Source organism: Flavobacterium endoglycinae (genome assembly GCF_017352115.1).
In the GTDB taxonomy this organism is placed as follows: Bacteria; Bacteroidota; Bacteroidia; order Flavobacteriales; family Flavobacteriaceae; genus Flavobacterium; species Flavobacterium endoglycinae.
Map to the genome: position 1 here is coordinate 1,382,672 of NZ_CP071448.1, position 57,671 is coordinate 1,440,342.

At 33.4% G+C, this 57,671-nt stretch carries 51 protein-coding genes and 4 tRNA genes (2 of these 55 running past the window's edge); 17 read left to right on the top strand and 38 right to left on the bottom strand.

What is annotated here, in order from left to right:
• The 15 genes from rplJ to J0383_RS05900 form a co-directional block, all read right to left on the bottom strand.
• Positions 1 to 478, bottom strand: partial view of a 50S ribosomal protein L10 gene (rplJ, locus tag J0383_RS05830; protein ID WP_207297499.1) — the 5' portion only. 26 nt of this gene lie to the left of the window's left edge; only the first 478 of its 504 coding nucleotides appear in the window; it begins with the start codon at positions 476 to 478; its stop codon lies beyond the left edge, outside the window.
• 22 nt (positions 479 to 500) lie between these two features.
• Positions 501 to 1,190: a 50S ribosomal protein L1 gene (gene rplA / locus J0383_RS05835; RefSeq protein WP_008466920.1), complete on the bottom strand. Its 690-nt coding sequence runs from the start codon at positions 1,188 to 1,190 to the stop codon at positions 501 to 503.
• A gap of 13 nt (positions 1,191 to 1,203) precedes the next feature.
• Complete coding sequence (gene rplK, locus J0383_RS05840) at positions 1,204 to 1,641, bottom strand: 50S ribosomal protein L11 (protein WP_008466923.1); 438 nt, start codon at positions 1,639 to 1,641, stop codon at positions 1,204 to 1,206.
• Positions 1,642 to 1,709: 68 nt separating this feature from the next.
• The gene (nusG, locus tag J0383_RS05845) at positions 1,710 to 2,261 is read right to left on the bottom strand and encodes a transcription termination/antitermination protein NusG (RefSeq protein ID WP_207297500.1); all 552 of its coding nucleotides are present in this window, start codon (positions 2,259 to 2,261) and stop codon (positions 1,710 to 1,712) included.
• Between the two features lie 11 nt (positions 2,262 to 2,272).
• The gene (secE, locus tag J0383_RS05850; RefSeq protein ID WP_207297501.1) at positions 2,273 to 2,470 is read right to left on the bottom strand and encodes a preprotein translocase subunit SecE; all 198 of its coding nucleotides are present in this window, start codon (positions 2,468 to 2,470) and stop codon (positions 2,273 to 2,275) included.
• A gap of 19 nt (positions 2,471 to 2,489) precedes the next feature.
• Positions 2,490 to 2,560: transfer RNA gene (locus tag J0383_RS05855), tRNA-Trp, on the bottom strand.
• A 55-nt stretch (positions 2,561 to 2,615) separates the two neighbouring features.
• Complete coding sequence (tuf, locus tag J0383_RS05860; RefSeq protein ID WP_012024011.1) at positions 2,616 to 3,803, bottom strand: elongation factor Tu; 1,188 nt, start codon at positions 3,801 to 3,803, stop codon at positions 2,616 to 2,618.
• Positions 3,804 to 3,858: 55 nt separating this feature from the next.
• A tRNA-Thr gene (locus J0383_RS05865) sits at positions 3,859 to 3,930 on the bottom strand.
• Between the two features lie 87 nt (positions 3,931 to 4,017).
• Positions 4,018 to 4,098: transfer RNA gene (locus J0383_RS05870), tRNA-Tyr, on the bottom strand.
• A gap of 60 nt (positions 4,099 to 4,158) precedes the next feature.
• Positions 4,159 to 4,232 (bottom strand) — tRNA-Thr (locus tag J0383_RS05875).
• Between the two features lie 90 nt (positions 4,233 to 4,322).
• Positions 4,323 to 4,625: a ribosome hibernation-promoting factor, HPF/YfiA family gene (gene hpf / locus J0383_RS05880; protein WP_053472330.1), complete on the bottom strand. Its 303-nt coding sequence runs from the start codon at positions 4,623 to 4,625 to the stop codon at positions 4,323 to 4,325.
• A gap of 37 nt (positions 4,626 to 4,662) precedes the next feature.
• On the bottom strand, positions 4,663 to 5,556 hold the full coding sequence (locus J0383_RS05885; protein ID WP_207297502.1) for a tyrosine-type recombinase/integrase: 894 nt from the start codon (positions 5,554 to 5,556) through the stop codon (positions 4,663 to 4,665).
• 128 nt (positions 5,557 to 5,684) lie between these two features.
• Complete coding sequence (gene rpsU / locus J0383_RS05890; protein WP_070905495.1) at positions 5,685 to 5,879, bottom strand: 30S ribosomal protein S21; 195 nt, start codon at positions 5,877 to 5,879, stop codon at positions 5,685 to 5,687.
• Positions 5,880 to 6,029: 150 nt separating this feature from the next.
• Positions 6,030 to 7,169: an acyl-CoA dehydrogenase family protein gene (locus J0383_RS05895; RefSeq protein ID WP_207297503.1), complete on the bottom strand. Its 1,140-nt coding sequence runs from the start codon at positions 7,167 to 7,169 to the stop codon at positions 6,030 to 6,032.
• 14 nt (positions 7,170 to 7,183) lie between these two features.
• Positions 7,184 to 8,071 carry a ComEA family DNA-binding protein gene (locus tag J0383_RS05900; RefSeq protein WP_207297504.1) on the bottom strand — a complete coding sequence of 296 codons (888 nt, stop codon included), beginning with the start codon at positions 8,069 to 8,071 and terminating at the stop codon, positions 7,184 to 7,186.
• A 273-nt stretch (positions 8,072 to 8,344) separates the two neighbouring features.
• Between J0383_RS05900 and J0383_RS05905 the strand changes: the two genes are divergently transcribed.
• Positions 8,345 to 9,814 carry an APC family permease gene (locus J0383_RS05905; RefSeq protein ID WP_207297505.1) on the top strand — a complete coding sequence of 490 codons (1,470 nt, stop codon included), beginning with the start codon at positions 8,345 to 8,347 and terminating at the stop codon, positions 9,812 to 9,814.
• A gap of 49 nt (positions 9,815 to 9,863) precedes the next feature.
• On the opposite strand, the gene J0383_RS05910 is transcribed toward J0383_RS05905, so the two are convergent.
• From J0383_RS05910 to J0383_RS05925, 4 genes are all read right to left on the bottom strand, one after another.
• Positions 9,864 to 10,091: a PspC family transcriptional regulator gene (locus J0383_RS05910; protein WP_007810860.1), complete on the bottom strand. Its 228-nt coding sequence runs from the start codon at positions 10,089 to 10,091 to the stop codon at positions 9,864 to 9,866.
• Between the two features lie 77 nt (positions 10,092 to 10,168).
• The gene (locus J0383_RS05915; RefSeq protein WP_207297506.1) at positions 10,169 to 11,434 is read right to left on the bottom strand and encodes a DUF2851 family protein; all 1,266 of its coding nucleotides are present in this window, start codon (positions 11,432 to 11,434) and stop codon (positions 10,169 to 10,171) included.
• A 177-nt stretch (positions 11,435 to 11,611) separates the two neighbouring features.
• Positions 11,612 to 12,973, bottom strand: a complete 1,362-nt coding sequence (locus J0383_RS05920) for a pyridoxal-phosphate dependent enzyme (RefSeq protein WP_207297507.1) — start codon at positions 12,971 to 12,973, stop codon at positions 11,612 to 11,614.
• Between the two features lie 39 nt (positions 12,974 to 13,012).
• Complete coding sequence (locus J0383_RS05925; RefSeq protein WP_207297508.1) at positions 13,013 to 14,980, bottom strand: putative porin; 1,968 nt, start codon at positions 14,978 to 14,980, stop codon at positions 13,013 to 13,015.
• Positions 14,981 to 15,148: 168 nt separating this feature from the next.
• Here J0383_RS05925 and J0383_RS05930 point away from each other — a divergent pair, with 168 nt between their 5' ends.
• Positions 15,149 to 15,811: a ribonuclease HII gene (locus J0383_RS05930; protein ID WP_207297509.1), complete on the top strand. Its 663-nt coding sequence runs from the start codon at positions 15,149 to 15,151 to the stop codon at positions 15,809 to 15,811.
• A gap of 52 nt (positions 15,812 to 15,863) precedes the next feature.
• Here J0383_RS05930 and J0383_RS05935 read toward each other — a convergent pair whose 3' ends face one another.
• The 3 genes from J0383_RS05935 to J0383_RS05945 all read right to left on the bottom strand — a co-directional run bounded on the left by J0383_RS05935 (position 15,864) and on the right by J0383_RS05945 (position 18,470).
• Positions 15,864 to 16,715: a nuclear transport factor 2 family protein gene (locus J0383_RS05935; protein WP_207297510.1), complete on the bottom strand. Its 852-nt coding sequence runs from the start codon at positions 16,713 to 16,715 to the stop codon at positions 15,864 to 15,866.
• A 298-nt stretch (positions 16,716 to 17,013) separates the two neighbouring features.
• Entirely contained in the window at positions 17,014 to 17,712 is a 699-nt protein-coding gene (gene lipB / locus J0383_RS05940) for a lipoyl(octanoyl) transferase LipB (RefSeq protein ID WP_207297511.1), read from the bottom strand.
• A 5-nt stretch (positions 17,713 to 17,717) separates the two neighbouring features.
• The gene (locus tag J0383_RS05945; protein ID WP_207297512.1) at positions 17,718 to 18,470 is read right to left on the bottom strand and encodes a hypothetical protein; all 753 of its coding nucleotides are present in this window, start codon (positions 18,468 to 18,470) and stop codon (positions 17,718 to 17,720) included.
• Positions 18,471 to 18,780: 310 nt separating this feature from the next.
• Here J0383_RS05945 and lysS point away from each other — a divergent pair, with 310 nt between their 5' ends.
• Positions 18,781 to 20,484: a lysine--tRNA ligase gene (gene lysS, locus J0383_RS05950; protein ID WP_207297513.1), complete on the top strand. Its 1,704-nt coding sequence runs from the start codon at positions 18,781 to 18,783 to the stop codon at positions 20,482 to 20,484.
• Between the two features lie 92 nt (positions 20,485 to 20,576).
• Here the strand turns inward: lysS and J0383_RS05955 are convergent, their stop codons facing one another.
• Both J0383_RS05955 and J0383_RS05960 read right to left on the bottom strand, forming a co-directional pair.
• On the bottom strand, positions 20,577 to 21,173 hold the full coding sequence (locus J0383_RS05955; protein WP_207297514.1) for a hypothetical protein: 597 nt from the start codon (positions 21,171 to 21,173) through the stop codon (positions 20,577 to 20,579).
• A 24-nt stretch (positions 21,174 to 21,197) separates the two neighbouring features.
• Positions 21,198 to 22,223 carry a 2-hydroxyacid dehydrogenase gene (locus J0383_RS05960; RefSeq protein WP_207297515.1) on the bottom strand — a complete coding sequence of 342 codons (1,026 nt, stop codon included), beginning with the start codon at positions 22,221 to 22,223 and terminating at the stop codon, positions 21,198 to 21,200.
• Between the two features lie 124 nt (positions 22,224 to 22,347).
• On the opposite strand from J0383_RS05960, the gene J0383_RS05965 reads away from it, so the two are divergent.
• Together J0383_RS05965 and J0383_RS23665 are read left to right on the top strand one after the other, a co-directional pair.
• Positions 22,348 to 22,764 (top strand): SPFH domain-containing protein, encoded by a 417-nt coding sequence (locus J0383_RS05965; protein WP_207297516.1) that lies wholly within the window; start codon positions 22,348 to 22,350, stop codon positions 22,762 to 22,764.
• Positions 22,765 to 22,925: 161 nt separating this feature from the next.
• Positions 22,926 to 23,657: a hypothetical protein gene (locus J0383_RS23665; RefSeq protein WP_239023251.1), complete on the top strand. Its 732-nt coding sequence runs from the start codon at positions 22,926 to 22,928 to the stop codon at positions 23,655 to 23,657.
• 61 nt (positions 23,658 to 23,718) lie between these two features.
• Here J0383_RS23665 and J0383_RS05975 read toward each other — a convergent pair whose 3' ends face one another.
• From J0383_RS05975 to J0383_RS06000, 6 genes are all read right to left on the bottom strand, one after another.
• On the bottom strand, positions 23,719 to 24,180 hold the full coding sequence (locus J0383_RS05975) for a DUF6985 domain-containing protein (protein ID WP_207297517.1): 462 nt from the start codon (positions 24,178 to 24,180) through the stop codon (positions 23,719 to 23,721).
• A 185-nt stretch (positions 24,181 to 24,365) separates the two neighbouring features.
• The gene (hemL, locus tag J0383_RS05980; protein ID WP_207297518.1) at positions 24,366 to 25,652 is read right to left on the bottom strand and encodes a glutamate-1-semialdehyde 2,1-aminomutase; all 1,287 of its coding nucleotides are present in this window, start codon (positions 25,650 to 25,652) and stop codon (positions 24,366 to 24,368) included.
• A 38-nt stretch (positions 25,653 to 25,690) separates the two neighbouring features.
• A complete protein-coding gene (locus J0383_RS05985; protein ID WP_207297519.1) occupies positions 25,691 to 25,942 on the bottom strand; it encodes a hypothetical protein in 252 nt (83 codons plus the stop codon).
• 34 nt (positions 25,943 to 25,976) lie between these two features.
• Entirely contained in the window at positions 25,977 to 26,876 is a 900-nt protein-coding gene (locus tag J0383_RS05990) for a glucosaminidase domain-containing protein (RefSeq protein ID WP_207297520.1), read from the bottom strand.
• On the bottom strand, positions 26,869 to 27,777 hold the full coding sequence (locus J0383_RS05995) for a 1-aminocyclopropane-1-carboxylate deaminase/D-cysteine desulfhydrase (protein WP_207297521.1): 909 nt from the start codon (positions 27,775 to 27,777) through the stop codon (positions 26,869 to 26,871). Before J0383_RS05995 ends, J0383_RS05990 begins: the two co-directional genes overlap by 8 nt.
• Positions 27,778 to 27,828: 51 nt before the next feature.
• Positions 27,829 to 28,161 carry a hypothetical protein gene (locus tag J0383_RS06000; RefSeq protein WP_207297522.1) on the bottom strand — a complete coding sequence of 111 codons (333 nt, stop codon included), beginning with the start codon at positions 28,159 to 28,161 and terminating at the stop codon, positions 27,829 to 27,831.
• Between the two features lie 114 nt (positions 28,162 to 28,275).
• Here J0383_RS06000 and J0383_RS06005 point away from each other — a divergent pair, with 114 nt between their 5' ends.
• The 4 genes from J0383_RS06005 to ilvA all read left to right on the top strand — a co-directional run bounded on the left by J0383_RS06005 (position 28,276) and on the right by ilvA (position 33,078).
• Positions 28,276 to 28,461 (top strand): DUF5522 domain-containing protein, encoded by a 186-nt coding sequence (locus tag J0383_RS06005; protein ID WP_207298657.1) that lies wholly within the window; start codon positions 28,276 to 28,278, stop codon positions 28,459 to 28,461.
• A 558-nt stretch (positions 28,462 to 29,019) separates the two neighbouring features.
• The gene (locus J0383_RS06010; RefSeq protein WP_207297523.1) at positions 29,020 to 30,996 is read left to right on the top strand and encodes a urocanate hydratase; all 1,977 of its coding nucleotides are present in this window, start codon (positions 29,020 to 29,022) and stop codon (positions 30,994 to 30,996) included.
• Between the two features lie 30 nt (positions 30,997 to 31,026).
• Complete coding sequence (locus J0383_RS06015) at positions 31,027 to 31,563, top strand: DUF4136 domain-containing protein (protein WP_207297524.1); 537 nt, start codon at positions 31,027 to 31,029, stop codon at positions 31,561 to 31,563.
• 270 nt (positions 31,564 to 31,833) lie between these two features.
• Positions 31,834 to 33,078, top strand: coding sequence for a threonine ammonia-lyase IlvA (gene ilvA, locus J0383_RS06020; protein WP_207297525.1), 1,245 nt, complete (start codon positions 31,834 to 31,836; stop codon positions 33,076 to 33,078).
• Positions 33,079 to 33,161: 83 nt separating this feature from the next.
• Here ilvA and J0383_RS06025 read toward each other — a convergent pair whose 3' ends face one another.
• Positions 33,162 to 35,309 (bottom strand): RICIN domain-containing protein, encoded by a 2,148-nt coding sequence (locus J0383_RS06025; protein ID WP_207297526.1) that lies wholly within the window; start codon positions 35,307 to 35,309, stop codon positions 33,162 to 33,164.
• A 387-nt stretch (positions 35,310 to 35,696) separates the two neighbouring features.
• On the opposite strand from J0383_RS06025, the gene J0383_RS06030 reads away from it, so the two are divergent.
• The 3 genes from J0383_RS06030 to J0383_RS06040 all read left to right on the top strand — a co-directional run bounded on the left by J0383_RS06030 (position 35,697) and on the right by J0383_RS06040 (position 38,555).
• Positions 35,697 to 36,107 carry a group III truncated hemoglobin gene (locus J0383_RS06030; RefSeq protein ID WP_207297527.1) on the top strand — a complete coding sequence of 137 codons (411 nt, stop codon included), beginning with the start codon at positions 35,697 to 35,699 and terminating at the stop codon, positions 36,105 to 36,107.
• Between the two features lie 102 nt (positions 36,108 to 36,209).
• The gene (locus J0383_RS06035; protein ID WP_207297528.1) at positions 36,210 to 36,650 is read left to right on the top strand and encodes a hypothetical protein; all 441 of its coding nucleotides are present in this window, start codon (positions 36,210 to 36,212) and stop codon (positions 36,648 to 36,650) included.
• Positions 36,651 to 36,785: 135 nt separating this feature from the next.
• Positions 36,786 to 38,555: an aromatic amino acid hydroxylase gene (locus J0383_RS06040; RefSeq protein ID WP_207297529.1), complete on the top strand. Its 1,770-nt coding sequence runs from the start codon at positions 36,786 to 36,788 to the stop codon at positions 38,553 to 38,555.
• 293 nt (positions 38,556 to 38,848) lie between these two features.
• Here the strand turns inward: J0383_RS06040 and J0383_RS06045 are convergent, their stop codons facing one another.
• From J0383_RS06045 to J0383_RS06065, 5 genes are all read right to left on the bottom strand, one after another.
• Positions 38,849 to 39,478, bottom strand: a complete 630-nt coding sequence (locus tag J0383_RS06045) for a DUF4230 domain-containing protein (RefSeq protein ID WP_207297530.1) — start codon at positions 39,476 to 39,478, stop codon at positions 38,849 to 38,851.
• 181 nt (positions 39,479 to 39,659) lie between these two features.
• Complete coding sequence (tamL, locus tag J0383_RS06050) at positions 39,660 to 41,975, bottom strand: translocation and assembly module lipoprotein TamL (RefSeq protein WP_207297531.1); 2,316 nt, start codon at positions 41,973 to 41,975, stop codon at positions 39,660 to 39,662.
• Positions 41,959 to 47,070 (bottom strand): translocation/assembly module TamB domain-containing protein, encoded by a 5,112-nt coding sequence (locus J0383_RS06055; RefSeq protein ID WP_207297532.1) that lies wholly within the window; start codon positions 47,068 to 47,070, stop codon positions 41,959 to 41,961. The genes tamL and J0383_RS06055 overlap by 17 nt, the downstream gene beginning before the upstream one ends.
• A gap of 191 nt (positions 47,071 to 47,261) precedes the next feature.
• Entirely contained in the window at positions 47,262 to 48,221 is a 960-nt protein-coding gene (locus tag J0383_RS06060) for a GSCFA domain-containing protein (protein WP_207297533.1), read from the bottom strand.
• 98 nt (positions 48,222 to 48,319) lie between these two features.
• Positions 48,320 to 49,111 (bottom strand): hypothetical protein, encoded by a 792-nt coding sequence (locus tag J0383_RS06065; RefSeq protein WP_207297534.1) that lies wholly within the window; start codon positions 49,109 to 49,111, stop codon positions 48,320 to 48,322.
• Between the two features lie 445 nt (positions 49,112 to 49,556).
• On the opposite strand from J0383_RS06065, the gene J0383_RS06070 reads away from it, so the two are divergent.
• The gene (locus J0383_RS06070) at positions 49,557 to 49,898 is read left to right on the top strand and encodes a zinc metalloprotease (RefSeq protein ID WP_207297535.1); all 342 of its coding nucleotides are present in this window, start codon (positions 49,557 to 49,559) and stop codon (positions 49,896 to 49,898) included.
• Between the two features lie 285 nt (positions 49,899 to 50,183).
• Here the strand turns inward: J0383_RS06070 and J0383_RS06075 are convergent, their stop codons facing one another.
• Complete coding sequence (locus J0383_RS06075; RefSeq protein ID WP_207297536.1) at positions 50,184 to 50,933, bottom strand: hypothetical protein; 750 nt, start codon at positions 50,931 to 50,933, stop codon at positions 50,184 to 50,186.
• A gap of 386 nt (positions 50,934 to 51,319) precedes the next feature.
• On the opposite strand from J0383_RS06075, the gene J0383_RS06080 reads away from it, so the two are divergent.
• Positions 51,320 to 53,065: an ABC transporter ATP-binding protein gene (locus tag J0383_RS06080; protein ID WP_207297537.1), complete on the top strand. Its 1,746-nt coding sequence runs from the start codon at positions 51,320 to 51,322 to the stop codon at positions 53,063 to 53,065.
• A 198-nt stretch (positions 53,066 to 53,263) separates the two neighbouring features.
• Here J0383_RS06080 and alaS read toward each other — a convergent pair whose 3' ends face one another.
• Positions 53,264 to 55,900 (bottom strand): alanine--tRNA ligase, encoded by a 2,637-nt coding sequence (gene alaS, locus J0383_RS06085; protein WP_207297538.1) that lies wholly within the window; start codon positions 55,898 to 55,900, stop codon positions 53,264 to 53,266.
• Positions 55,901 to 56,180: 280 nt separating this feature from the next.
• Between alaS and J0383_RS06090 the strand changes: the two genes are divergently transcribed.
• The 3 genes in view from J0383_RS06090 to J0383_RS06100 are tightly spaced (at most 45 nt apart) and all read left to right on the top strand, a layout consistent with a single transcriptional unit that may run on beyond the window.
• Complete coding sequence (locus J0383_RS06090; RefSeq protein WP_207297539.1) at positions 56,181 to 57,158, top strand: M23 family metallopeptidase; 978 nt, start codon at positions 56,181 to 56,183, stop codon at positions 57,156 to 57,158.
• A 45-nt stretch (positions 57,159 to 57,203) separates the two neighbouring features.
• Positions 57,204 to 57,536: a MerR family transcriptional regulator gene (locus tag J0383_RS06095; RefSeq protein WP_026985753.1), complete on the top strand. Its 333-nt coding sequence runs from the start codon at positions 57,204 to 57,206 to the stop codon at positions 57,534 to 57,536.
• A 28-nt stretch (positions 57,537 to 57,564) separates the two neighbouring features.
• On the top strand, positions 57,565 to 57,671 hold the start of the coding sequence (locus tag J0383_RS06100; protein ID WP_207297540.1) for a LemA family protein. The gene runs 478 nt beyond the window's last position; only the first 107 of its 585 coding nucleotides appear in the window; its start codon is at positions 57,565 to 57,567; its stop codon lies beyond the right edge, outside the window.

Below are 57,671 nucleotides of genomic sequence, written 5' to 3' on the forward strand. Positions count from 1 at the left end.
CTGCGAATTTGTTTTGTAAAGCAGAAATAATTCTTTGAGCTGGAGATTGTAATAATCCAATGATTTCTCCAATAAGTTCTTCTTTAGATTTAATTGTAGCTAACGCATCTAATTGGTTATCTCCAATGTAAACTTCAGAATTGATGTAAGCTCCTTTTAAAACTGGTTTATCAGATTTCTTACGGAAATCTTTGATAATTTTTCCAGGTGCATTAGCAACATCAGAAATGAATATAGCACTATTACCAGATAAAACTGTAGGTAAATCACCATAATCATTAGAAGAAGCTTCCATTGCTTTTGCAAGCAAAGTATTTTTAACAACTTCTAATTTGATACCTGCTTTGAAACAAGCTCTACGTAAGCTTGAAGTTGTCTCTGCGTTTAAACCAGAAATATCAGAAATGTAAATGATATTTGTACCAGCTAACTGCGCAGTTAAATTTTCAATCGCGATTGATTTTTCTTCTCTAGTCATACTAAAAATTTTTAACTACCAATTATACTGCTTTTGGGTCTAATGCAATAGCAGGACTCATTGTGCTTGTAAGGTGAATACCTTTGATGTATGTACCTTTAGCAGCAGTTGGTTTAAGTTTTATTAATGTTTGAATAATTTCGTGTGCGTTCTCAACGATTTGCTCAGCTCCGAAAGAAACTTTACCAATACCAGCGTGAACGATACCAGTTTTATCAACTTTAAAGTCAATTTTACCAGCTTTAACTTCTTGAACAGCTTTAGCAACATCCATAGTTACTGTACCTGTTTTAGGGTTTGGCATTAAACCTCTAGGTCCTAAAATACGACCTAATGGACCTAATTTACCCATAACAGCAGGCATAGTAATGATCACATCAACATCTGTCCAACCGTCTTTAATTTTTTGTAAGTAATCGTCAAGACCAACGTGATCTGCTCCAGCCTCTCTTGCTTCAGCTTCTTTATCTGGAGTAACCAATGCTAATACTTTAACGTCTTTTCCTGTTCCGTGAGGTAAAGTAACTACACCTCTAACCATTTGATTCGCTTTTCTTGGATCAACACCCAAACGAACTGCGATATCAACAGACTCATCAAATTTTGCAGAAGCAACCACCTTAATTAATGCAGCAGCATCTTTTAAAGAGTATAATTTGTTCTTTTCAATTTTTGAAGCAGCCTCTTTTTGCTTTTTTGTTAATTTTGCCATTTCTTTTTCTTAATTAAAAAGGAGCATCTCCTGATACAGTTATACCCATAGATCTAGCTGTTCCAGCAACCATACTCATAGCTTTCTCAATTGTGAAAGCGTTTAAGTCTGGCATTTTGTCTTCAGCAATAGTTCTAATTTGTTCCCAAGTAACGCTAGCTACTTTTTTACGATTAGGCTCACCAGAACCAGATTTTAGCTTTGCAGCTTCCATTAACTGAACTGCTGCTGGAGGAGTCTTAACAACAAAATCAAATGATTTGTCTTTGTACACAGTGATTTGCACTGGACAAATTTTGCCAGGTTTATCTTGAGTTCTAGCATTAAATTGCTTACAAAACTCCATGATATTAACCCCAGCAGCTCCTAAAGCAGGTCCAACCGGTGGCGACGGGTTCGCAGCACCTCCCTTAACTTGTAGTTTAACTACCTTACTAATTTCTTTAGCCATTTTTAAAAAATTTAACACTGTAATCAATTGGAAGCGATTACAATGGTTTATTATAGTGTAACAAAAAATTATACTTTTTCAACTTGCATAAAACTCAATTCTAATGGAGTTTTTCTTCCGAAAATCTTAACCATTACTTCAAGTTTACGCTTTTCTTCATTGATTTTCTCAACAGATCCATTAAATCCGTTGAAAGGTCCATCAATAACCTTAACAGTCTCTCCAAGGCTGAATGGTATAGAACGAGTATCTGTATTAACAGTAAGCTCATCTACTTTACCTAACATACGATTAACCTCCGAAAGTCTCAAAGGAACAGGCTCTCCACCTTTAACTTCCCCCAAGAAACCAATTACACTTGTAATAGACTTAATAATATGAGGTATCTCACCAACTAGGTTTGCTTCGATCATAACATATCCAGGAAAATAAACTTTATCCTTAGATAGTTTTTTCCCTTCTTTTACAGTAACTACTTTCTCAGTAGGAACTAAAACTTGGGAAACATAATCTTCCATACCTAATCTGGCAATCTCCGTTTCAATGTAAGCTTTTACCTTGTTTTCTTGGCCGCTTACAGCTCTTACCACATACCATTTTTTCACATTATTATCTGCCATCACAAAAAAATTTACCCTTTTAACCAGTTAAAAAATCCAGCCAAAGCTTTTGCAAAAAATTCGTCAACTCCCCAAGTTGCTAAAGCAAATAAAACCGAAAATACAGCAACAACAATTGTTAATTTCTGTACTTCTGCCCAAGAAGGCCAAGTAACATTTGACTTCAACTCTTCGAAAGCCTCTGATAAATAATTAGTAACTTTTGTCATTTGATATATTTTTTTATTGCACGGGCGGAGGGATTCGAACCCCCATCAACGGTTTTGGAGACCGCTATTCTACCCTTGAACTACGCCCGTAATTAAAGCCAGTGATTAAAAAATAATCACTGGCTTTTTATTTATTTTAATAGAATTACTCTACGATTTCAGTAACCTGTCCAGCACCAACTGTTCTACCACCTTCACGGATAGCAAAACGTAAACCTACGTTCATAGCGATTGGGCTTAATAAAGCAACTTCAATAGTTAAGTTATCACCTGGCATTACCATCTCTACACCTGCTGGTAAAGAAATAACTCCTGTTACGTCAGTTGTACGTACGTAGAACTGTGGACGGTAGTTATTGTGGAATGGAGTGTGACGTCCACCTTCTTCTTTTTTCAAGATATAAACCTCAGCTTTGAATTTAGCGTGTGGTTTTACTGAACCTGGCTTAATAATAACCATACCTCTTTTGATATCAGCTTTATCAATACCTCTTAACAATAAACCTACGTTATCTCCAGCTTCACCTCTGTCAAGGATTTTACGGAACATCTCAACTCCTGTAATAGTAGAAGTTAATTTTTCAGCTCCCATACCAATGATTTCAACAGGATCTCCAGTGTTAGCAACTCCAGTTTCGATACGACCTGTAGCAACAGTTCCACGACCTGTAATTGTAAATACGTCCTCAACTGGCATCAAGAATGGTTTAGCAACGTCACGTACTGGCTCTTCGATCCAGTTGTCAACAGCTTCCATTAATTCAATAATTTTAGGTACCCAGTTTGGATCATTGTTTAATCCTCCTAAAGCAGAACCTTGAACTACAGGACCATTATCTCCATCATATTCGTAGAAAGATAATAAATCTCTAATTTCCATTTCAACAAGCTCTAATAACTCAGCATCATCAACCATATCCACTTTGTTCATGAAAACAACGATTCTTGGAATACCAACCTGACGTCCTAAAAGGATATGCTCACGAGTTTGTGGCATTGGACCATCTGTAGCAGCAACTACTAAGATAGCTCCGTCCATTTGAGCAGCACCAGTAACCATGTTCTTTACGTAATCCGCGTGACCTGGACAGTCAACGTGAGCGTAGTGACGGTTAGCAGTTTCGTACTCTACGTGTGATGTATTAATAGTAATACCTCTTTCTTTCTCCTCTGGAGCGTTATCGATTTGATCAAACGATTTTGCTTGACAGTAACCAGCATCTGACAATACTTTTGTAATTGCAGCAGTTAATGTAGTTTTTCCGTGATCTACGTGTCCAATTGTACCTATGTTTAAGTGCGGTTTGGAACGATTAAAATTCTCCTTTGCCATTTTACTTAATTTTTAATCTTAGTTATATATTAATTTTCAATTTCCTACTTACTTGAGCCAATGTCGGGATTTGAACCCGAGACCTCTTCCTTACCAAGGAAGCACTCTACCCCTGAGCTACACCGGCAGAGAGTTCTGATTTAAGATTCCTGAATTTAGATTTCAGATTTTTCTTTCAAAAACCTACAACCCTTAATCTCAACTTCTTTTTTAGTGGGGAGAGCAGGATTCGAACCTGCGAAGTTCTCACAGCAGATTTACAGTCTGCCCTCGTTGGCCGCTTGAGTATCTCCCCTAATTTTTAAAATTCCAATATTTTAAAGAACCAATTTCAAATCGCATTTGAAATATTTTGAGCCGATAGAGGGACTCGAACCCACGACCTGCTGATTACAAATCAGCTGCTCTAGCCAGCTGAGCTACATCGGCGAATACATTAAAAAAGTCCGCTATTTCTAACGGACTGCAAATGTAGCTATTTTATCTTTTAATCAAAACATTTTTCAAAAAAAATTTCAATTAAATGTGTGCTCTTATTTTTTCTTTCCTTTTTACCAGCAAACGTTCTAAAGATTCCGCCGAAAGCTCAACTGCTTCCTCAAATGATTTACACTGTTTTTTCACCAGAAATTCATCTCCCGGAACATTAATCTTAATCTCCACTGCCTTATTCTCCTTATCACTTGTTCTTTCAACTTTTAAAAAAACATCAGCCGAAACAACTCGATCGTAATACTTCTCGAGCTTATCCATTCTTTCTTGAATAAAATCCACCAATTTTCTGTCGACAGTAAAGTTAACTGCATGAACATCTACCTTCATAATACAAATTTTAAAAAGTTAAACATTTCAAGAATCATTATTTATTCCGAGGATGGGCATCCGAGTACACTTTTTTAAGTTCTGCTAAACTATTATGAGTATAAACTTGAGTAGAAGCCAGACTGGAATGACCTAATAATTCTTTAACTGAATTTAAATCTGCCCCATTATTCAATAAATGAGTCGCAAAAGTATGCCGAAGCACATGCGGACTCTTTTTTACCTTCTCAGAGACCCTACTAAAGTATGAATTTATTAATCGATACACAAACGATTCACTCAATTTTAACCCTTTTGCCGAAATAAAAAAATAATCCGAATCCACAATGTCCTCAACCAAGTCCCGCTCATTCAAATAATGCCTGATCTGTTCTTCAACAATAGGCAGAAGTGGAATTATTCGCTCTTTGTTTCTTTTTCCTAAAACCTTAATGACATTTGAAGACAAATCAATATTTTTCAACATTAAATGTATCAGCTCCGCCCTTCTCATTCCTGTTGTATAAAAAAGATCTACTATAAGTTTATCTCGTATTTCTTCAAAACCAGATACAGCATCAACTCCAAACATCAAATCATTTATTTCTTTTTCAGAAAACGGAATCTGGACATTTTTAGGTGTTTTTAATGCTTTATGCTTCAACATAGGATTAACTTCAATTTGCTTAGTCTTTAGCAAAAATTTAAAAAAAGCTTTAAGCGAAGCCATTTTCCTATTCACTGAAACATTTGAAATTCCCTGATCTACCAAAGAAACAATCCAACTCCTGATCTGACTGTAATTAACCTTATCAATTTCCTCCTGTTCAAAATTCAGCTTATTAAAATCTTCAAAAACAGTTATATCATTTAAGTAGGCAGTAACAGTATGCGGAGAATATTTTTTCTCCAGCTGAAGATAATCACGAAATGCGTCTTTATTAGATTGCATAAAGAAGTTCTTTTAATTTAAGAAGTAATAAAAACTTCTTTTTAGGAAGTTTTAAAAACAAAAAAACCGTTAGCATCAAAATTATAACATTTTGACCACTAACGGTAATTATTTTTGAAAAGCTTATATTAACTTTCTAAACTGTCTTTCAACGTTTGGATGTAAGCAGCTTTTTGAATTTGAGCTCTTTTTATAACAGAAGGCTTAATAAAAGCAGTACGTGCTCTTAATTGACGAACAGTTCCTGTTTTATCAAATTTTCTTTTATAGCGCTTTAATGCTCTATCGATATTTTCTCCGTCTTTAATTGGTATAATTAACATAATATAGACACCTCCTTTCGTTAAGGCTGCAAATGTATATATTAATTATCAATTATGAGTCACAAATTGCAAATTATTTTTTCTAATGAAATAAAGAATAGAAAAAGAAACCAGATTTTTTCAGGGAATACCTTATTAGCTAAATCTGAACTATTTCAATAAATTTCTGGAAATAACTAATTTTTGAATTTCGGTTGTTCCTTCGCCAATGGTACATAATTTAGAATCTCTATAGAATTTCTCAACTGGAAAATCTTTAGTATATCCGTAACCACCATGAATTTGAACCGCATCATTTGCAATTTTCACACAAGCTTCGGAAGCGTACATCTTTGCCATTGCACCTGCTGTAGTTACTGGCTTATGCATTTCTTTCAAATAAGCTGCTTTATGCAATAACAATTCTGAAGCTTCAATTTCTGTTGCCATATCCGCCAGTTTAAAAGAAATTCCTTGGAAATTACTAATAGGCTGTCCAAACTGATGCCTTTCTTTTGAATACTTTAATGCCGCTTCATAAGCCCCTTTTGCAATTCCTAGTGATAATGCTCCAATAGAAATTCGGCCTCCATCAAGAATTTTCATAGCTTGTACAAATCCTTGTCCCACTTCACCTAGTCTATTCGCATCAGGAACACGACAGCTGTCAAAAACCAGTTCTGCCGTTTCGCTCGCTCTCATCCCCAGTTTATTTTCTTTTTTTCCAGACGAAAAACCAGCCATACCTTTTTCTAATACAAAAGCAGTCATTCCTTTAGAATCTCCTTTTTCTCCTGTTCTAGCAACGACAACCGCTACATCTCCAGAAATAGCATGTGTAATAAAGTTTTTAGCTCCGTTTAAAATCCATGAATCGCCATCTTTAACTGCTGTTGTATTCATTCCTCCTGCATCAGAACCTGTATTATGCTCAGTTAATCCCCATGCTCCAATATGCTCTGCTGTTGCTAATTTGGGCAGGTATTTCTTTTTTTGCTCTTCATTTCCAAAAGTCAGAATGTGATTGGTACAAAGTGAATTATGGGCGGCAACCGACAATCCAATTGAAGGATCTACTTTTGAAATCTCTTCGATAATCGTAATGTATTCATGATACCCCAATCCTGATCCGCCATATTCTTCAGGCACTAAAACTCCCATAAATCCCATTTCGCCTAGTTTTTTAAAAAGTTCAACAGGAAAAATTTGAGCTTCATCCCACTCCATTATATAAGGTCTTATGTTTTTTTCTGCAAAGTCCTTTATAGATTGGGCAATCATAGACTGTGTTTGGTTAAATTCAAAATTCATTGTTTAGTGATTTTTTAGAAGTCCAAATATAAACTAATTATTTTTGCTTTTTCAACAGGAAAACCTTTAATTTTTGACAAATCCTCAATATTATTAAAATTTCCGTTCATACTTCGATATGTCACAATTTGTTTTGCCAGCGCATATTTGAAATAAGGAAACTGTGCTAATTCTTTTAAAGAGGCATCATTTATGGGGATTTTTTTAAAACTTGCAGGCATAACAATTTTAAAATGTTTATTCAATTCTGCAATAACTTCGGGCGAAAGACCCCAGACATCTTCGAGCTGTTCCATCGAAACAAAACCTCCCAAAATTTCCTTTTGTTTCAATATTCTTGAGGAAAGTGCTTCACCAATACCATATATTTTTATTAGATCTTCCTGACTGGCTTGATTAATGTCAGTTAACACGATTTTCTCTATATTATAAGAAGGCTTCTTTTCGTATTCCTTCTTTTCTGTTTTGAATTCTCTGGTATTTTGTTTCCAGTCTGGAAATTTAAAAAGAGGAGCCAGAACTTTTAATAACGAATCTGAGACTTTTGTCACTTTTTGAAACTCTTCGGCCGAGTTTACATATTTATTTTCTTTACGAAAGGCAAGCAGACGATCAATTTCCTGAACTGACATTCCTAACTTATATCCTTTATAATCTGAAATATAGTTGGGATTAAATTTATAGATGGTATGTTTTTGTTCTAATTTAATTTGTTTCTGATCGTCAATCTCTTTTTGAAGCGAGAGCCATTGTTTTTCTTCAGCAGAAACAACTTCGGGATGACTGAAGTCTGCGAAAAAATAAATTAGTTGTAAAACAATTATAATGATAAAAAGCAAAAAAATACCTGTTTGCTGTCTATTTGTAAACTTAAAATACCGATTAAGCGCCTTAAAATTCATTATTAACAAAAATTTCAAAATTTAAAAAGGTGCAAAATAAGTAAGAATTTACATATTTAATAAGAAAATTAATAAAAAATGTAATTCCATAAAAGTTAAATATCTTGTAATTCCCTCTCTATTAATTTAATGAATCTCAGCTATTAAAGCAAACCCAATAATTTTATCTAGAAAAATTTAAATATTTTATAACTTAAAACATGATAATTGTTTTTATTTTTTACAAAAAACAATACATTTGGCACTTAATAACAAATAAACCAATAAAATAGTATGTCAATTTGGAGAGTTAAACCAATATCAGCCTTTGAGGCCGATATGAAAAAAAGTGATTTAAAAAGAGTCCTTGGAAAATGGAGTCTTACTGCCATTGGTGTTGGTGCCATTATCGGTGGAGGAATTTTTGTACTTACCGGTACGGGAGCATATTACCATGCAGGTCCAGCTTTAGCAATTTCGTTTATTATTGCAGGTATTGCCTGCGTTTTTGCCGCTCTTTGTTATTCTGAATTTGCCTCAATTTTACCTGTAGAAGGATCTGCTTATGCGTATGCCTATGGTACAATTGGAGAAATTTTTGCTTGGATAATTGGATGGGGGCTTATTCTCGAATATGCAATGGGATCCATGACAGTCGCCGTTTCCTGGTCAGGATATTTTAATAAATTGCTTAAACTATTTCATATAAAACTTCCAGAATGGCTTACTACAGATCCTGCTAGTTATACAGGAGAAGGGTTTTCTATGAACCTTCCGGCTTTTTTGATCGTTATTTTAGTAATTTCATTACTTATTAAAGGAACAAAAAGTGCTGCAAAAGCAAATAATGCAATTGTTATCCTAAAAGTATCTGCAGTAATCTTTGTAATTATAGCTGGTCTTTTCTTTATTAATACAGCAAACTGGAGCCCATTTATCCCAGATGCCACTCAAATTATTGAAAAAGAAACTACTCATAATGCATACGGAATTGGAGGAATTGTTTCTGGAGCAGCAGCAATTTTCTTCGCTTACGTTGGTTTTGATGCCGTTTCTACACAAGCTGGAGAAGCTATTAATCCTAAAAAAGATGTTCCATTTGCGATCATTGCTTCTTTATTAATTTGTACTACTTTATATATTCTTGTTTCTTTAGTATTAACAGGAATGATGAACTATAAAGATTTTAACCCACTAGGAAAATACCCTGAAGCTATTAAAGCTCCTGTTGCTTATGCATTTGATATTGCTGGACAAGGCTGGGCTGGTTTTATTATCACTGTTGCTGCAACTATAGGTCTAGTTTCGGTATTAATGGTAATGATTATGGGACAATCTAGAATTTTCCTTGGAATGTCTAAAGACGGTTTAATTCCATCTGTTTTCTCTAAAGTAAATCCTATTTCTGGAACTCCAAAAACGAACTTAATGATCTTAGGTGCTATCATCGCAACTGTTGCTGCGTTTACACCAATCAACAAATTAGCCGACATGACTAGTTTTGGTACTTTGTTTGCCTTTACAATGGTTTGTATTGCCGTTTGGATTTTAAGAGTAAAACAACCAGGTTTAAACAGAACCTTTAAAGTTCCTGCGTTACCAGTTATTGCTGTTTTAGGAATCGCAATCAACACTTACCTTATTATAAACTTGAGTATTGATGCTCAATTATTATCGCTTGGATGGCTTGCTGTTGGTATCATAGTTTACTTTGGATACAGTAAGAAAAGGTCAAGACTTAATGATACAACTACTGAAGAATAAAATACTATTTTGAAAAGAAAAAGCTCCAAATGTAAATTTGGAGCTTTTTTTATAAATCGAATACTGAAGTTCTTTTGGCGCGAATTAAATCTTTCAGTCTAATCCAAAAGGCAAGAGTTAGATAAACTCCAAAACCTAAACCAGCGGTTACAAACGATATGTAGATAAAAAATAATCTCACACTTGTTACACGCATTCCAAGCTTGTCTGCAAGCCTTGAAGAAACGTGAAAACCGTATTTTTCAAAAAAGAATTTAAGTTTTAAAATAGCTGACATTTCTAATTTTAGATTTAGATTTTTTACAAAAATAAGAATAATCTATTTACCTCATTTTTTAATCTCCAGTTATCTGATTATTTTAATAATTCAAGTCCTATAGCGCATTTTAAACACGCTTTATGATTGCAGTATTCATTTTTAAGTTCAAGCAATGATTGGCTTTCAAATGCGTTTTTTGACTTTATTCCGAATGAATCAAACTTATCTGTAATGGCATTTTTCTCTGATGTTGTTTCATGCATCAAATCGATTAAATCTTCTGCAATTGATTCGCCCATTACATTTGAATACGCAAACTGAATTGGAATTACAGTATTGATTATTACTAAATCTAAAAATGACTTTGACAAAGACTTTCCTTTTTTTGTACTTTCTTTATCGAACTGATAATGATTGTGCCAATACGAACTTGCCGATACATTGAAAAGTTCATAAACATTCTGGACTGTCTTTATACTGATTATTTTAGAAAACAAATTTTGATGTTTATGATATAAAGCCGCAAGCTGGGAAAGTCTAATAGTTGGAAAATTATCTGGACGCAGTTTAAAAAACAAAATCGGATCAATGTGTTTTTTCTCCAGCTGATATTTATGAAGAAGGAAAAAATACTTAAACTTTAAATCTTTAAAATACAGATCTTCTTTTTCAGCATCTAATAAACCTGCTGTTCCTAAAAATAGTGATTCAAGACTTTCTACTTCAAAACTTTCTTTTCTAACAACCGAAAAAGATAGTGATTTAGCAATTTGCAAAAAAGAGTTTCCATTTGTATTTAAGCCGAAATTTTTAGCCAGAAGGCAAAATAAAACAGCTTCCCAATCCTGATTCATTTCTTCTAAAAGTTGATAAACAAACTCCGATTTTCGTTCTAATCTTTCAAAAAACAAACGTTCCTGCCAATTTTTGAAAACAAAACCATTTATTTCTTTAATTTGTTTTTCGCAGGAAATCCATGTTTTTGGAGAAACTAAAGCATTATAATTTTCTATTATTTCTTTAGAGACATATTCTTTTAAAACCAAAACCGGAATTTCGGTATTGTCTTTTCTGTAAATCGGAGTATCATTTTCCCAGACAACATGAAGAATTACGTTTTCATAAGCAGGATCTTTTTCATGATTGTGCAAATACCAATCAGAAGATTTTAAATGTATTTCGATATTGCCAGCCCATTTTTGGTTCCCTATTTTCAATTGCGCATTAAAAAAATCAGGACCTGATAGTTCAAGATACTCACCAGTTTTGATAATAAGGATTGGTTCGTTTTGTGCCGTTTTTAAGTCAAGTATATCGAACTTTTTGAATTTCCAGATATAGTGAAGAAAGTCTTCTTTCATTTTTAGATTTTAAGGCATATAATTAAAATCCAAAAATAAATAATTTAATACTATTCTTACAAAATAAAAGAAGTTTTAACGACTAAATATTTTCTACATGTAGTTACTATTCATAAAAAAATCCATAAACCCAATTAAAACAATTGGATTTATGGATTAGCCTATTTCAAATATCATTTATTTTATTGAGCCAATGATATCGTATTTCGTAATAATATGATGACTACCGTTTCCTAAATCAACTAAAACGGCATCATTTTCTTTTGAGAAAAGTTTCGAAACTTCCTCAATTGGAGTTCCCATTTTTACAATTGGAAATGGTTTGCCCATTACTTCTTTAATTGGTTTTTCGGCTACGTTTTTATCAGCTACATAACTTCTAAATAAATCTGTTTCATCTACAGAACCTACAAAACCATTTATATCTACAACCGGAATTTGAGAAATTTTGTATTTACGCATACGTTCGATAGCATGCGAAACCAATTCTTCTGTACGAACCACGATCAATTCTTTATCAATATGATCTTTGATTACGTCTTCGGCTTTGGTTACATTTTCTTCTAAGAAACCACGCTCACGCATCCAATCGTCATTAAACATTTTTCCAACATATCGGCTTCCTGAATCGTGAAACAAAACCACAACTACATCATCTGGTTTAAAATGTTCTTTTAACTGTAACAAACCTTTTATGCAAGCTCCTGCTGAGTTCCCAACAAAAATTCCTTCTTCTAAAGCAATCTTTCTCGTATAAACCGCTGCATCTTTATCCGTTACTTTTGTAAATCCGTCAATTAAAGAAAAATCTACGTTCTTAGGCAGAATGTCTTCCCCAATTCCTTCCGTTATATAGGAGTAAATTTCGTTTTCGTCAAAAATTCCTGTTTCATGGTACTTTTTAAAAACAGAACCGTACGTATCGATTCCCCAAATTTTGATATTTGGATTTTTCTCTTTTAAATATCTTCCAACTCCAGAGATAGTTCCTCCTGTTCCAACTCCAACTACAAAATGTGTAATTTTTCCTTCTGTCTGTTTCCAGATTTCAGGTCCAGTCTGCTCATAATGTGCCAATGAATTTGACATATTATCATACTGATTTACATACCATGAATTTGGTGTTTCTTCAGCCAGACGTTTTGAAACTGAATAATACGAACGCGGATCTGTTGGCTCCACATCTGTAGGGCAAACGACCACTTTCGCACCAACGGCACGAAGAATATCCATTTTTTCTTTCGACTGTTTATCTGAGATTACACAAATCAGTTTGTATCCTTTTACAATAGCAACAAGTGCCAATCCCATTCCGGTATTTCCAGAAGTTCCTTCAATAATAGTTCCGCCTGGTTTTAATCTGCCGTCTGCTTCAGCATCTTCAATCATTTTTACGGCCATTCTGTCTTTTACAGAATTTCCAGGATTAAAGGTTTCGACTTTTGCCAATACTAACGCATCAATTTCAGCAACAATTTTGTTGAGTTTTACCAATGGCGTATTGCCGATTGTTTCTAAAATATTATTTGAAAAGTCCATTTATTTTAAGTTTATAGTGGTTCTGATGAAAGACACCTTTTATTGGAAGAAATTCCAAACCAAACCAAATCTGATTACAAAATCACGGTATGGATAATTAGGCGCCGAGTAATAGTTTCCTTTTGAAAAAAGAGCATTTATATGTTCTCCTTTCAAATAAAAACGAGTCTGACGAATTCTTGCATTTATAAAAAGATCGATTGTCGCAAAATCACCAATTTCTTTGGTATCTTGAACATAGAATTCTCCAATTACAGGATTGTATCCGTTAGCATAATATTTGGTGAAATAATTAAATACAACTCCTCCTTGCGCATACAATGCTTTTTTGAAAAAGTAATTTGAATAGTACAATGTATTTCTAGTCACGAAATCAGGTACGTTTACGATTGATTCTGACTGATCAACTTTTTGATATAACAAGGTATTATCAAATCCGAATTTCCCGAATTTAAATTCTTTATTGGCTTTTATTTCAAGGTAATTAACGGCATTTCCATATTGTGCCGGATTGATAATCTGAGTTTGCAATGCTGTTTGTGCAGCAGTTGAAACATCTTTAAAATATAAATGATCGTTTAAGACCGTGTATTGCACTTCTGCATTTAACCAAGGCGTGTAAATAGCTGCTCCAAGCGAATTAATTTTCTCATTTTTAAAATTATTCGACCAGTTATATTGTACGTAACTGCTTTGGTATAAATTGAAATTGTTATTTGGCAGTTTGTTGATGTTTCTATATCTGAAATCAAACTGGATTTTCTCATTTAAGTTGTAACGCAATTTAGCATCAAGATCAGAAAGTGACTGGTTTGTAATCGATCTAGTATACAAAAATCGTCCGTTCCATTTGTTTTTTTGATATTCATATTGCGCTCCAAAATTATTAATCTGAAGAAATAAATTGTCTGGAATTGTTCTTCCATCTTTAAAAACAATGATTTTTCCATACTCATAATTAGAGCGGTAATCATCTACAAAAAAGTGAAATTTACCTAAAAGAGAATTCTCATAAGCCAATCCTACTTTATTATACAATCGTTCAAAATGAGTCTGATCGTTTATATTACTCGTTACATACGATTCTCCAAAACGTTGTACTTCTTCACCATCCACTATTGAAAGAACGGTTGGCTGTTTATATTCAAACGCTTTACTTTCATAATTAAACTGATGGTTGATGTATAAATTATTATTGCCTTCTTTTGGATTTACTCTGAAAGCATGATCAAAAAACAAACGTCTTCCTTTTAAAAGCGATTCGGCATCTGTTAAATATACTTGCAGACGCTGGCGGTTTTTAAAATCTGGATTGTCGCTTTCAAAATCTTCTGGTGTTGTAATACCTCCGTTTTCTTCATTCAAATTATCCTGATACGTAAAATGTCCGTTTATAGCATATCTTTTATTAGTAGTCGCATAACTCGTTGTAAACCTAAAACTTCCTGAACTTACCAGCTGATTAATGTAATCTCCCTCTGAACGAAGACCGCGATACGCAATAGAAAAGTTAAGATTTTTTGAAGTATTTAAAGTAATAAATGAATCTACGTTTTGTCCTTTATTGATAGTCGTATTAAAAAACAACTCTGTAAAAGGTGTTGCTGCCGAATAATAACGTACTTCATCTGCCTGAATGTAATTAAAATGTTTTCCGTTGAAACCAATTTCTGGATAGGGCGAAAAACTTGTTAAACTGTATTGTAAAGTATTTATCGGCTGACCAATGTTTGGCAATTCCAAAAGTCCAAAAAGATCTTTTCTAAGATGATTTTGTTTGTAAGCACTCTTAAGAGTCAGCGAAGTATCGGCATAAATCGTGTCGTGTTCTAATGAAATAATCTTATATTGATCTATAGTAGCAATCTTTGATTTTTTCTTTTTTACTGTATCTGTTATGCTTGAATATTGGGTGTTCATATCTAAATTATTTTTAGAAGCAGGCTTTCCCTGAGAAAACAATAAAGTTGGAACTACTAATAGATATAGAAAAATGAATATTCTCATTTGATGGCTTTATATAAAATTATTTTGACAAAATTTGCTAAGCAAAGGTAAATTATAAAAACAAATAAATAAAAAAACACTTCAATTTATACAATTGCCTTGGCAGACAGTATCAAAACGAATATTTTTGTGGAAAATTTCACCTCAACTGTATTAAAAAAATCAAAAATGCTTGAAAAAAATTTCTCAGGATTTGTTTTAGAAACCGGAACTGATGAAGCAGGACGAGGCTGTCTTGCAGGTCCTGTAACGGCAGCTGCGATAATTCTCCCAGCAGATTTTGAGAATGCTATTTTAAATGACAGTAAACAATTGTCTGAAAAAACAAGAGCGCTGTTAAGACCTGTAATTGAAGAACAAGCTCTTTGTTTTGCTGTAACACATTTATTTCCAGATGAGATTGATGAAATAAATATTTTAAATGCTTCGATGAAAGGTATGCAGGAATGTATTTTGAAATTAAAACATATTCCTGAATTTATTATTGTAGATGGAAATCGTTCTTTAAATGCTAAACTTGGACTTAAAAATACTTTTGGAAGACAGTTTTCTACAGACGAAATTGCTCTTTTAAAATCGATTCCAAACCAAAGCATTATAAAAGGGGACGGAAAATATTTAAGCATTGCCGCCGCATCTATTTTAGCCAAAACATATCGTGACGAATATATGGATCAAATTCACGAGGAATTTCCAATGTACAACTGGAAACAAAACAAAGGATATCCAACAAAAGAACATCGGGAAGCAATTAAAGAATTTGGTACAACAAAATACCACCGAATGAGTTTTAGACTCTTACCCGAACAATTAGAATTGGATTTGTTCTAATAAAAAAGACCTTCACATGAAGGTCTTTTTTATTAGTATAGAATTGCAGCTATTACTTTTTACTTTTTAAGAACTCTGCAAATTGTTTCGTATCAAAATAAAACGGTCGTATTGCCGTAATTTTTCCGTTTTTCAAATCAAAGTGTTCTGAAATAGGCATTGAAAGTGATTTGCCTGATTTTTTAGCAGTACATTTTACAGTGAAATAAATAATGACTTCATTTTTAGAAGCGTCACTAAAATAAGTTGGTTCTTTTTCTACTTCCAAACTAAAGAATTCAGCCGACTTGGTAAACATTTTAGTCCATTCTGTAAATCCTGTATAGGTTCCGCCATATGGAAGTCCTTCTGCCTGATTATAAATCGCTCCGTCTTCGATTACTGCCGACATTTTAATGAAATCTTTAGTTTTAAAAACAGATTCGAAATATTGAGCCACGACATTAAAATTTTCTGATTCGAGTTTTTTTAAAGCATCCGCTTCAGACATTGTTACTTCTTTGTCCCAAAAACCAATAATTTTACTTACCTGACCTTTGCCGTTTAATCTGGCAAAATCACGTCCAGTCATGATAACATTGCTTTTTGAATCCAGAACTTTCCATTCCCAAGTTACATAATTGTCTTTTACAACTTTGGCTCCTGATGTTAAAACCGCATCTGGATTTTTTTTGTAAAATTCAGCTATCACATTATTAAATGCCGCAATTCCTTTTATAGATGCCGATGGATCTTCAAAAGTACTGTCTTCTAGCCAAATCGATTTTATAAGTTTTAGTCTGGCATCATTATTCTTTTCCTGCCATGCTTTTTCATAAATCGTAATGGGATATAATTTATCTTTCTTTTGGGCAGAAAGACCGCTAAGTATAAAAAGGAAACAGAGTAAGTAAATTTTTCTCATAAGCATTTTCATTAAAATAATTGGGATTTCATAACAACACAACCAAATTTAGTATAAATACAACAACAAAACCAGTATACTCTGTAATTTGTCATCCCTTCAAAATCTTAACTTTTGGGAACTCTTTTTTACATTTTTCGAATATATTTTTCTAAAAATGCGATTTTATGTCTAAAACTTACGCTGTATTATATTTTAAAATTTCTGCTGCTGCTTAAGAAAAGCATCTTAATTATTTAAAGAAAAAGAAAAAACCGTTTCAAACATGCATCTGAAACGGTTTATATTTTGAAGTTTTTTAAACAAATTCGGCTTCAAACAAATCTTTAAAATGTTTGACAATTTTGGATTTTACTTCTTCCTCATCTACTTTTTCCACACCAAGTTCGACTTGTAAAGAAGTAACTCCTTTTCCTCGAATACCACACGGAATAATATTATCAAAATAGCCTAAATCGACATTTACATTTAAAGCGAATCCGTGCATGGTTACCCAGCGTGAAGCTCGAACTCCCATCGCGCAAATTTTACGTGCAAACGGAGTTCCTACACCCAGCCAAACACCCGTTTCTCCTTCACTTCTCCCCGATTCCAATCCGTATTCTGCCAATGTCAGAATAATAGATTCTTCTAGTAAACGCAGGTATTTATGAATATCCGTAAAGAAGTTTTCTAAATCTAAAATAGGATAACCTACAATTTGTCCAGGTCCGTGATATGTAATGTCGCCGCCACGATTGATTTTATAAAAAGTCGCTCCCTTGGCTTCTAATTGTTTTTCGTTTAATAATAAGTTTTCCAGATCGCCGCTTTTGCCTAAAGTATACACATGCGGATGCTCAACAAATAATAAATAATTGGGTGTTGGCAGATCTAATTCTTCTCTTCTGTTCTTGATTTTTAAATCAACAATATCTTTAAAAATCTCTTCTTGATATTCCCAAGTTGATTTATAATCTCTTTTTCCCAGGTCCTGAAGTTGAATTTTTTTATTCATTTTGATTATTTTTCAAACTCAACGTCAAAGTTAAGTTTGTCCGGATTCTCCATATAATCCGTAAAAGTGTATTGAATTGTAATTGATTTTCGATCGTCGCTAAACAACGCATTTGGATTAGAAACTTTCTTAATCTTTTTTGGAAAATGGTATTTCACAATATAATTGGATGATGCAAAAATCATTTTTGACATATCTGCAGCCGAATCTTTTGCCTTTGCTGCTAATTTTTGCTGATCAATTACAGCTTTTCTGGTAAATTTCTTTCCGTCATATGTGTAACTTAATTTGCTTTTGTTATCACCAAAACCACTTCCCAGCGGGTTTGCATTTGCTCCTCCTTCTAGTTTTTGAAGTGAGCTTGCCGTTTGTAAAATATCCTGAAGTTCATTTACATTTTTAAAATCTGTTGCCATTGTCATTAAAAACTGTTTCTTTTCTGAACTCATTTTTGTTGTCACTACAAAGTTTTCCAGTTTTTTAAGTTCTTTTTGAACATCTGGTGACAATTTAGCTATACTGTCTTTTTTCTCAGCAAATAATTGTTTGAAAGTAAAAGTAGAGTCGATATCTTTTTTAGCGTTAGCACCCATTTGGTTACCAATTTGATCACCAGCCATTTCCATTAAAGCAGAACCGTCCATATCGACAGAAAATTTCCCAGTTCCGTTATCGTTGATATAAATATTTTCAGTGAAAGTGCAGCTTGTTAAAGTTGCTAATAGAAAAGAAAGACTTAATAATTTATATAATTTCATCGTTTACAATTTTTTATCAAAGATACGAACTTTTTTATTTTTAAGGCTCTAAGAGGCTAAGGTACGTAGGCACTAAGTTTCTTCGTTGCTTTACAACAAAAATGGTTTGTGAAATCGAAAATTTCTAATCTAGCCCCGATAGAAGCGGTATCCTTTTTCTTGCTTCTTTAGCAAGGAAAAGATACAAGTGGATAGCGGGACTAAAGGTCATTGAAACCCAATAATTTGATGCTGCAAAAAATCTAAAATCTGCATTCTAAAATCTACATTCTTTTCTTTATCTTTGCACACTTAAAAAAATAGAGCAAAAATGGCATTATCAGAACAAGAAATCATCAGAAGAGAAAAACTTCAAAACTTACGCAACTTAGGTATTAATCCTTATCCAGCTAATCTTTTTCCTGTAAATCATACATCTAAGCAGATAAAGGACTCATTTGAAGAAGGTAAGAAGGTTATTGTTGCAGGACGTTTGATGAGTGTTCGTGATCAAGGTAAAGCTTGTTTTGCTGAGTTACAAGACAGTGAAGGACGTATTCAATTGTACGTAAACCGTGATGTTTTATGTGAAGGCGACGATAAAACTTTATACAACCAAGTTTTCAAAAAATTAACCGATTTAGGTGATTTTATTGGTATTGAAGGGGAATTGTTTACGACACAAGTTGGTGCAAAATGTATTCGCGTAACTGGTTTTACTTTCTTGAGTAAAACATTACGTCCGTTACCATTGCCAAAAGTTGACGAAGAAGGAAATGTACACGATGCGTTTAACGATGCTGAATTGCGTTACAGAATGCGTTATGTAGATTTAACGGTAAATCCGCAGGTTAAAGAAACTTTTATTAAACGTACCAAGTTATTTACAGCAATGCGTGGGTATTTTAACGATGCAGGATATTTAGAAGTTGACACTCCAGTTTTACAATCAATTCCTGGTGGTGCTTCGGCAAGACCTTTTATTACGCACCATAACTCGCTTGATATTCCGCTTTATATGCGTATTGCGAATGAGTTATACTTAAAAAGATTAATTGTTGGTGGATTTGAAGGTGTTTATGAGTTCTCTAGAAACTTCCGTAACGAAGGGATGGACAGAACGCATAATCCTGAGTTTACTGCAATGGAAATATATGTAGCCTACAAAGACTACAACTGGATGATGGAATTTGCTGAAGGCTTATTAGAGCACTGTGCAATTGCCGTAAACGGAACTAGTGAAGTTACTTTTGGCGAGCACAAAATCAATTTTAAAGCGCCTTACGCTCGTGTTACGATGACCGATTCTATCAAACATTTTACTGGTTTTGATATTTCTGGTAAAACCGAACAAGAATTGTTTGAAGCAGCACGCGGAATGGGAATTGAGGTTGACGAAACTATGGGTAAAGGAAAATTAATCGATGAGATTTTTGGAGCGAAATGTGAAGGAAATTATATTCAGCCAACTTTCATTACAGATTATCCAAAAGAAATGTCTCCGCTTTGTAAAGAGCACCGCGATAATCCAGATTTGACAGAACGTTTTGAATTAATGGTTTGCGGAAAAGAAATCGCAAATGCGTATTCTGAATTAAATGACCCAATTGACCAAAGAGAGCGTTTTGAAGACCAAATGCGTCTTTCTGAAAAAGGTGATGATGAAGCAAACGGAATTATCGACGAGGATTTCTTAAGAGCACTTGAGTACGGTATGCCTCCAACTTCTGGAATGGGAATTGGAATGGATCGTTTGATTATGTATTTAACAAATAATGCTTCTATACAGGAAGTTTTATTATTCCCACAAATGCGTCCTGAGAAAAAATCAGCTCAGATTGAACTTTCTGATGAAGAGAAGTTTATTGTAGATTTGTTGAAAAAAAATGAAGACAAAATGGATCTTCAGCAGTTAAAAATTACAGCTAATTTAAGCGGTAAAAAATGGGATGCATCTATGAAAAACTTATCGAAGCACGGTGTGACTAAAGTTGTTGTTGACGGTGAGTTTAAATTTGTCGAACTTGTTGGTTAAATTACAATACTAAAAATTCCAAATTCCAATTTGATTTTATAATATTTAAAACCCGACAGATTTTTAAAATCTGTCGGGTTTTTTATTGTTTTTTAAAACGAATACTTCTCTAATTTCTTGTCATAAATATCCAGCACCTTTGTACTTTCTTTAGGAACATCTCCTTTCCATTTTTCTTCTATTGAAGGATTTGATGGATATTTTCCGTTTTTCATTTTTACCAAATGATATAATCCATCACTTTTGATCAATAAATCATAAAATTTTTCAGTAATCGATGTTGTTACTAAAATTGGGAAATCCGTTACGGTAAACGAATTGATTAAAGAGCCATCAGTATTCAGAATATATCCTGAGCAGCCTCCGTTTCCACAGAAATAGGAATTTGAGAAACCTACAAAATATTCATTATTCTTATCGTTGTTTAAATCGAAAGCTTCGTAATAAAAATAACGGTCTTCTTTGGACATCGTCTTAAGATCATTTTTCAACAACACTTTTAATTGTTTTCTGATTAACTCAACTTCTTTGTCATCTTTAGTTGGAACATTGCTTAAATCTGCCGTTCCTCCCAATGTTTTAGACAATGTATCTTGAACAATTGTCTTTACAATATTCTTTGAATCATTCTTATTTTGACAGGAATAAAACGCCAAAATTCCTATTAGAATTAGAATTTTATTTTTCATAATCTGATTTCATTTAATTACACGCTAAACTAATAATGCGGCTTTGTTTTCAATATCATTCTGCTCCAAAAGAGATTTAATATTATTGAAAGTCACCAAGGCAATCTGCGTTAAAGCTTCGTTGGTAAAAAACGCCTGATGTGCGGTTACCAAAACATTCGGAAAACTCATTAAACGCTGAATGGCGTCGTCTTGAATAATATCTGCCGATAAATCTCTAAAGAACAATTTCTCCTCCTGTTCGTAAACATCAATTCCGAGATAACCAATTTTACCTTCTTTTAAACCTTCAATAACACAAGCCGTTTCTATTAACCCGCCTCGGCTTGTATTGATTATCATCACATTTTCTTTCATAAACGAAATAGAGGTTTTGTTGATAACATGTTTTGTCTGATCATTCAGCGGACAATGAAGCGAAATAATATCGCTTGATTTAAAAATTTCTTCTAAACTCACAAAAGAAACACCATCTCGTATCATGTCATCATTTTCGACAATATCATAAGCCAAAACTTTACAGCCGAAACCTAATGCTATCTTCGCAAAAGCTTTTCCTATGTTTCCCGTTCCAATAATTCCGATTGTTTTTCCATACAAATCAAAACCTAATAATCCGTTTAAAGAGAAATTCTGTTCTCTTACTCTATTATATGCTTTATGTGTTTTTCTGTTTAAAGTCAAAATCATTGCCATAGCATGTTCTGCAACTGCTTGTGGAGAATAAGCCGGAACTCGGCAAACTTTGAGGTTATATTTTTTCGCCGCTTCTAAATCAACATTATTAAAACCGGCACAGCGCAAGGCAATTATTTTTACGTTTTTCTCTGCCAATTGTTTTATTACAGCTTCGTTTACAATATCATTTACAAAAACACAGACAATCTCACATTCTTCAATTAAAGCAGCAGTCTGCTGATTTAACTGTGTTTCAAAAAAGTCCAATTGAAAACCAAAATCTTCATTGTAGGTATTGAAGAAGGTTTTATCGTAAGGCTGTGTTGAGAAAAAAGCAATTTTATTTCTAGTGGAAGTACTCGCTAAACTCATAATGATTGATTCTTGAGATTATAATTTGTTGATCCCCTAAAAATAAGAAAATATTTTCAAAAGTCAGATTAAACCTATTGATAAAAAAGATATCTAAGCCACATAACCTTTAAAGAAATAAATCATGAAAAAACTATTAATCGCAGCTATGTTATTCGTTGGAATAGCAGGTTTTGCACAAGACAAAAAAGAAAGACTTACTCCTGAACAGCGAAACGAAAAACAATTACAAAAATTAACTACAGAATTAAATCTTGATACTAATCAGCAGGCTCAGGTTAAACAGCTTTTAGCAGACAGAAGTGCAAAAGTTGAAAAATTAAGAGAAGCTCGAGAGGCACAAAAAGATAGCGACGTTAAGCCAACTGCATCAGAAAGAGAAGCTTTTAGAAATGAATTAAAAGCTGAAAAAGAAGCCAATGATGCTAAAATGAAATCTATTTTGAATGCTGACCAGTATACAAAATGGAAATCTATTCAGGAAGAAAACAAGGAAAAAGCTAAAGATAGAATAAGAGAATATCGAAAAGATAAAAACTAAAATACTTTAGAAAAAGAGGCCGTTAAAGCCTCTTTTTTATTTGAAACCAATTTAGGTTTTCATTAATAACTTCTGTTAAATAAAAGATAAATCTGACAATCTCATTAAACTTAATAAATCTGTTGAAGTCTAAATGGCATAAACCTTTAAAAAAAACAATTATGAAAAAAGTATTTATCGCAGCTTTATTATTCGTGGGAATGATAAGTTTTGCACAAGACGTTAATCAGAAACCGACACGTGATCAAAGAGAAAAACTAACTCCAGAACAACGTAACGAAAAGCATTTACAAAAATTAACTGCTGATTTAAATTTAGATAAAAAACAACAGGAACAAGTAAAACAGCTTATTGCAGAAAGAAGTGCGAAAGTTGAAAAATTCAAACAAACTCGCAAAGACAGCAAAACAACCCCTACTCCTGAAGAAAAAGTAGCTTTCAAAAAACAGATGGATGCTGAGAAAGAAGCTAATGATGCTAAAATGAAATCTATTTTAAATGCTGATCAATATAAAAAATGGACTGCTTTAAAAGAAGAACGTAAACACGATCATAAAGGTAAAGATCATAAATCACCTGAGGAACGTAATAAAGAGCATTTACAGAAACTGACAACAGATTTAAACTTGAATGCAGATCAGCAAAAACAAGTAAGTGAACTTTTATCTGACAGAAGCACAAAGATGGCGATGCTTAAAAAAAGCAGAAAAGATTCTGGTGTTCCACCAACCGACGCTGAAAAGAAAGCTATGAAAAAACAAATGGAAGAAGACCACAAAGCTTATGACGCCAAAATGAAATCGATTTTAACTGCTGATCAATACACAAAATGGACTGCGATTAAAAAAGAGCATAAAAACAAAATGAAAGAACACCGAAAAGACAAAAAATAATCTCGGTTGTAAAAAAGGAGGCTAAAAGCCTCCTTTTTTATTATTCTTTTTCTTAATATGATTAAGCCGCAATACCACCAATTGCAATTATTTTATTTTTCTTCATTTTTATTTCAATACCATGTTCAGGATCTAAATCATATCGTATAAGAATTTTCAGCGTATTTCTTTTTAATATTCTTATATATAAAATATCTTGTATATATTCAAAATGCTTCTCATCGTTATCAATATTAAGAGGTTCTTCTCCTGATCGATTAAAATCCTCATAATATTTTGCGTAAATATTTTTATATCGAGTAAAAGTTTCTTTTTTTATTTCATCCATTGCATCTTTGATATTATCCAAAAAACTGCGAAAAGTTTTTTCATAATCGTCCATTTCTTGCTCATCTGGAATACTTCTATCTCTTCCTAAATATATCTCTATTTCTTCTTTTTTTAGGTAAGGAATTTTAAACTTTACATCACTTAGAAAACCTATCCAATTTTCATTAATCTTTCCCCAAAATTTATGCTCCATTTTTGTAAATTTTACAATTTATGGGTGCAAATAAATGCTTTTAAAAGCTATTAAATAGCTCTTAAAAATCTTATTAATAACAGATTAAGGCAATATTTCACATAGAAATGAAAGGTAAAAAAAAAGCACTAAGAACAAAACAAATAAACATAAAAATAAAAGGAGGCTTTAAGCCTCCTTTTTTATTAAAATGATTTTGATACTTTATCAATTGCATTAATTGTAAAATCTAAATCTTCGTACGTCAATGCATCGGTAATAAACCACGTTTCGTATGCAGATGGCGCGATGTAAACGCCTTCTTGCAATAATCCGTGGAAGAATTTTTTAAATGTTTCGTTATCTCCTTTTGCAGCCGTTTGGAAATCGGTTACTGGATTTGCATCAAAGTGAACCGAAATCATAGAACCAACTCTATTGATGGTAAAAACAACATTATTCGCTTTTAAAACTCTATCGATTCCAGCTTCTAGATAAGCTGTTTTTTCTTCCAAACGAGTAAAAATTTCTCTGTCTGAATCAAGCGCTTTCAACATTGCCAATCCAGCAGCCATTGCTAACGGATTTCCAGATAATGTTCCGGCTTGGTAAACTGGTCCAAGAGGCGCTAAATAATTCATGATTTCTTCACGCGCTGCAAAAGCTCCAACTGGAAGTCCACCACCAATAACTTTTCCGAAAGTCACGATATCAGCATCAATTCCGTATAGTTCTTGAACGCCACCGCGAGCTAAACGGAAACCTGTCATTACCTCATCAAAAATCAATAAGATTCCGTTTGCCGTACACAAGTCTCGTAATCCTTGCAAGAAACCTTCTTGAGGCGGAATACATCCCATGTTTCCTGCAACGGCTTCAATAATAATGGCAGCGATTTCACCTTTATTAGCTTCAACAAGTGTTTTTACATTCTCTAAATCATTGTATTTGGCTAATAAAGTATCTTTTGCAGTTCCTTCTGTAACTCCAGGGCTATTTGGCGAACCAAAAGTAACTGCTCCACTTCCCGCCTGAATCAAAAATGAATCTGAATGCCCGTGGTAACAACCTGCGAACTTTACAATTTTATCTCTTTTTGTAAATCCGCGAGCTAAGCGAATTGCACTCATACAAGCTTCTGTACCTGAATTTACAAAACGTATTTTATCAATATTTGGAACCATAGAAACGGCCAAAGCTGCGATTTCTGTTTCCAATTCTGTTGGCATACCAAATGATGTCCCTAATTTTGCTTTCTCAATCACAGCATCAACAACCGGCTGATATGCATGACCTAAAACCATTGGTCCCCAAGAGTTAATATAATCGATTAATTTATTTCCGTCTTCATCATACAAATAAGCGCCTTTTGCACTTTTTACAAAAATCGGAGTTCCGCCAACGGCTTTAAATGCTCTTACTGGTGAATTTACTCCTCCCGGAATTACTTTTTCTGCTTCAGCAAAAAGCTGACTACTTCTTTTATATAACATTATAATTTAAGATTTCTGATTTTAGACTTTAGATTTAATTATCTGCTTAAACCTTGGTCTGTTATAAACTCATTGAAATATTGTTGTTCTATTTGTCTTTCTTTTGAAAGTTCTTCTATTTTCATATCAGACATACCTATTGGAGAATAAAATCTCCATTTCCAAGTTGGCCGATGTTTTATAAAAAAGTTTGTTTCTGCAAATTCATCATGTTCATAAACTCCACAAAAAAGTCTGATGGTTAAAACTATCCCAAAAATTAAAATCAAAACTGAAATTTTCTTCTTCATTATCCAAACTGAAAACTGAGACTGCGACTGAAACTCACTTCACTTTTAGCCTCTGCCCTATCGAAATCGCATTATCAGTCAGATTATTTTTCTGCTTTAAATCATCAACTAATAAATTGAATTTCTTTGAAATAGAGTACAAAGTATCACCTTTTTGAACTTCGTATAAATTTGGATCATTTGAACCCATATTAATCTTTAGATCGGAATTAGCCACTGAAGATGAACTTCTTGCTGGAGCCGAAGTATTAATAGGAACATAGTTTCTTCCCGTAACCTGACAATCGTATTGATGCAGATTGTAACGTTCGATATAACTGATTAACTTATCAGGATATTTCGGATCTGTGGCATAACCTGCTGCTCTCAATCCTTTTGCCCAAGCTTTGTAATCGTCTTTTTCGTAAGTAAATAAAGTAGCGTATCGCTTTTTACCAACTAAAAACAAAGCGTGATCTCTATACGATTCCGAAGCCTCTCTATATTTTCTAAAACATTCCTGAGCCGAATCATCATCATGGCGGACACTTTCTCCCAACCAATCATTATGGCATTTTATTCCAAAATGATTATTAGCATCTACCGCTAAATCTCCTCTACCCGCACCCGATTCTAAAATTCCTTGCGCTAAAATAATACTCGCAGGAATTCCGTACGTTTTCATGTTTCCCATTGCAATATCTTTGTACTGCAACACATAATTATTAATTAAATCGCTTGTAACAACGGTTTTGGAAGTAGATTGAATAACTTCAGTTGTATTATTTGTAGAAGGATAATTTTTGGCAATTGGCTTAGCAGGAGTACTTCTTTTTGTTGAAGCTGTTCGGGATTGAACTGCTGCCGCTTTTTTAGTCGTCGCGATGGCAGGCTTACTAGACGAGCAGCTTGCTAAAGCTAATATTACGAGAAGTAATACAATTTTTTTAATCATTGGTTTTGAGTATTGGTAATTTCTTCTGCTTCAACTTTATATTCATTCCGTCAATTCCCTGCAATCCGCCTGTGTGAATGAGTAAAATTTTTGAATGGGCAGGAAAATAGTTTTTGTGTATTAAATCTATAACGCCAAAAACCATCTTTCCTGTATAAATTGGATCTAAAGGCACTTTATTCTTTTCAAAAAAAGCATTAATAAATTCAATTAATTCTAAATTTATCTTGCCATAACCTCCAAAATGATAGTCAGAAATTAAATTCCAGTTATCTTTTTTTGCAAAAATACGAATTTCATCGTTTAAAAAGTCACCTTTTAACGCTGGAAAACCCAAAATTTTCTGATTTTGGAGCGAACTATTAATTAATCCCGAAATCGTGCCGCCAGTTCCAACTGCACAGCAAACATAATTAAAAACCGAATCTTCGTCTGTCAAAATCTCTTCGCAGCCTTTTACAGCCAATTCATTTGTACCGCCTTCGGGAACCAGATAAAAATCGCCAAACTTATTTTTTAGTTTTTCTATAAATGAATTTTCACTTTTTAAACGATATTCTTCTCTCGAAATAAACTCGAATTGCATTCCGTTTTCATGCGCAAATTTCAGAGTTGGATTTTCTTCTATTTTATCAAAAAGTTCGTCTCCGCGAATGATTCCTATAGTTTTAAATCCTTGCTCTTTTCCCGCATAAGCTACAGCGGCAATATGATTGGAAAATGCTCCACCGAAAGTCAATAAGGTGTCTTTGTTTTCGGCTTTTGCCTGAAGCAGATTGTATTTTAGTTTTCTAAATTTATTTCCAGACACAAAAGGATGAATGAGATCTTCGCGCTTTATGGTCACCGAAATAGCATTCGGAAATTGAATATTTAAAGATTGATTGAAAACTGGATTCATTTTTTTAGTTGGAAAGTCAAAAGGGATAATTCATTTTTAATATCTTAAAGTTTATTGCTTGATATACTTTAGAAACTGAAAAAAAGATCGGTTTTTTAGATAATTCAAATCGGTTTCTTTTGTGTAAGCTTCTCTTTCAAAACTAATATTTCGATACGCCAAATCCTTGTTTTGGTATTGAATTAAACGAATAATAAATTCCAAAATATACCAAATAAAAAACGGAAGAATGAGTAATTCAATTTGTTGTCTTAAATGTATTTTTTCATGATTAACAAAAGTTTCATTTCTTTTATCAAAATCATATTTCATCACAATAAACGGAAATACAGCCATTCCTCTATATCCGTTCGGAATTAAATATTTAGCAACAATCAGAAACATTGGCTGTAAAATTTATAAATTTGTAGCTATAAAATTGTTCGATTTGAATAAAATCATAATCAAATATTTTTATTTTTGATTTTAATTATTAGAAAAAGAACCCGAAGCAGATTTATGAAAGAGCAAAGTAATGAAAATAAATTAATCGAAGGCGAAGATTTTTACTATACACCCGAAGGTTACAAATGCTTTACTGAAAAATATCATTTAAAACGTGGTTACTGCTGCAAAAGCGGTTGTCGTCATTGTCCATATGGTTTTGACAAAAGAACAGGAGAAATCAGAAAGAAAGGGAATTAGATAATGTGTCAATTTGATAATTTTGAAAATTAAATTCCAAATTTGAAAATTCCAAATTCCAATCTAAAATCAACAATCTAAAATCATAAAATGGATATCCATTCACAAAAATTCAGGATTAAAATCCACAAATCCTATCACAGGTCGGATATCCGTTATCCCTAGTTTTTTTTTATTAGAAAATGTGGCAATTTGAAAATTAGATAATTAAAAATAAATTTCAATTTTTAAATTTTAAATCCCAAACGCAAATTGAAAATCTAATTGTAACGATTAATATTTCGCTCCGCTGGAGCTTTTAGGTTGGTTATTATTATTTTCTATAAATATTTCGCCTTTCTAAGTCTTTGTATTGGGAATAGATATGTTTTATTAGCTCCGTTAGGAGCGACATATTTATAGCATTAATTAACATCCCGTCACATTAAGCCCCAGCGGGGCGACATAATTTAAACACTAAAATTAATCTGTTGTTAATCTAACAAGAATACCTTAGTAGCTTAGAACCTTAGCAACTTAGTATCTTTAAAAAAAGCAACTCAGCACCTCAAAAAGAAAATGACTTTCAAAGAACAAATACAACAAGGAATACCTTCTATATTACCACCAAAACAGGCATACGATCCAGCGATTAATCATGCTCCGAAACGAAAAGAAATCCTTTCGGCAGAAGAAAAAAAGCTGGCGCTGAAAAATGCTTTGCGTTATTTCGATCCAAAACACCACGCTGAATTGCTTCCTGAATTTTCGGAAGAATTAGAAACTTATGGGCGTATTTACATGTATCGTCTTCGCCCAGATTATAAAATGTACGCAAGACCAATTGATGAATATCCAGGAAAATCATTGCAGGCAAAAGCGATTATGCACATGATCCAGAACAATTTGGATTATGCGGTGGCACAGCATCCGCATGAATTAATTACATATGGTGGAAACGGAGCTGTTTTCCAAAACTGGGCACAGTATTTATTGACCATGCAATATTTGTCTGAAATGACAGATGAGCAAACTTTAACGATGTATTCTGGACATCCAATGGGATTATTTCCTTCTCATAAAGAAGCGCCGAGAGTGGTCGTAACAAACGGAATGGTAATCCCGAATTATTCCAAACCTGACGATTGGGAAAAAATGAATGCTCTTGGGGTTTCGCAATACGGACAAATGACGGCGGGAAGTTATATGTATATCGGCCCGCAGGGAATTGTTCACGGGACTACGATTACGGTTTTAAACGGTTTTAGAAAAATAAAACAAAATCCAGAAGGGAGTTTATTTGTTACTTCTGGTCTTGGCGGAATGTCGGGTGCGCAGCCAAAAGCCGGAAATATTGCAGGTTGTATTACAGTCTGCGCCGAAGTAAATCCGAAGATTACTAAAATCCGTCACGAACAAGGATGGATTAATGAAGTGGTGACTTCTACGGATGAATTGGTTGCCAGAGTAAATTCGGCGAAAGCCAAAAAAGAAACCGTTTCGATTGCTTATTTAGGAAATGTGGTCGATGTTTGGGAACGTTTCGATCAGGAAAATATCAAAATTGATTTAGGTTCAGATCAGACTTCGCTTCACAATCCATGGGCTGGAGGTTATTATCCGGTTGGAATTTCGTTTGAAGACGCCAACAAAATGATGGCTGAAAATCCTGATTTATTCAAAGAAAAAGTTCAAGAAAGTTTACGCCGTCATGCGGATGCTATCAACAAACATACTGCAAAAGGAACGTATTTCTTTGATTACGGAAATGCCTTTTTATTAGAAGCTTCCCGCGCTGGTGCAGATGTAATGGCAGAAAACAATATCGATTTTAAATATCCAAGTTACGTTCAGGATATTATGGGACCAATGTGTTTCGATTACGGATTTGGTCCTTTCCGTTGGGTTTGTACTTCTGGAAAACCGGAAGATTTACTAAAAACAGATGCCATTGCATGTGAAGTTTTAGAAAAAATGGCCGAAACTGCTCCCAATGAAATTCAGCAGCAAATGCAGGATAACATTAAATGGATTAAAGGTGCGCAGGAAAACAAACTGGTTGTAGGTTCACAAGCTCGTATTTTATATGCTGATGCAGAAGGAAGAATCAAGATTGCTGAAGCCTTTAATCAAGCCATTGCAAAAGGTGAAATTGGCGCTGTGGTTTTAGGGCGCGATCATCACGACGTTTCCGGAACTGACTCGCCTTACAGAGAAACTTCAAACATTTATGATGGATCACGTTTTACAGCCGATATGGCGATTCACAATGTGATTGGAGATAGCTTTAGAGGAGCAACTTGGGTTTCTATTCATAATGGTGGTGGCGTTGGCTGGGGAGAGGTTATAAACGGCGGATTTGGTATGGTTCTTGATGGTTCTACAGAGGCTTCAAAACGTTTAGCATCAATGCTTTTCTGGGATGTTAACAACGGAATTTCAAGACGAAGCTGGGCTCGAAATGAAGGTGCTGTTTTTGCTATAAAAAGAGCAATGGAAGTTGAGCCATTATTAAAAGTAACTTTACCCAACCTAGTTGATGAAAGTCTGCTTTAAACTAAAACAGAACATTTAATTCTTAATAATATGAAAACATTCAAATTAGTTCCGATTTTGCTGCTTTTGATTCTTTCTTCTTGCAGCAGTATAACTGTATATTCTGACTATGACAAAACAGTCGATTTTGCGCCCTATAAAACGTATGCTTTCTTTAAGCCCGGAATTGATAAGGTCGAGGTTTCTGATTTGGATAAAAGACGTATTCTTCACGCCATCGACAATGAAATGCAGGCTAAAGGTTTAACCAAAAGTGACAATCCTGATTTATTAGTCAACATTTTTACCAAATCAAGAGAGCAGGTAAATGTAAATCAATTTAATGCTGGCTGGGGTTATGGCTGGGGCTGGGGTTGGAATCCGTGGTTGATGTACGGTAACCAGACTTCGGTTTCAACTTCTACTGAAGGCACATTATATATTGACTTAATCGATGCCAAAAAGAAAGAAATGATCTGGCAGGGTGAAGGTCAGGGAACTTTAACTAAAAACGTTGACAAAAAAGACGAGAAAGTAGCTGAGTTCGTAAACAAAATTTTAGCTCAATATCCGCCGGTTAAAAAATAATTATCTATTTTTGCTATTCAATTAGTTAAAATGACAAACTATACTAACATTATTATCGCTATTATTAGCATTATTGCAATTCAGCAGTAATGGCGAGGTGTTATATCAGTATGTAAAATATAATTTATAAACCTCCCAGCTCGGGAGGTTTTTTATTTTAAACGAAATTTAATATTAGCGCCGAATTGTACCAATTTTCACGATTTACTTTTTAATTAAAAAATAAAAATTAATTCAATTGGTATAATTCGGGGCAGAAAAACAAACAAAATGGATTTATTCAACGAAGTACTTAACGCCAAAAAGCAGCTTGAAGATGTAGTTGCGGCGACGCCTTTAACACAAAACCTTAATCTTTCAGACGAATTTGAATCGACTATTTTATTAAAAAGAGAAGATTTACAAATTGTTCGTTCGTATAAAATTCGGGGTGCGTACCATAAGATTTCTTCGTTAAATGAAAAAGAAAAAGCAAACGGAATCGTCTGTGCCAGTGCTGGAAATCATGCACAAGGTGTTGCTTATTCTTGCAATCTTTTAAAAATTCACGGTAAAATTTACATGCCGAAAACCACTCCAAAACAAAAAGTAAAACAAGTTCAATTATTTGGAAAATCGTTTGTAGAAATTGTTTTAACGGGAGATACTTTTGATGATGCTTATGCTTCTGCAACGGCTGATGCCATCAAAAATCATAAAACTTTTATTCATCCTTTTGATGACGAAAAAGTAATCGCTGGACAAGGAACTGTGGGATTAGAAATCTTAGAAAGTTTTAAAGAACCAATCGATTATGTTTTTGTTCCCATTGGCGGCGGCGGATTGGCTTCGGGCTTATCGGAAGTTTTTAAACATTTAAGTCCTCATACCAAAATTATTGGCGTGGAACCAAAAGGAGCTCCTTCGATGAAAACTTCCATTGAAGAAAATAAAAATACCCCTTTACAAACAATTGATAAATTTGTAGATGGTGCCGCTGTAAAACAAGTTGGCGATAAAACTTTTGAAATTTGCCGTTATAATTTAGAAGATGTGATTTTGGTTCCCGAAGGAAAAGTCTGCACCACGATTTTAAGATTGTATAATGAAGAAGCAATGGTAGTAGAACCTGCTGGTGCTTTAACGATCGCGGCTTTGGATTTTTATAAAGATAAAATCAAAGGAAAAAATGTGGTTTGCATTGTGAGCGGAAGTAATAATGACATCGAAAGAACTGCCGAAATTAAAGAACGATCGTTACTTTACGAAGGTTTAATGCATTATTTTATGATTCAGTTTCCGCAGCGTCCGGGCGCTTTAAAAGAATTTGTCAATAATATTTTAGGACCGGATGATGATATTACATATTTCCAGTTTCATAAGAAAAACAACCGTGAAGTAGGTTCTGTTGTCGTAGGATTAGAGCTGAAAAACAAAAACGATATTATGGCCATCAAAATGAATATGACTCAAAATGGTTTTGAATTTCAATACCTAAATGACAATCAGGATTTGTTTACACAATTAATTGGATAAAAAACATAAAAGGCTGTCAAATACTTATGACAGCCTTTTAAAAATCAAATATAAAATTACTAATTGAATTCTAGATTTGTAATTTATTGCTTAATGACTTTTTTAGAATAAGAACCTTGATTGTCATTTACTCTCACAATGTAAACGCCTTTTGGAAGTCTTGAAACTTCAATTTCAGAAATGTTTCCTTTTACAAAATTCACGTCTTTCTTTAAAACAGACTGTCCGCCTACATTGAAAATCTGTACTTCTGCATTTCCTTCATGATTGGTATCAATTTTTAAATGATCGCTTACTTCATCAATAAAAACCATCATATCAACTGTACTTTCATTTTCATCGGTTATTGCTAACGCTTTTTTAGCTGTAGATTCAACTTGAACAAACTGCCACTGCTGATTCAGTCCTCCTGTATAATCCCAAACCTGAATATTTGCTCCATTTGCCGTAGAAACATTTTCAACATCAAGAGATTTACCTGTGTTAACGTTGGTAATTTTATAATATCCTCCGCCAAGACTAGCAACAGTCCATTTAAATTCATTCGAATTAGCGAAAGTTCTTTGCTGTACTTTCAGTCCATTTGCTGTTCCGTTATTTTCAACTGCAAGATACATTCCTGTCGATTTAACTATAATGTAATAATTTCCTGCTCCGTCAGAAACAAATTTCCAGCGCTGGTTATTTCCTCCTCCATTTGTAATATCATACTGCTGGATTCTACCGCCGCTTACTGTTGAATTATCTGCTACATCAAGTCCTTTATTACTGTTTCTTGAAATGATATTATAATATCCCGGAAAACCTGTTGGAGGCGGTGTACCTGCTCCCCATGTAAAAGTAACGGCTGCTGAGCCCGGAATTGTGTAATTAAATGCCGATGATCCTGAAACTACTTTTATAGTATTTGATGATCCTGAATTGTACACCACAAGTGCTGTTGAACCATCGGGATTTTTAAAAGCAACTGACTGAATACTTCCGTTTGTGCTTGAAGATCCAATTCGTACTGCTCCGGGTTTTACAAATTTTGAAATTTGTCCAATAATATAAAACGCCACATTTTTAGTATAACTTGTACTGTTATTTACTGTTATAGCGCCTAAACAAGTATTGCATCCGCCTGGAGTACGTGGGCCTAAACTTGAATTATTAGCAGCATTCCATTCTAAAACGGTCTTAGACCAATTATTAGTACTTCCAATTACTACGTTCTGCATGTGCCAGCCAAAGTCACCGCCAAAGTTTCCGCCAGAACCTGTATATTGTTCTGTAAAATAAACGTTTTTATTCGTAGAATTTTTTACTGTAGACATTGCAGAGATATTTCCTAAATACAAGTGAAATGCTGCTCCATCAACGTAAGAGCTATTATTGAGAACATCAATTGGGTAAGCCGTATTATCACAGTTATGGTCGAAAGCTATAATTTTCACATTTCCAAAACCAGCCGATGCCATTTGAGGACCAAGCTGTTGATTAATAAAATTCTTTTGTTCTGTAGAATTCATCAACATACTTGGTTCATTATTAGGGTTTTCAGGTTCGTTTTGAGGAGTAATTGCCCAAATAGGAATTCCCTGCGCCTGCATAGCTTGAAGGTATTTTACAAAATACCTGGCATAAGCGGCATAGTATTGTGTCTGCAGACTTCCTCCAACCCAAGATCCGTTGGTTTTCATCCATCTAGGTGCAGACCATGGTGTTGCGAGAATTTTGATATTAGGATTAATCTGCTGAATTTTTTTGATGATCGGAATTAGATAGGTTAAATCCGGACCATTCAAACTGAAGTTATTCATATTAGTATCTCCAGAAGTTTCATTATAACTATAGGAAGAACTACTTAAATCTGAAGCTCCAATACTAATACGAACTACACTGGCGTTTAATCCTGTTGTTGGATTGTATAGTTCATTTAATAATTGGTTCTGCTGTGTGGCAGCCATACCGCTGATGACTTCACAGCTTCCCTCAGTAAGGGTGTAGCCGAAGCCATCCATAGTTTGATACGTTGTTCCAGCATTAACAGTTACAGTAGAAGCATTTGTCCCTGAATTGGCTCCAAAATTTACTGTTCCCTGAGTCTGCAATAAACTGCTTTTATCACCCGTTGTCAAAACAGGTGTAACAGTCTGAGCATTAACTTTAGTAATACATAAAAGCATTGCAATAATTGAGAATATCACAGCTTTTAATTGGTTTTTAGGTTTTTGTGTAGTTTTGTGCATTTTTTTTGATTTTTTGTTAATTAATTTTTTCTCATTTATTAAGGATTATTTTATTAAAACAGCACAATATTATATCAATTTCAGCGAAATCGTTTTTTTTGAAGCTTAACAAATACACATCAATTGTAAAAATTACCTTAACAAAAACTTATCTAAAATTTTCATAACTATTTATAAATCAATTATTTAATTTTACAAATCGACAAAAAAAGTTCTCATACCTTTTTACTTATTCCCAACACACTAAAAACCAATAAATTAGAAGACCTATACCAAAATAATTATTACAGCAAATGCAAAAAACACATTAGGTTTTAGTGACAAATATCATGGAATGTACATGAACTTATGTTGTATTTTTACAGCTCATTTTTATTGCACAAAAACATGGAAACTCTTAAAGATATTTCAACTCTCGACGATATAAAACAAATGGTGAACAGCTTTTATGGAAATGTTCGTAAAGACGATTTGATTGGTCCCATTTTTAATGATAAATTACAGGACAGATGGGAACCCCATCTTCAAAAAATGTACGGATTCTGGCAGACAATTTTATTTGATGTTCGTGCTTATTCTGGAACTCCTTTTCCTCCGCACAAACAATTACCGGTAGATAAAACTCATTTTGACCGTTGGATTGCGATTTTTAATTCGACTATCGATTCTCAATTTGCTGGTCCAATTACCGAAGAAGCCAAAATGCGAGCGACCAATATGGCTTTTATGTTCAGCCACAAAATTGAATATTTTAGAAATGCCGAAAACGAACTCAGAAATTCATCAGGGAAATCTTAAAAGATATTTACATTACGATTGGAATACTATTTTTTATTAGATAAATTTGACTTAGCTGAAAAGCAAATAAAAGCCTCTTTGTAACTAACTAATAATTGTATAATGAAAAAAGTATTCCTGTTTTTTGCCATCTGTTTCTCTTTTTTAAATCATGTAAATGCACAGCAAGCTCCTGTTTTTAATTTGTACAAAGGAACTCTTGATGGAAAAACACCTGTAACGATTTATATTAAAACCGAAGAAAATCCCTGTACGGCAGATTTAATGTACACTTCAATGTACCGCTATAAATCAAACAAATGGATTCAGCTTTATATTACCCAAAATAAAAAAGTTGAAAATGAATTTGTAATGGTAGAACATGGTTTCAGCGGCGTTCTCATTTTAAAGAAAACCGGAAACACTTTCTCTGGTTTATGGATTAGTCCAGATGCTAAAAAGCAGTTGAAAATTGATTTAAAAGAAGCTTCAATGACTAAAAAAGAGATTGAAAGCTATGAAAATGCAATGGAGAAAGTAAATTATGAAAATAATGACTGCTAAAATCGCTTTCTTTCAACGCTTAAAAATCTACAAAAACGCAATAAAATAGTATTTCGAATAAAAATTTTGTGATGAATGATAAAAAATCGACTCATAAATTCGTAATTTTACATTCTAATCTACATCGTTTTCGAAATGAATCCAAATATTGAAACCAATCCGTTATTAGAGAAATTGCCGAAACATTTACAGCAATTTATTAAACCACAAGATTACAGTGATTATACTCCTATAAATCAAGCGGTTTGGCGATATGTAATGCGTAAAAATGTGGATTATCTTTCAAAAGTAGCGCATCATTCTTATTTGGAAGGTTTACGCAAAACCGGAATTGAAGTCGATTCTATTCCGAGTATGTATGGCATGAACCGAATTCTAAGCGAAATTGGCTGGGCCGCAGTTGCCGTTGACGGATTTATTCCGCCAAATGCTTTTATGGAATTTCAGGCTTATAATGTTTTGGTTATTGCATCCGATATTCGACAATTGGAACATATCGAATACACACCTGCTCCAGACATTATTCACGAAGGTGCCGGCCACGCTCCTATTATTGCAAATCCTGAATATGCCGAATATTTAAGACGTTTTGGAGAAATTGGCTGTAAAGCGATTTCATCTCATAAAGATTATCAGATGTATGAAGCAATTCGTTTGCTTTCTATTTTGAAAGAAGCTGAAGATACACCGCAGGAAAAAATCGACGAAGCCGAAAAAGCAGTTGCCGATTTACAAAATGATATGGGCGAATTATCTGAAATGGCTCAAATTAGAAATCTGCATTGGTGGACAGTTGAATATGGTTTAATTGGAACTGTTGAAAATCCAAAAATTTACGGCGCCGGATTGCTTTCTTCTATTGGTGAAAGCGCTCATTGTATGACCGATAATGTAAAGAAAATCCCGTATGATATTTCGGCTGCGAATCAAAATTTTGACATTACACAGTTACAGCCTCAACTATATGTAACACCAACTTTTTCTCATTTAAGTTTGATTCTGGAAGAGTTTGCCAATAAAATGGCTTTAAGAACCGGAGGTTTATCAGGAATTAAAAAACTGATTCAGTCAAATGCTTTAGGAACGATTGAGTTAAGTACTGGTTTACAGATTTCTGGAGTTTTTACAAATGTGATTGAAGAAGAAGGAAAACCGGTTTATATTCAAACAACTGGAAAGACGGCTTTGGCATATCGTGAAAAAGAACTGGTTGGTCACGGAACCTTAACACATCTTCATGGTTTTGGAAGTCCGATTGGAAAATTAAAAGGTTTTAATCTCGCCATTGAAGACATGAGTCCGAAGGATTTACAGGCTTACAGTATTGTAGAAAATGAAACAGTAAAACTTGAATTTGAAGGCAACATTATCGTGGAAGGTGAAATTATTACTGGATCTCGAAATCTTCACGGAGAAATTATTCTCATCAGTTTTAGAAATTGTACGGTTACTCACGGCGAAACGATTTTGTTTCAACCAGAATGGGGCAATTATGATATGGCGATTGGTAAAAAAGTGATTTCTGCTTTTTCTGGTCCAGCCGATGTCAATAGTTTTGACTTGATTAATATTGTTCCTTCGACAAAGACTATTAAAGCAAAACATACTTTAGAACGCGATGATTTAGAGAATTTATACGCATCCGTTCGAAACATCAGAACCAATAAAGAATCTAAAACGAATTTACAATCTGTATTTGAAAAACTGAAAAAAGAACATTCAAATGATTGGTTATTAGCGGTTGAAATCGCAGAACTTTTAAAAGATTCTGATGACAAACAGCTTTTACAGGAAGTATTGGTTTATCTGGATCAATTGAAAAAAAGACGACCTGAAACTGCCCATTTAATTTCGGGTGGATTGGATTTGATTTTTAATAATTCTCATTTGCCACAAAGTCACTAAGACGCGAAGTTTTTTATTTCACGCAGATTTTGTTGATTTAAGCTGATTCTGCTGATTTTTTTTTAATCTCGCAAAGACGTCAAGTCGCAAATTTTAATAAATCTTTTTTTGAATTACCTCCTGCTTAGCTGGAGGAAAAATAAAGTTAACTACAAAGGCTTTAGCCAAACATTAGTTTTGCCTAAAGCCTTTTCTTTTTTTATAAAAATCCTCAAGCTAAAGCAGGAGGCAATTAATTAAAATAAAAAACTCTGAACCTTTGTTACTTTATCACTTTGAAGCTTTAACAAAATCTAAAGCTTCAAATCCTGATTCAACTCCGTTTCGGATTCAATCGTTTTTCCGTTATATTGAAGTTTCCAGCCCATTGAATTGGTCATAATTAAAATCTTAGACAATTCGCTTATTAGTCTGTTTTGGGCGTTGGTTTTTAGTGTAGAATTTTCGATTTTTTTAGCCAGATTTGCTTTTACAGATTTGTTGATTTTATTGTAATCATCACCTGTAAACGGATTCAGTTTACTTTGTTCTACATCATAAAACTGAATATCTGGATTTATTGTAATTTCTTCTTTTGGAATATTTAAAATCGTAATAGTTTTATTTTTTTCGTCAATGTCATATTTCATTTTATGAAGATCGTATGCTACTGTAACATTTGCATTTACCACAATCAGCGCTTTTTTCTCAAAAGAAATCATATTCATTAAATACTTCTGCTGATTTTTATAGGTAATTACTTCCGAGAAATGTCCTTCGGTAACGACCAGCTTTCCAACATTAAGAATCTGCTGCTGAATTAAATTGGTATTATAGTCAATTCCAGAATCGTCATCTTTTTTGAACTGACAGTATTTAAAAGCCAGAACAATCAGTAAAACAATAACACCGATTCCTATAATTCTTTTGATCAAGTTTTGCATTCGAATAAAATATTTATGACCAATTTACTTCTTTTTATTCTTTTTTTCGCCACGAATTCACGAATTTTCACTAATTCCTTTGAGTTTAAATATGTGTCTAATTCCACAAATTAAAATTCGAATAATTCGAGTTTAACGCTAGCAAATTAAAGCTAATTCGTGAATTCGTGGCTAAAAAAATTTAAAAAGGATATCCAATAGCTATATTCAAAATTAGATTGTCTTTTCGCCAGGAACTGCTTCCGAAATTAATATCATCAATTACCCATCTTTGTCCGTCTGGTAAAGCTGGATTTCGAAGCGGCATGGCTAAATCGGTTCTTAAAATCAGGAATGACAAATCGAAACGCAAACCAACTCCTGCTCCAACAGCAAATTCTTTCATAAAGTCTTTCGAAAATTCAGCTCCCGGTTTATTAGGATCGGCATTTAAAAGCCAGATATTTCCAGCGTCTAAGAAAACCGCTCCTCTTACGATACTAAAAAGTTTTGCACGATATTCGGTACTGAATTCCAGTTTTATATCACCTGATTGGTCTGGAGTATAGTTGTTCGTTAAGTTATCTGGAAGCACGTAACTACCCGGACCTAAAGTTCTGGCTCTAAAAGCACGTATACTATTGGTTCCACCTGCTACAAATTGTTTTGAAGTTGGAAGGGTATTCGAATTTCCATATGCAAATCCGGCACCAACAATTAATCGGCTGGCTAATTCACTTTCTTTACTCAATTTCAAATAATGTCTAAAATCTGATCTGATTTTAACATATTGGCTAAACGGAACATCAAATATGGTTTTTACATTATCTTTATTATAATTTGCACCAGTAACTAATCCAGTTATGTTTCCTGCTAAATCCAATTCTCCGTTAAAATAAATGGTATTTTTTCGGCGTTTCTGCATGGTATTCGTATACGTGTAATTGTAAGTTGGTCCAAAAATCAATTGTTTTTCAATTACTTTACCCAACGCCGGATCTTGAGCAATGTCGTCCATATATTCTGGCGTAACGTGATTTGGACTCACATACGTAATGTCTACTACATTTAATTGATGTTCTTTACGGATGTTCTCTTTCCATAAATATCCAAAAGAGGTATTAAAGGAATTCAAAGCATACAGCTGGGTTCTTTTTTGATATTCGTATCGCAGTGTTACTTTAGTTCTAGGTACATATTCGCTGTTTCCTTCAATGTTAAAAGGCGTTATAAATCTTGGCCAGGTCAAACTGGTTTCGGCTCCGAGTTTATAGATGTTTTTCCCTTTATTTACACCTCCAAGCTGAAAATCGGCACCGCCAAAAATGGAGAAAGTAAATAATTCTGCCCCACGAAAGAAATTACGGTTATTCCAGTTCACATTTACTTCTGTTCCGGTATAACTTGCTGAATTGGTTTTTCCTAAAACCTCAACTCGTATGAATTTCTTTGGCAGAAGTGTTAAGTAGTAATACGAATCTAAAGCATTTTTAATACTGTCTGACGGTTTAAATTCGTTCTTTACAAAACTGAACGTTCCTAGATTTACAAATCGGTTTAAAGTTAGATTATGATCTTTTCTATTGTACAAATCTCCTTTTTTAAAGTAAATTGTACGATCATAAACTCTTGGTTTAAAAGTCTCTGTAGTATCTATAATCGTAAAGTCTTTGTACTGCTGAATATTTCTTTTTCTGTACACCATGCTGTCATTCGTCAGCGAATAATTAGGATACACAAAGATTTTATCAATTTTATAAGCTGTAAGTGCTTTTACAGGCGTATCATCTTTTATTACCAATCGAATATTGACTTCGTGATCGCCTTTACTGCTGTCTACTTTTGCCAGAATATAATCGGGATTAAAATAGTAATATCCTTTTTCTTTTAATCGGGCATCGATTCGTTCTCTTTCGGCTTTAATTACATCCAAATCATACGGATTTCCAACCTTCAGCAGACTTCTTCGGCTTGATCTTCCAATAATTCTGGACATTGCCAGCGAATCATCTGGAAAAATGACACTTTTTATTTTGTATTGTTTTTTTGGCGTAACAGTATATTCTGCTGTTACTCTTTTATTTTTAGCAGTAGAATCGGCGCTAACGCGGGTTTTAAAGAAACCTCTATTTTCTGTATAATTTCGTAAAACAGATGCATTGTAATCTAAATCAACCTGACTAAAAAGCACCGGCGGTTCTCCCACTTTATTACGAAGCCAGTAACGTGTTCCTTTTTCTTTTTTAGGTTCTCCGGCAAGATTGTAAATCCATAATTTAGGACGAAGACCTAGAAATTTTTTATTGGGTTTTGGGCGCAGTAATCCTTCCAATTCTGTTTCAAGTGCTTTTCGTTCCTTTTTTTTCAACACAGAATCTTTCACCGTTACAGAACCTCCTGTGTAAAGCAATTCACCTTCAGGCAGGTACTTTGTATTGCTGCATCCTAAAACAAAAAATAAGGAAAACAGCGTCATACACTTTTGAAATAGGCTTATATGATTATGTTTTTTGTTCATTTCCTTCAATTTGGTTTTCTTGCTGATTTTCCTGTAATTTTTCCTTTTCTTTTGCTTCTCTCTTTTTTTGTTTTTCTTTCTCTTTACGAAGTTTTTCTTCTCTTATCAATTCCCTTTCCTGTTCGGTACGATGGAAAAGTTCTCTGAATTTATTGTAACTCATCGTAATGACAAAGGCAACTCCGGTTTCAATAACCTGACCTTCAACAGCTACCTGATACTGGTTTTTTCTATAAGCGCGAACCATATAACGTCCGTCTTTTGTTAATTGATAATCAAGGGCAACGTCTCCGGCAATATTGGTGCTTTCTTCATTGGCACGTTCCTGTCCTTCTACTCCAAAACTGCTTCCTACTGTAACTTTTAATCTATCGTCCAGCAGTTTTTTAGAAACCTCAACATTCAAATCAGTTCTGTTCTGCATGGTTCCAGTTGTATAATCTTCAGTAGATTCCAGATCGAAATTGACTTCAAATCCTGTAATAAGTTCTCCAGCCAGATTGTTTAATTGCTGCGAAAGGATCTTACTCACACTCTGTCTGGCAAACGATTCGGCATTTACACCGCCGCTTTCACTTTGGAAAGGATTTTCGCCCACAAATCGGTTAAGTAATAAAAGGGCAAAAACTTGTTTGTTTAATTCAGCCGGATCTTGTTCTAATTGTTTTAATCTGCTTTGTGTCAGTTCAACTACATCTGATGAAACATTGTAATTACCTTCTGGCAGTTCAATTCCAAAAGAGATTTCCGGTTTCATTAATTCTCCATTCATTTTCAATAAGGTATTGAACGGAAGTTTTTGTTTGTATGTGTTTTGTATCGTTGTACTTTCGCTTTTCAACTGATTGCCCAGTAAATCGATCGGCGCCGTGTTGACTTTATAAATTGCGGTTATATTAACATTAGCCATTGTTGGTTCACCGTTCCAGGTTATGAAACTTCCTTTTTGGATATCAAATTTTCTTTTTATTCCATTGAAGTTCATTTGATAAGCACCATCCGAAAATTCATATTTACCTGTCAGAGTTGTTTTTCCAGATTGATCGATTCCGCCGACTAGTTCTGCTTCACCTTTCAAATTCAAATAATCCCCATTTGATTTATCGATTAATAAAGTCAATTCTGCTTCTTTATCAATTGAAATGGCAACATTTACATCCATTCCTTTAAGCTCAGACTGATTTAACTGATTTTCCAGCTCAACAGTCTGCTTTAAGTACATATTGTCTTCATTCACAAATTCAACAATTCCTTCACGATCTGCAATCGAAGGATCTGACTGCGGCAGCACCACTGTAAATTTGGTTTCTTTATTGATTTTAACTGTTCCATCAATAACAGGACTATCCAGATTTCCTTTAACATTCAGTTTGGTATCCAGAAACAAATCGCCATAGAACAAATCATTATCTTTTGCTTTCGAATTTATGGCTCTGAAATCATTGGCTTCGACTACTAAATCAAAATTGTATTTTCTAAAATCAGGCGATTTTATATTCCCGTTTACATATAATTCGTTATCGTTTTCATCAAAAAGAGAGAATTTATCAAAAGTAATCGTCTCATTGCTGAAAGTGATTTTTTCGTTTTTAGTTTTAAAATATGAATTAAGTTGTGTGACTCTAAAACCAGTATCATTAAAATTTAATTCTCCATTAATCTGTGGTGCTGCAGTATTTCCGGTTACTTTAAAGTTCCCAGATAGATATCCAGTTCCTTCGGTAATGTTACCCATTGTAAAGCCCTGAATGCTTTTTATGTTGAGTTTATTGATATCGATATCAAAATCAAAATTTCCAGCTTTAAGTTGATAATCTCCCGTTAATTTAAGGTCATTTCCTTCGTCACTTAACGTCACATTGGCTGCAAGAGTATTGGCTGTTTTGTTGTCTAATTTTACTTCTAAATCGCCGACTTTTTCTCCTTTAAAAGCAAAATCATCAATTTTTAAGTCTGATGTAAAAGTGGGGTTTGTCATTACATTTTCGACAACTGCATTTCCGTTAATTAAACCCTGCATCAAAACTTCGTCTTTTTTCACCATATTCATGATGGTCTCAATTTTGAAGTTTACAAAATCGACCTGTAAAGGTGCGTTGTCCTGCGTTCCCTGCGACTGAACTTTTAATTCGTTCCCGTTATTATCAAGATTGAATTTGTTTACATAAAGTCTTTTTTCGCCAAATTCGATAGCATTTTCTGGATCAACATTCCATTTATCGTAATTTAAAACAAAGTTTTCGGCATCGAGTTTTACAATGTTTTTAGAATCTTCTGTTTTAAATTCTCCAGCTATATAATATTGTTGTTTTTGTTTGGCGTCCTGAACTTCAAGAGCATACGTCAAAATATTATTCTGCACATCACCTTTTAAAGTGGTAAATGGAACTTTTAACGAACCGCTTTCGATTGTAGCGATAGAAATCGAGTATTCTAAAGCATTTTCTTTGGCTTCAATATTTATTTTTCCGTCAGAAATAGTGTTTTCTCCATACGTGATTCTTGGAATAGTTCCTCTAACCTCTAATGAATCGGTCGCATTATTATATTTTCCCGTAATTTTAATCGGCTCTAAGCCAGTTAATTTTGGAATCAGTTTAAAAAGAATCGGGTCATTATTAACCGTTAAGGTAAACGCTAATCTTTGCTCATCTGATTCTGCGTTTACTTTTGGAGTTTTTAAATCAATATATTTCGATAGTGATTTTTTTACTGCATTGGCAAGCGTTGTTAATTTGTATTTCCCGTCAACTTCTGCTTTTAAAAACTGAGACGAAATTTTAATATTATTTTTGGTGTTATCTGAAAACGCAATTACACGAACCGAATCTAAAACGATTGGCTCAGCATCTTTCAAAATCTGAACATTCGACAAAAATACTTTTCCGTTTAAGAAATCAGGATTGCTGTTAGTAATATCGGCGTCGACATTACCGCGCAGTTTCATTGGCCCCGCGTGTAAGTTGAGTTTTTCTAAATCGGCAATATCCAGATTTAATTTTAATTTGATGGTTGGATATTTGTCTTTTGTATCACCGCTGGCTGTTAAATCAAAATTTAAATTTGGATCTTTCATTCCCGATTTTACGGCAAAAGATCCGTTTTCGATATTTCCTTTTAATACTAGATTTTTATATTCATATCGGTTAAAAACAGCTTTCTGAACCAAACCGTCAATTACCGCATTAGCAGTTTTTGGATCTAAACCATTTCCTTTAACTTTTGCTTTAAGGGTAATTTTTCCAATTGAATCATTTTTGATTAATCGGCCTAAATCAAATTCCTGCAGCCACACATCTGCATCGTATTTTTCTCTTTTCTTAATGCGCTGATCGAATAAGGCATCGATCTTAGCATTTCCAAAACTGCTGTTTAAAGCCAGATTGGTTTTAAAATTCTGAATTGAACCTTTAAATTTTCCCTGCAAATTTAACTGCGAAGGCAATTGAATATTCTTCGGAATTGTTCCAGTTGGCACAAACATATTGATGTCTTTTGAAGTGCTCGAAATCTTCTTGATATTCAAATCATAATAAGCTTTTTGAGCTTCAGGAAGTCCAGCGATCTTCCCCGAAAGGGAAACTTTTGTCGCGCCAATACCACTCATTTCAAATTTTGAAATATTCAAATCTTTTACTTTTCCGTTTACACGGCTGTCTATATATACAACCGCATTTGGATTGCTCTTAAACGGATTTGTTTTCTGTAAATCTGGAACGAATAACAGAATGTCTTTGAAACCAATTTTAGATTGTTTTAAATTGGCATCGACAGCTAGATTTCCTAAATCTTTTTGAAGTGATGCAAGCGATTTATATTGAGCTTTTACTTTGTCCTGTACTAATGTCTGCGGTGTTTTTAAATACAAATTATCCAAAGACGCATTTTGAGGTCCATAAAAGAATTCGGTTTTTAATGCCTGAATCTGTAAACCGCTTTTTTCGTTTACGGTCAGTGTTTTTATATTTCCCGAAATGGTATCGTTTCCGTAATATAATTTCTCTGCTTTAAAGTTGAATTTATTCAAATCCAAATGCATATAATCAATTCCTTTTGTTTTGGGTTTTGACTGCATATCATCAAATTTGAAAGCAATATTTTCTAAATCAGCATCGTTCAGCTTTACTTTCCAACCCGCTTGTTTTATGGCTGTTGAATCTAAATTTGGTGTTTGAATCTGCTTATCTTTTGCACCCAGACGCAAATTTCCTTTAAGATTTTTAACTTCAAAAGTATCAAAATCCAAAAACTGTTTATTAAGATCAATCTCATTTACTATTAAATTTAAATTTCCTAAACGAATACCCGAATTAAGTTTGGAATCTTTGTTATCATAAAGAATATCAATTTTAGAAAGGCTGATTTTTCCGAGTTCTAAATTGAAATCTTTTCTTTTCGAAATGGTATCGACAGTTTCAACCGAAACTTCAGCGATTTTTTCGACAAAATCTTGATCTAAAACTAGTTTTAATCCATCGAGATTGATTCTCGGAATATTAAACTTCATATTATCCAAGTCGAATTCCCTAAATTTCGTATCAAAATGTGTCAAGTTTACCCGAATATCGTTTTTAGAGTAATCGTCTTTAAAATTGAATTTAACCTGATCCAAATTGACTTTTACCACCGATATTTTAAACGGTTTGCTATTCGGATCTTCAACTTTTGGTTCTTTAGATTCGAATGCTTTTATGATATAATCGAAATTGAAAACGCCGTCTTTGTTTCTCGAAATATTAGCTTTTACATTTTCAAGAGAAACAGAGTTGATTTCGAGTTCGCTGCTAACAAGTTTAAAAAGGTCGACATCTACTTCTAAACGTTTACCTGCCAGTAAAGTATCTTTTTTTTGATCTTCAAAATAGAAACCTTCCAGAACTACATCTTTAGGAAATTTAATGAGGATTTTATCGAGAGAAACCTTAGTTTTTATTTTCTTATGGAGATAGGTAACGGCTTTATCTTTAACGAAATTTTGTACGGACGGAACCTGAATCAAAATTATAATAAGCAATAACAAGGCGATTACAGAAATCCCGCACCAAAGCAGAATGCGAAGTGTTTTTTTAAGAAAATAAACGGGTTTCTTATTCATACGCCAGTAAAATGAGTTAGATTAAATTGCTTGTGGAAAAAGCAGGGTTACACATTTTACAAAAATGTAAAATTTAACCTTTAACAATTTACATAATTATGAGCAATTATTCTAAAATTTTACGGTGAAATAGTTAATTTTCTTACTTTTCGTTGTAAGAAACAAAGGTTTAAAGAACGGAGTTTTTCCTTTTAGAATTTTATATGGGGCTGTTTTATTCCTAAAGTATTTATCTTTTGCTGCAGTTTGGCTAAGAATTTTTGGTGCTGTTCTGACTCGGGATTAAAACTGCGGTGGCGAAGGCTTTTCTGGATTTCATCTACTTCTTTCATAACTGAAAAACTGTCTTCTGAAATGTAATTTTCACTGAAAAGTTTCCAAATGTAATCAATCGCAATTTGGTTGGGATGAAGCATATCTTCGTTGTAAAAACGATAATCGCGGAGTTCGTCCATCATGATTTCATAAGAAGGAAAATAATTATGAGTTATGAGTTGTGAATTATGAGTTTTTAAAACGTCGTGAAGTGATGTAAGCAAATGTGATTTGCTTAGTTGGTTTTCTATAAATCCATCTTTAATATGGCGAACTGGAGAAATGGTAAATATAAAATTGATGTTCGGATTCAATCCCTTAATTAATTCAATTGTATTTTGAATGCTTTTCTGAATAACTTCTGTCGAAAGCAATTCTTTTGAAAATTGTTTCTGCGGTACTTTATGACAATTAGCGACAACTTCATCGCTTTCAGTACTTCTGTAAATCCATGAAGTTCCCAATGTGATGATGACGTGCGTAGCTTCTTTTAATTGTTTATGCGTTTCTGTAACTGCTTTGTTAAGTGTTTCGAGCAATTCTTGTCTGTCTGAATTACTTAAATCCGAATGAACTTCGAAAGAATGCCAGCGTTCGTTATGAAAAAACACATCTTTTTCGCCGAAGAAATCTTGTTTGCAGACTCTTCGAAACAGCTTTTCGATTGAAACTGGATTAAAGATTATCCCAAACGGATTGGTTTCATTTTGAAATTTAAAATAGTCGAATTTCTCAGCCATATTTTCTGCAAAACAGGAACCAATAGAAAGTACTTTCGAATTATAATCGATTGGATGGTTACTTTTTGAAATTGGGATTTGAGTTCTGAATTGCATTACATGATGGTTTTAATACAAATTTCGATTATTTTCTTCAACAAAAAAACCAAATGCGAGATGCATTTGGTTTTATCTTAAATATTTTCCTTAAATTATTAGTAAGTATATTCCGTTTCGTATTCTATTGATATTCCACTTGAATCAAATGCTGTACGCTTTATAGGATATCCTTTATCATTGTATGTATAACTTGTTAAGTAAACAGCTGGATTAGGAAATTCTGTAGATACTCTGCTCGTTTTTACTATGTTATTTTTTCCAAAACCATCAACTTCGTTTAGCAAAAGGTTAAACCCTAAAATATTTTTCAGCGGATTATTTTTAGAATCAAATTCATATGTTGTTGTAATTTTTGAAGCGCCAGAAGTTTTGCTATCTTTTATAATATTACCATCCTTTAATTCTAAACTGCCTTCTCCTTCTTTTTTCTCCTGACCACTTGTTGATACTGAATAATAATTATAATTTACTAAAGCATCTGAAGTATACGTATAAACTGTTTTAATAGTTGATAAAGCTTCAGAACCATTATCTGCAAATCCTACTTTTAGAATTCTTGTTTTTAATTTCCCATTTTCATAAGCATAGAGTACCTCTTTACTTTTTGTTTCATTCTTTTGAAAATCTAAATCAAATACTTCTTGTTTTTTAATTGTATTCCCATCGTATGTAAAAACTATTTTTGATTGTTCTCTCGTAAGGCTTACAATTTTATTACCATCATAAGTTAAAGTACCTATACTATTTGTCCCTAAGTTTTCATTTGGATAAATGAAAGAAATTGTTTTCGGTAATGTTGAATCAAGATTTTCTGAAGAAGATTCTTCATCACTTGAGCAAGATGTAAAAATTAGCATTAAAGCACTAAAAAATAATATTTTTTTCATTTTTTGCAGAATATTTTTAAAGCTGTAAATATAGAATAAATCACCCATAATTTATTTACAAAAACAAACCATAAGAGAACATTTTTTTATATCATCAAATTTCGTAGAGATTCATTTTAAAATTTTAATTACCCTAAAAGTTTTATTTATATCAAAATAAGACATAATTGAATTTCGTATAAATGAAAATATATTTCCATTATTGAAATTGCAGTTTGGTACAGTATTACAACTATGCTAATCTATTTTTTTATTTCAATTGTTTCAATTTCGTCATTTTACCAAACAGTCCAAACATTTCGATTGATTCAAAAATTTTGTCTCAAAATACAGATGAATTAAATCTTTCCATATTTGAAGTATTAAATTTAGACACTAATTTATCATCCAAAACAGTGCTGCTATTATCGATTGGCCGAGGAAACTGGTCAGATTATCAAAATAAATGAGACCATCAAAACAAAACGTTGATAATTTTGTAATCAATAAAAGAAATGTTACCAATTACAGCGAATATAATCCTTTGTCAATAATGCATTATTATATTCCAGCATCGCTTACCCCAAACGGAGTTGGAGTAAACCAAATGAGTGTTCTCTCAAAAACCGATATTTCTTCAATAAATACATGTTATACTTATCCGTTACAATCAATAATAAAATCTGGCGAACGTATTGATTTAATTCTTTTTACGCATCCTGTAAAATCACCAAATGGGTTATTTATTTTGAATTTCAATAAAGGAATGCTGAGTATTCTTGACATGAAAAATCAGGAGATAATTTGAAAAGTCGGAACTACTTATCCTTCTTTAGCAATAAAAACAATTGCTATTCTTGAAGATGGTATTTAGTTATCAGGCGAAAAGGGATTAAGATTAAAGGACTGAATATGGTAATTTGGAGAAGCGGTTCTGAAAAATATACAGGCGACGGTTATTTAGAGCTTCAAAATGACGGAAATCTTGTTTTATTTCACGATGAAATTCTTTATTGGTCTTCAAAAAAGGAAAACTATAATACAAAAAAGCCCGATGAAATTTTCATCGGGCTTCGTTCTGAATTTCGATTTCTTAGTAGAAATATTCTGTGCTGTAGTTAGATCCGTCTATATAATCTACACTTTTAACTGGATATCCATCTGAATTATAAGTATAACTATAGGTTGCCACTACTGCTCCGTCTGATGTTTCTTTGATTTCATTGTGAGCAATTCCAGTTGCTTCACCATCAACAAATGCAATTTTTTCAAATCCTAAAATATGTTTTGCGGGATTATTTTTAGTATCATAAGTATATTTACGGTTTGCCGATTCTGAATTGATAATATCGGTTACTTCACCATCAACAAATTTAATAGTAGATGTTCCGGAAAGGTAATCCTGAACATCTACATCTCCGCTGTATAATTTTACCGAAATCGTTCCGTCAGCATTATGAGTAAATACTTCTTTATGCCCTCTTAATTCGCCATTGTCACTTTCAACTCTTAAAAACTCTGATAATTTTCCTTCAGAATTATATTTAAAAGTATTGGTCTGTTCTATTGTTCCATCAGGAAGTTTAAATTCAATTTTCGTAATTAAATCACCTGTATACGTATAATACATCCCGACCTCACCTGAGTCATCAGTAATACTTACAATTTTATTACCATCGTATTTATAATCGACATTCACTTTACTCTGACCATCCTGACTGGTTAGAATTACTTTTTTTAATAAAACTGATGATTCTGCAGAATCAGAAGAAGGAGAATCTTGACTGGAACAAGAGCTTAGCAGCAGAGACAAAGCTCCAAAAAGACATAGAATTTTTTTCATTTTTGGGGTAGGTTTGTGTTAATTGACCTAAATGTAAATAAAAACGGACCCCAAAACCTAATTTTTTTTAAACTTATTTTAATACTAAAAAAACGTATTGTGGCACTTCTTTAATTAAATTAGTTTAAGAGAAACATATAAATATCTAAAAATCAAAAAAAGTAAAATTTGATTATTCTTCATCAGAAAAAATTCGTTCCAAACAACGAAGCACGTACAAATACTTAGCCCTTTTCTTAATTTTTTTATGATCTAATTTTAGCTTTTTATTCTTAAATCAAAGAAGAAAATAGTAAGCAAAAAAATTAGATTTTAAATAACATAAATGAACTTCACAAACTAAAACAATTCCTTATTTTTGCATCTTCCATTTTTTTAATTATTCTATGAAATTATTATATTCTTATATAGTCAAGCATAAATTATTGTTGTTTTTTGCTTTGATTATGGCTTCTATAAACATTTGTTTCAGTTTATCAGATTCTATTATTACCGGTAAATTAATGCAGGACTGCGGAGTTGGTTTACACAAATACCAAGGAAATCCAACTGGTTTCATCAAAGCATTATCTTTCTGGCTTGGACTTTCGCTTGGTGCAGCGATGATTTCCAGAATTACCAAAAACTTTCAAGATTACTTTACCAATGTTGTCATTCAGAGAACGGGTGCGCAAATGTATACTGATGGTATTAAAAAATCACTTGACCTTCCGTATGCCGAATTTGAAGATCAGCGAAGCGGTGAAACTTTAAGCAAACTGACCAAGGTTCGTTCTGATTCGGAAAAGTTAATTACACTTTCCATTTCACTTATTTTCCAAACAATTGTTGGTTTTATTTTTGTGATTTTCTATGTCGCAAGAATTGATTTCCGAATTTCACTTATCTTTTTAATTACTGCTCCCATTATTGCTTTGGTAAGTTCTTATTTGGGTAAAAAAATCAAAATTGTTTCAAAGAAAATTGTCAACCAGACTAATGCGCTAGCAGGTTCCACAACCGAAAGTTTGCGAAACATCGAATTGGTAAAAAGTCTTGGATTGACGTATCAAGAAGAGAAACGTTTGAATTTGAATACTTTTAAAATTCTTCAGCTAGAATTGGAGAAAATCCGTTTTATCAGAAGTTTAAGTTTTATACAAGGAACAACAGTTCACTTTTTAAGAACCTGTGTGGTTTTCACTTTATATTATTTCTTGTTTGGTGGAAAAATTATTGTGGGCGATTTATTGACGATGGTATTTTTTACTTTTTTTATTTTTGGTCCGCTTCAGGAACTTGGAAACTTCATTATTGCTTTGAATGAAACCAAAGTTTCGATGGAAAATTTCAAAACATTATTAAGCGCTCCAAAAGAATTCCGTCCGAAAAACCCAAAACATGTTGGAGCAATTCAATCTCTATTGTTTGATAATGTGAGTTTTCAGCATAAAACGGCTAAGTTCAAAGCGGTTGAAAATATCAATTTCGAAATCAAACAAGGACAGACCGTTGCTTTTGTCGGGCCTTCTGGTTCCGGAAAAACTACTTTGGTAAAATTATTAGTGGGGCTTTACACGCCTGCTGAGGGTCAGGTATTATATAATGATATTGATTCTACCGAAATTGATTTACTAGACTTACGCAAACAGTTAGGTTTTGTAACTCAAGATGCTCAATTGTTCTCGGGTACCATTCGTGAAAACTTATTGTTCGTAAAACCAAATGCAACCGACGAAGAGTTATACGACGCTTTAAAAAGAGCCAGCTGTGATAAACTTTTAAGACGTGCCGAAGATGGTTTAAATACTACTATTGGTGAAGGTGGAATTAAGGTTTCTGGTGGTGAAAAGCAGCGTCTGTCCATTGCTAGAGCAATTTTAAGAAATCCGAATTTATTGATTTTTGATGAAGCAACTTCCGCTTTGGATTCAATTACTGAAGAAGAAATCAACGACACCATTCGAAACATTTCAGACAAAAACCGAATCACGGTTTTAATTGCACACCGCTTATCAACCGTAATGCACGCTGACAGAATATTTGTTCTGGAACAAGGTAAAATCATCGAACAAGGTAAACATGATGATTTAATTGTAGAAAAAGGACTTTATTATGCTATGTGGCGCCAGCAGATTGGGGAGCGAAAGTAGTACTTTTTTTTTTCAAAATTTTTTCCAATAGCGTCCAGCTTTAGCTGGATGGAAAAATAAATTAAGAAAAGGGCTTTAGCCAAACTATTCCGTTTGGCTAAAGCCCTTTATTTTGAACTTCAAAAAACATCCAGCTAAAGCTGAACGCTATTAATTTGAAATAAATATCCAGAACCCGACAGGTTTTTTAACTAATTTTTATTTCACAAACTCAATTGCTTTCGCTAATGCTTCTGCAATTCCGTTTGCATTTTTACCTTTTCCAGAAGCGAAGAAAGGTTGTCCTCCTCCATTTCCATCAATATATTTTCCTAATTCTTTGATAACCGCATTAGCATTCAGACTTTTTGAAGTCACTAATTCTTTTGCGATATAACAATGAATATTTGGTAAACCATCTTCAATAGAAGCTAAAAACACAAATGAATTTGCTTTCGAACTTCCTAATACCGAAGCTAATTCTTTAGTCGATGCCATGCTCAAATCTACTTGTTTTGCAAGGAAATTAACTCCGTTCACTTCTTGAAAATCTTTTTCAAGTTCGGTTTTTAATGCACTTACTTTTTCTTTAAGCAATTGCTCAACTTGTTTTTTAAGTTTCGCATTATCGTCTTGAAGTGAAGCTACAGATTTTAAAATATCCTGTGGATTTTTAAGTGTTTCTTTTATCTCAGATAATGTGTTTTCTTGATTTTGATAGAAGTTTTTCACTGCATCTCCTGTAATCGCTTCAATACGACGGATCCCAGCTGCAACAGCACCTTCAGAAATAATTTTGAAATGCCAGATATCTGCAGTGTTCTTTACGTGAATACCTCCACATAATTCTTTACTATCTCCAAATTCAATCATACGAACAGTATCGCCATATTTTTCACCAAATAAAGCCATTGCGCCCTTATCTAATGCTTCCTGAATTGGAATATTTCTGTATTCGACTAATTGTAACTGCGCTTCAATTTGAGCATTTACAGAAGCTTCAACTTGTTTAATTTCTTCATCAGAAACTTTACTGAAATGCGAAAAATCAAAACGTAAATAATTAGGATTTACCAATGATCCTTTTTGTTCTACGTGTGTTCCTAAAATGTTTCTCAAAGCCAAGTGCATTAAATGCGTAGCCGAGTGATTTTTTGAAGTTGATGTTCTTAAATCAGTATTTACTTTTGCAGTAAAAGCAGCCTCAATGTTTTCTGGAAGCTGTTTTGCAAAATGTAAAATCAAGTTATTTTCTTTTTTAGTATCGATAATCTCGATTGTTTCATTTGCAGAAACAAGTGTTCCTTTATCTCCAACTTGTCCTCCTCCTTCTGGATAAAACGGTGTATTATCTAAAACAATCTGGTATAGAATACCATCTTTTTTAGAATCAACTTTTCTAATTCGAGTGATTTTTACTTCGTTTTCTGTTTTATCATAACCTACAAATGTTTCTACATTTCCAGGAATCAAAACATTCCAATCTTCTGTAGAAACTTCAGAAGCCGCACGAGAACGTGCTTTTTGTTTTTGCAATTCAACTTCGAATTCTGCTTCATTATAAGAGAAACCTTTTTCTTTTAAAATCAAAGCTGTCAAATCCTTTGGAAAACCAAAAGTATCATACAATTCAAAAACCTTTGCTCCTAAAACTTCTTTTCCTGTAGTTTCTGCCACAACATTTTCTAACAATTGTAGTCCTTGCTCTAAAGTTCTTAAGAAAGACGCTTCTTCTTCACGAATTACATTGGTAACTAATTGCTGCTGTGATTTGATTTCTGGGAAAAATTGTCCCATTTGATCTGCTAACACTTCTACCAGTTTATTGATAAAAGGTTCTTTTGTATTTAAGAATGTAAATCCGTAACGAATTGCACGACGTAAAATTCTACGAATTACATAACCCGCTCCTGTATTTGATGGTAATTGTCCGTCAGCAATTGCAAAAGCAACCGCACGAACGTGATCTACCACTACACGAATGGCAATATTGACTTTGTTTTGTTCTTCGCTGATGTTTTTAACCGCATCAGATGTATATTTTAAACCTGTAATCTGCTCTACTTTTTCAATTAGCGGTGTAAAAACATCTGTATCGTAATTAGATGTTTTCCCTTGTAAAGCCATACACAAACGCTCAAATCCCATTCCGGTATCTACGTGCTGTGCAGGAAGTTTTTCTAAAGAACCATCGGCTTTACGGTTGAATTCCATGAATACATTATTCCAGATTTCAATTACCTGCGGATGATCATTATTTACAAGACTTTTTCCACTAACTAAAGCTTTTTCAGCTTCTGGACGTAAATCAACGTGAATTTCAGAACAAGGTCCGCATGGTCCCTGATCTCCCATTTCCCAGAAATTATCTTTCTTATTTCCTAAAATAATTCGGTCTTCGTCGATTAAAGTTTTCCAGATATCCCAAGCTTCTTGGTCAAAAGGAACATTATCTTCTTTACTTCCTTCAAAAACAGAAACATACAGATTTTCTTTTGGAATTTTATATACTTCTGTCAAAAGCTGCCATGCCCAGTTAATTGCTTCTTTTTTGAAATAATCTCCAAAAGACCAGTTTCCAAGCATTTCAAACATGGTATGGTGATAGGTATCAAAACCAACATCTTCAAGGTCATTATGTTTTCCTGAAACACGAAGACATTTTTGCGTATCGGCTATTCTTGGACTTTTTGGAGTTCCGTTTCCTAAGAAAAATTCTTTAAACTGGGCCATTCCCGAGTTATTGAACATTAGGGTTGGGTCGTCTTTAAGAACAATAGGAGCTGAAGGAACAATAGTATGCCCTTTACTCTCAAAAAAATCTAAAAATTGTTTACGTACGTCTTGTGATTTCATATTAAAATTAGAAAATGTGTCTGTTTAAAATGTGTCAATTTGAAAATTAGACAATTAGATAATTCGTTTATTTGATGATGCATTTATTTTTAAATTGAAATTAAAAAAACTTATAGTTTAGAACAATAAATTCTTTATTTTGCGCATTATCTAATTATCTTGTTGGTCCAATTATCTAATTAATTTTGTTCTTGTAAAAAAGCCCTGAAGAACTGAAACATTTAGTAAATTTGCTCGACTAACTCATTTTACAAGCTGCAAAAATAGGGTATTTTAAAATATGGCGAAAGTAAAATATTATTACGACTCAGAAAATCTGGCTTATACGAAAATAAAAACCAGAAAAAGAATAAAAATCGGTTATGCATTGCTGTTTTTACTAGCCTCTGCCCTATTTGGATTTTTAATTTTTGTACTCTTAATTAACACTCCTTATTTTGAAACCCCAAAAGATCGTCTGCAGGCTCGTGAAATTGAGAATTTAAAATTGCAATATTCCATTTTAAATAAAAAACTAGACGAAATAGATGCTGTTGCCGATGCTTTAGAAGACCGCGACAATAATATTTACCGAATTTATTTTAATAAAGCCGAAATCCCAGATTCTATCCGAAAAGCTGGTTTTAGAAATCCAGAACGATATAAAATTTTAGAAGGTTACAATAACTCGCAATTGGTTTTAAACACTACGAAACGAGTAGATCAGCTTTCAAAACAATTAGCGATCCAGTCGAAATCATTAGATGAAATATTAAAACTTGCCAGTGTAAAAGGAAGTCTATTATTGGCAATTCCTGCCATTCAGCCAGTCCGAAATGAAAATTTAAAACGTGTCGCGTCAGGTTTTGGATATAGAATTGACCCTTTTACAAAAGTGCGCAAAATGCATAACGGAATGGATTTTACAGCCAGTACAGGCACTCCTGTGTATGCCACCGGCGATGGTGTGGTTGATCGAGCTGACAATACTGCTTCTGGATACGGAAATCATGTTGTAATCAGGCATGGTTTTGGATATGAAAGCCTCTACGCCCACTTAAGCAAATACAACTGCCGACCGGGACAAAAAGTAAAAAGAGGTGATGTAATTGGTTACGTAGGAAGCACCGGAAGATCGGAAGGCCCGCATTGTCATTATGAAGTTCATAAAGATGGAAATGTCGTAAACCCGCTGAACTTCTATTACGGAAATATTTCAGCTGCCGAATATGTTGCTATTTCACATATGGCAAACCAAGAAAATCAATCATTAGATTAATACTACAAAAAGTATTATTTTTGAAATAAATTAGAACAAAAAAACATGCACATTGAGCTTTCAAAAGATAAAAGATATTACAGCATTGGCGAAGTAGCCAAAGCTTTTAATGTCAATGCATCGTTGATACGTTTTTGGGACAGCGAGTTTGACATCCTGAAACCCAAAAAGAATGCCAAAGGCAACAGAATGTTTACTCCCGAAGATATTACAAACCTTCAGTTGATTTATCATCTGGTTAAAGAAAGAGGTTTTACACTCGAAGGAGCCAAAACACACTTAAAAGAGGGTCAGAAGAAAACATTAGATAAATTCGAAATAATACGTAAATTAGAGACCATCAAAACACAATTAAACGAAATCAAAAACGAATTGTAATTAAAACAAACTTAAAAATCAAACAACTATGAAAAAGTGGTTAATCCCTGTAGGAATTCTTATAGCATTTGTTGCTATTATCGCATTTTGGTCAATTGGAATTAAAAACACTGCTTTACAATACAGCCAAGCTGT

What these genes read in the sequence shown, in the direction of transcription:
- rplA (WP_008466920.1), bottom strand. Translation starts at nt 1,190, where the DNA reads ATGGCAAAATTAACAAAAAAGCAAAAAGAGGCTGCTTCAAAAATTGAA.
- rplK (WP_008466923.1), bottom strand. Translation starts at nt 1,641, where the DNA reads ATGGCTAAAGAAATTAGTAAGGTAGTTAAACTACAAGTTAAGGGAGGT.
- nusG (WP_207297500.1), bottom strand. Translation starts at nt 2,261, where the DNA reads ATGGCAGATAATAATGTGAAAAAATGGTATGTGGTAAGAGCTGTAAGC.
- secE (WP_207297501.1), bottom strand. Translation starts at nt 2,470, where the DNA reads ATGACAAAAGTTACTAATTATTTATCAGAGGCTTTCGAAGAGTTGAAG.
- tuf (WP_012024011.1), bottom strand. Translation starts at nt 3,803, where the DNA reads ATGGCAAAGGAGAATTTTAATCGTTCCAAACCGCACTTAAACATAGGT.
- hpf (WP_053472330.1), bottom strand. Translation starts at nt 4,625, where the DNA reads ATGAAGGTAGATGTTCATGCAGTTAACTTTACTGTCGACAGAAAATTG.
- J0383_RS05885 (WP_207297502.1), bottom strand. Translation starts at nt 5,556, where the DNA reads ATGCAATCTAATAAAGACGCATTTCGTGATTATCTTCAGCTGGAGAAA.
- rpsU (WP_070905495.1), bottom strand. Translation starts at nt 5,879, where the DNA reads ATGTTAATTATACCAATTAAAGACGGAGAAAATATCGATAGAGCATTA.
- J0383_RS05895 (WP_207297503.1), bottom strand. Translation starts at nt 7,169, where the DNA reads ATGAATTTTGAATTTAACCAAACACAGTCTATGATTGCCCAATCTATA.
- J0383_RS05900 (WP_207297504.1), bottom strand. Translation starts at nt 8,071, where the DNA reads ATGAATTTTAAGGCGCTTAATCGGTATTTTAAGTTTACAAATAGACAG.
- J0383_RS05905 (WP_207297505.1), top strand. Translation starts at nt 8,345, where the DNA reads ATGTCAATTTGGAGAGTTAAACCAATATCAGCCTTTGAGGCCGATATG.
- J0383_RS05910 (WP_007810860.1), bottom strand. Translation starts at nt 10,091, where the DNA reads ATGTCAGCTATTTTAAAACTTAAATTCTTTTTTGAAAAATACGGTTTT.
- J0383_RS05915 (WP_207297506.1), bottom strand. Translation starts at nt 11,434, where the DNA reads ATGAAAGAAGACTTTCTTCACTATATCTGGAAATTCAAAAAGTTCGAT.
- J0383_RS05920 (WP_207297507.1), bottom strand. Translation starts at nt 12,973, where the DNA reads ATGGACTTTTCAAATAATATTTTAGAAACAATCGGCAATACGCCATTG.
- J0383_RS05925 (WP_207297508.1), bottom strand. Translation starts at nt 14,980, where the DNA reads ATGAGAATATTCATTTTTCTATATCTATTAGTAGTTCCAACTTTATTG.
- J0383_RS05930 (WP_207297509.1), top strand. Translation starts at nt 15,149, where the DNA reads ATGCTTGAAAAAAATTTCTCAGGATTTGTTTTAGAAACCGGAACTGAT.
- J0383_RS05935 (WP_207297510.1), bottom strand. Translation starts at nt 16,715, where the DNA reads ATGAGAAAAATTTACTTACTCTGTTTCCTTTTTATACTTAGCGGTCTT.
- lipB (WP_207297511.1), bottom strand. Translation starts at nt 17,712, where the DNA reads ATGAATAAAAAAATTCAACTTCAGGACCTGGGAAAAAGAGATTATAAA.
- J0383_RS05945 (WP_207297512.1), bottom strand. Translation starts at nt 18,470, where the DNA reads ATGAAATTATATAAATTATTAAGTCTTTCTTTTCTATTAGCAACTTTA.
- lysS (WP_207297513.1), top strand. Translation starts at nt 18,781, where the DNA reads ATGGCATTATCAGAACAAGAAATCATCAGAAGAGAAAAACTTCAAAAC.
- J0383_RS05955 (WP_207297514.1), bottom strand. Translation starts at nt 21,173, where the DNA reads ATGAAAAATAAAATTCTAATTCTAATAGGAATTTTGGCGTTTTATTCC.
- J0383_RS05960 (WP_207297515.1), bottom strand. Translation starts at nt 22,223, where the DNA reads ATGAGTTTAGCGAGTACTTCCACTAGAAATAAAATTGCTTTTTTCTCA.
- J0383_RS05965 (WP_207297516.1), top strand. Translation starts at nt 22,348, where the DNA reads ATGAAAAAACTATTAATCGCAGCTATGTTATTCGTTGGAATAGCAGGT.
- J0383_RS23665 (WP_239023251.1), top strand. Translation starts at nt 22,926, where the DNA reads ATGAAAAAAGTATTTATCGCAGCTTTATTATTCGTGGGAATGATAAGT.
- J0383_RS05975 (WP_207297517.1), bottom strand. Translation starts at nt 24,180, where the DNA reads ATGGAGCATAAATTTTGGGGAAAGATTAATGAAAATTGGATAGGTTTT.
- hemL (WP_207297518.1), bottom strand. Translation starts at nt 25,652, where the DNA reads ATGTTATATAAAAGAAGTAGTCAGCTTTTTGCTGAAGCAGAAAAAGTA.
- J0383_RS05985 (WP_207297519.1), bottom strand. Translation starts at nt 25,942, where the DNA reads ATGAAGAAGAAAATTTCAGTTTTGATTTTAATTTTTGGGATAGTTTTA.
- J0383_RS05990 (WP_207297520.1), bottom strand. Translation starts at nt 26,876, where the DNA reads ATGATTAAAAAAATTGTATTACTTCTCGTAATATTAGCTTTAGCAAGC.
- J0383_RS05995 (WP_207297521.1), bottom strand. Translation starts at nt 27,777, where the DNA reads ATGAATCCAGTTTTCAATCAATCTTTAAATATTCAATTTCCGAATGCT.
- J0383_RS06000 (WP_207297522.1), bottom strand. Translation starts at nt 28,161, where the DNA reads ATGTTTCTGATTGTTGCTAAATATTTAATTCCGAACGGATATAGAGGA.
- J0383_RS06005 (WP_207298657.1), top strand. Translation starts at nt 28,276, where the DNA reads ATGAAAGAGCAAAGTAATGAAAATAAATTAATCGAAGGCGAAGATTTT.
- J0383_RS06010 (WP_207297523.1), top strand. Translation starts at nt 29,020, where the DNA reads ATGACTTTCAAAGAACAAATACAACAAGGAATACCTTCTATATTACCA.
- J0383_RS06015 (WP_207297524.1), top strand. Translation starts at nt 31,027, where the DNA reads ATGAAAACATTCAAATTAGTTCCGATTTTGCTGCTTTTGATTCTTTCT.
- ilvA (WP_207297525.1), top strand. Translation starts at nt 31,834, where the DNA reads ATGGATTTATTCAACGAAGTACTTAACGCCAAAAAGCAGCTTGAAGAT.
- J0383_RS06025 (WP_207297526.1), bottom strand. Translation starts at nt 35,309, where the DNA reads ATGCACAAAACTACACAAAAACCTAAAAACCAATTAAAAGCTGTGATA.
- J0383_RS06030 (WP_207297527.1), top strand. Translation starts at nt 35,697, where the DNA reads ATGGAAACTCTTAAAGATATTTCAACTCTCGACGATATAAAACAAATG.
- J0383_RS06035 (WP_207297528.1), top strand. Translation starts at nt 36,210, where the DNA reads ATGAAAAAAGTATTCCTGTTTTTTGCCATCTGTTTCTCTTTTTTAAAT.
- J0383_RS06040 (WP_207297529.1), top strand. Translation starts at nt 36,786, where the DNA reads ATGAATCCAAATATTGAAACCAATCCGTTATTAGAGAAATTGCCGAAA.
- J0383_RS06045 (WP_207297530.1), bottom strand. Translation starts at nt 39,478, where the DNA reads ATGCAAAACTTGATCAAAAGAATTATAGGAATCGGTGTTATTGTTTTA.
- tamL (WP_207297531.1), bottom strand. Translation starts at nt 41,975, where the DNA reads ATGAACAAAAAACATAATCATATAAGCCTATTTCAAAAGTGTATGACG.
- J0383_RS06055 (WP_207297532.1), bottom strand. Translation starts at nt 47,070, where the DNA reads ATGAATAAGAAACCCGTTTATTTTCTTAAAAAAACACTTCGCATTCTG.
- J0383_RS06060 (WP_207297533.1), bottom strand. Translation starts at nt 48,221, where the DNA reads ATGCAATTCAGAACTCAAATCCCAATTTCAAAAAGTAACCATCCAATC.
- J0383_RS06065 (WP_207297534.1), bottom strand. Translation starts at nt 49,111, where the DNA reads ATGAAAAAAATATTATTTTTTAGTGCTTTAATGCTAATTTTTACATCT.
- J0383_RS06070 (WP_207297535.1), top strand. Translation starts at nt 49,557, where the DNA reads ATGAGACCATCAAAACAAAACGTTGATAATTTTGTAATCAATAAAAGA.
- J0383_RS06075 (WP_207297536.1), bottom strand. Translation starts at nt 50,933, where the DNA reads ATGAAAAAAATTCTATGTCTTTTTGGAGCTTTGTCTCTGCTGCTAAGC.
- J0383_RS06080 (WP_207297537.1), top strand. Translation starts at nt 51,320, where the DNA reads ATGAAATTATTATATTCTTATATAGTCAAGCATAAATTATTGTTGTTT.
- alaS (WP_207297538.1), bottom strand. Translation starts at nt 55,900, where the DNA reads ATGAAATCACAAGACGTACGTAAACAATTTTTAGATTTTTTTGAGAGT.
- J0383_RS06090 (WP_207297539.1), top strand. Translation starts at nt 56,181, where the DNA reads ATGGCGAAAGTAAAATATTATTACGACTCAGAAAATCTGGCTTATACG.
- J0383_RS06095 (WP_026985753.1), top strand. Translation starts at nt 57,204, where the DNA reads ATGCACATTGAGCTTTCAAAAGATAAAAGATATTACAGCATTGGCGAA.